The following is a 52,727-nucleotide window of genomic DNA, read 5'->3' as shown; positions in this document are numbered from 1 at the left end:
CATTGAGCGCGTACCGCAGGAGGCGGCGGGGAGGAGTTTCAGACCGCTCGTTGAACGGGCTTAGCGTGCACCATCAGGAGCCTTCAATGAACGACTTAGATTGGGATCACTTGCCGCAAACGACCATGCCTCCCAGCACAACGGTGCAGGTGGTAGGTTTCGACAACGAGGAAGGCGCCAATGCTCTCGGTGAGGCCGTTCTGGCGGTTGTGAGCCTTGCCGGATCATTCATTGATCTATCAAGCTTGGACGGCGTAACGGTGGCTATCGACTACGACGGCGCACTGGCCGAACTTGACCGCGGGCTGCCAGGTCTCCGGCCGCTCACCCGCTCAAATACGGAGGAAATGCAGGGCGTTGCTATGTCTCCGGCGGTCATGCGCGATGGCGAGGTGCGTACTCACATTGTCCTCAATGCGCAAATGGTCGCGCCGTCAGTTGCCGAGCAATATGGTTGCGATTCCACGGACAAACCGATGTCTGTGGGGATCATCGCGCACGAGTGCGCGCACGTGCAAATAACCGCCGAGAAGGAGCGCTTGGTCCCTGATGCGCGGTTCGGCAACGTTATCGAAGGCTATGAACACGCAGTAATGTTCCAAATCGCCGAAGTGCTCTGGGATGAGTATGCTGCTTGCCGCCTCTCTGGGATGTTCGCTCGTCAGCAGAATGAGGCTCACGCGAGCACTGTTATGGCTACCGTTGTCGTGGCTCGGGATCGTTCTGACGACGCAATCCGCAGGTATCGAACACACGGCAACGTTGACCTTCTGATTGTAGAGGCAGGCCCTCCACTGTGTGCACCGGTCAAAGCGGCGGCTTACCTTCTGGGGGGGATGGATGCCGATGGCTTGGACTGGAGCAACTTTAAAGCCGTCCGCAACGCTCTCGAACAAGCTGGGTATGCCGATTTGATCGATAATCTTTATGCTGAACTGCGCCGCCTCTGGCAAACACGCTCCGAATGGTCGCCGACGCTCGACGTGTTTTCGGGTTTGGAGGCGATAGCACATGAAGTCTTCGCCTCAGGCGGCCTCTTCTTCAGCACGAATGAAGCCGGCGGGTGCTGGGTCGACGTTCCCTAGCTAGGCAAACGGGCAGCTCGCCCGAGTCTCAAGCTCGACCAAGCGGGATGACTGCGTCTAGCAGTCCCCCGCAATCGTCGTCGAATAGCACCGCACCCGCGACTGACAGCACGCTCAGCATGTCGTTCACCTTTGCCGCCGGCATGACGCCGCGCAGGATCTCTTGACAGGCCATCGCTGCGGCAATGAGGGTCAATGCCGCCGACTTTATATCACCGGCCTGCTCGACCGCGGCGTGGAAGAGCTTGGCTGTGTGATCGGCGTTCGTTTGGTTCAACATTGCCTGTTCCTCGTAGTTTTGTGCGGCTCGGTTGCAGCTCGGTCGGCCGCTTCTTGATCCATGCGCTCGATCCGCTCGCGGCCGCGACGCAGCTGGGCCAGCCTGGCTTCGCCGGCGGCGTGCTCCTCGCGGATCGCTCCATCGAAATACCCGAGCTTGAACGGCGGCTTGCCTGTTCGCTCCATCACCTCGCGGCCTACGCGCTCCACGATCGGGAGCACGTCGCGTTCGAGCTTCATATTGGACAGCGCCAGCCACTCGCTAACGATGTGGTGATCTATCGGCTTCCTGGTCATGCCAGCCGCCCTCATCACTGCCGCTACGCCGCTATCGGCAGCTTTCGTAGGTGCGGGGCTATGTCCCTGTCCCTGTCCCTTTACTGTCCCTTGCGATCGGGTCGCGATGGCAGTGGGAGTCGGGTTGCGATCGGGTCGGGATCGGGTTGCGATCGGGTCGGGATCAGGTTGCGATGCGCCGCCGGAGTTGTGCCGCCACTGACGCCGCGCGAGCTTGACCAGACTGCGCGATTGCGGAGCAAGATGGAACAGCAGCGCCGCGGCATCATCAATCGCCGCGTTGGCGCTGGCGAGGTCGGTATCGACCCCCCAACGCTTCGCATTGCCGGCCGCGCCGGACGCACGCTGCACAAGCTTCTCCAGCCATGCCTCCAGCGCCTTCTCCGCAACGACGGGATGGTAGAGCCGCCCATCGGCGCACTCGATCCACCCACGAAGCGCCGCCGGCTTGAGCGCCAGCCACGCGGCTCGGTCGCGTCCAAGCTCCGCGAGGCGCGCGAGGGCAGTGTCGTCGTTCGGTAGGCTTCCCGCCGGCACTTGGTGCCATGCCTTTAGCCATAGCGTCACACCGGCTCGCCATGCCCCATCGTCGGCAAGCGCGTGGAACTCCGACCCGAATAGCCGCCCCGGCTCGATCGGCATGAAGCCGAAGTCGCGGAGGTCGCAGTCGGTCGGGGTAAGGGGAGCCGGTAGCTCGGTCATGTCCGGCCTCCTGCGAAGAAGTCAGAACCGCGTACAGCTTGGTGCGCGGCGATGAAGTGGCAGTTGCGGCGGCCGATACGTCCTTTACGGACCTTGGCGCTGATAAGCTCCACGCGGTCGCGCGCCGCCGCCAGGGCGGTTTCCCAATCGGCCCGGCCCTTGTCGCCAGGATCGGGCTCGCTGCGCTCCAGGTAGTATTGCTCGCGATAGACGAACAGGATGGTGTCGGCGTCCTGCTCGATCTCCCCGCTGTCCCGCAGGTCGTGAAGCTGGGGGCGCTTGTCCTCCCGGCGCTCCACCTCTCGGTTCAACTGAGCGAGCAGCACCACGGCCACGTTCAACTCGCGCGCCAGCGTCTTTATCGTTCGGCTGACCTCGCTAACCTCTTCGTAGCGCTTCTGCTTGTTGCCGTCCGCGCGGACCAGCCCGAGATAATCGATGAACACGACGTCGAGGGTCGAGCCCTTGGCGACCAGCTGGCGCCGGTAGCGGCGGATCATCATGGCGAGGCGACCCACGCGTAAACCGGCGTCCTCGTGGAGGATCAGCGGCCATGCGGCGATCTGCTCGCGTGCCGTGGCCAGCCGCCGCTGGTCTTCTTCCGTGAACCGCCCCCGCTGGACGCTCTCATAGGTGGCCGAGCGGCCGTGCTCATAAATCAGGTCGGCGATAGCTCGCTTGGTCAACTCGCCGACGCTCATCTCTAGACTGACGAACAGCGTTCCATGGCCGGCCCGAGCCGCCGCCAGCGCGACGGATAGCCCCACCGCCGTCTTGCCCATGCTTGGTCGGCCCGCGAGGATCACAACCTCTCCACGGCGCATGTTGCCCGTCAGGTGGTTCCAATCGTCCAGCCCGGCGACCTCTAAGCCGCTCGGCGCCTCGCCTCGCGCCTCGGCCTCGATGTCGGCGAGGGTGCTGTCGAACGCCTGCGCCATGCTCGCGCTCTTGGCCGTGTGGTCGCGTTGGAGGGCGGCGGTAAGCTTGGCGTCGATCGCATCGGCCAAGGCCTCTACCGGCGCGTCCAGGTCATCGCGGGCGCTGGTCATCAACTCGGCGAGCCCATCATAGAGGCGGCGGCGCTTGGCGAGGTCGGCAACCTGCCGTGCGAAGTCCACCGCGCCGATCAGGCCCGCGCCGCTCCCCGTAAGCCCGGCAAGGTAGCCGACGCCCCCCAGCTGCTTGATGGCCGGATCGTGCTCGAACATGGGCCGGAGCAGGATGGGGTCGGCCCTCCGCCCGCCGGCGACCTCGCTGACGATCGCGGCAAACAGGCGCTCGTGCAGCGGCTCGTAGAAGTCCGGCGCTGCCACCAGGTCCGCCACCCTATCGACTAGCCGGTTGTCGATCATCAGCGCGCCTAATAGGGCGGCTTCTGTCTCTACGTTGCGCAGCGGTGCTGGTGCCGCGGGGCTCGCTCCCGCGATCATGACGACGGCCGATCAGCTGCGAGGAAAGCATCTCGCCAGGTAGCCCAGGCGCGCACGATGGCGACGTTGTGGGCGAGGTTCGTCCGCAGTGCCGGATCCGCCTCGATCTGCCGAACCAGAGAGGCATAGCGCTCGAACGCCGCCGGGGCTGAAGGGCACCCGCCGTTTACCAGCCGTAGGGATGATCCGCGCTTCATGCGCGCACCGCCAGCATGTCGAGGGCGTCTGCCATGTCGATCGCCGCCCGCTCGGCCTCCATCTCCGTCCGGTGGGACTCGAGCCGGCGCGTGATGTAGCCGAGCGCGATTGGGCCGACGCCTACCCCCCAACCGCCGCCGCGCCGCTCCATCAGCACTACGTCGAGCTGGTGACGGTGGGGGATTTTAGGAAGCGCCTTCACTCCGCGCCGCCGCGCGCAGCGGCCTCTTGGGCGGCAAAGTGCTTGGCGAGGGTCGATCGGCGGGCGCACACGATGGCCCCTTGCTTGAAGGTAGGCCAATTGCTTCGCGCGATCTGCCATTTGACCTGTGGGACCGTCAGCCCGACGTGCACCGCAATGGCGTCGAGACCGTACAGAAGGTCGGGTTCGTTGGTGGTCTGTTGCGTCACTGTTGCGTCACTCCTTGCGTCACAGCGCGGCCGGACCCGCGCAAACATCGGCAGATTTCTGCGGTTTTGCTCATCCCCGCTCATCTATCCGGCAGGCGAGAAAAAGGGCGCCGGAGCGCCCAGTTTTTGGCTGTTTTCCGCGGGTTTGAGCCTGCTGTTTGTCGGTTCACCACAACTCGGAGCAGGTTGGGATCCTTGCGGACCTCCATGAACTCGCGCGCGATTTCCAGCCATGCGGCGCCGGGGTGCTGGCTGTAGGCCGCCCAAATGTGGAAGGATCGATGCCGCGGGAACTGAGCCGGATTAGCGGCTCGCCACTCCCCGTTTTCGTCCATCCAAGGCTTCTCGGCCTCGTCGATCTCGCAACCGTTCTCGCACTGATACCACGCGCGAGTGGGGATCTCCTTGGGTGCCCAGCGGATGCCGGCGCCGGTGCCGTCGCCGAACACCAGCGTCTGCATATGCCCGCACTTCGGGCACGGGACGAAGCGGAACTCCTGGCTGCCCTGTTCGAACAGCGTGTCGATCCGGCTGAAGCCTTTGACCTTAGGCGTGGAGCCGGCCGCGCTGAAGCGCCGCGGCGAGGTCAGGTTGCGCTTGAAGGCCAGGCGGGCGGGGTCGCCCTCTTCCTTCGACGCCCAGGGGTAGCCGTCGCACTCCTCGAGGAACACGTCATCCGCGGTGACGCGCCGGAATTCCTTGGGGCTGTTCGCGCCCTTGATCTGGATCCAGCCGCCCTTGTAGCGCTTTGCCCGGATCTGGTTGTCGGCATGCCGCGGCTTGAACGTGGCCACCTTCCGGACCACCGGCCATTGCAGCACCGGGTCGAGATCGTCGCGGCTGAACTTCTCCGCGTCGTCGATCGTCGGCTGGTAGATCAGCGTCCGCGCCGGATCGAAGGCGATGCGCCAGGCGACGAAGCATTGCAGGATGGTCGAGTAGCCGATGCGGCTGCTCTTCCTCACCGATAGCTGCGAGGTCTGCGGGTCGGTGAACGCGTCGGCGATGTCCGCCTGGAATGGAAACGGTCGGATGCGCGCGCCGTCGTCGGAGCGGGCATGTTCGACCATGAACTTCGAAAGAGGCGGGCGCTCGCGCGGCATGCAGGCGGCGAGCCACCCGGCAGCGAGTGCAACGCCGTGCGCGCCGGGTGCGCGGTAAGGCTCAGGCGCCCCCTTCTTCTTCGGGCTCGCCATCGTCAAAGCCCCCGCCGCGCGCCTCCTCGATCCGCGTCATGCTCAAGTCGGTGAGGACGTTGTTGATCTCGGCGTCGATCCGAGTGCGGAGCTTGGTGTCGCCCTTGGCAACGCGTGCGCCGACCTGCTGCAACTGAGCGACGATCATGACGATTACGCCGGCGCCGGCCGCGACCATGTCGGGCAAGGAGGCCAGCTCGCGGCGACGCTCGGCATTGTCCATGCCCTTGGCGTCGGCCTGTTCCTTGGCGAGCCGCGCCTGCTCCTGTTCCTTGTTGAGCGTGCCGTCGGCTTCGGCCGCCTCGAACTTGCGAACGCGGTAGGCGACGAACGCCTCAACGTATTCTTCAGCGGTTGAGCCGGGGCGCGGCAGGTCGCCGGCCTGCATGCGGTCGCGAACCCAGCTGTCCGACATGCCAACAAGCCACGCAACGTCGGCTCGGGTGAGGGTGACGGCATCAATCGACAAAGTGCCGCCTCCCAAGTGCTGAAAGCCGCAGAAAACCGTGAGAAACACTGTCAAGGCGGCGGCACCATAGGCCATCTCGTGCCTAGCGACGTTTCGCGCCTTTGCCCCCCGTATCGGTCAGGTGACCCGGAAGGACCCAACGGTATAGGTTCATAACGACACTTTGATCGCAGAGCGGCTATGGACACTCACGCTCATCGAGGATGAAACAGTAGCATGGATCGACTATGGCATCTTGCGGCGACAGTTGACTGGCCGGCTACTGCGCAGATGTTGACAGCGGTGGCGGCGATTGCCGCACTCTTCGTTGCACCTTTACTGACGGCTCGCGCCTCACGGCGAGAACGACTGGCAGCTTCGCGGCAGACGTGGCTTGATGCCCTCCGCACCGACGTGGCAGGCGTGCTGTCGATCTGGACCAACGTCTTGGCACTTCGCGAGCATGCTAGACTCCGAGGAGAGCAAGAACCACTGACAACAACAGAGATGACCATGCGCGTCGACCAGCTGGCCTGGCAGATCCGACTGCGCTTGAATGTCTCACGACCGGACCAAGCCAAGCTGCAGGACGCCATAACTGAATTCTGCTGCTGCAGCGAGTTAACTGCGACATCTATGCCTCGACGCAATGTGTCTGAGGCGATGGATGTAATCGTGCAAGCTGTGTGGCACCAGATCCAGTTCGATCGTTTACCTCGCGAGCAATCAACCACGCGCGAGCCAGCTTGACCGGAAACAGCAAGAGCCGCAACACCGTCGGGCGGGGCTCTACCAATTGCCATTCGTATGCCACTTAGGTGCGCACCGATCAAGCGCTAATTGGGGTTGCGAAATAGGTTCGCCGTGGTGGAGGATGGAGCAGCAGGAGAGGTCATGTCATACACGATTAGGCATCAAGTGTTTATCAGTTCCACCTTTAACGACCTAAAGGACGAGCGAGCCGAGGTAATCCAAGCCATATGGGAACTAGATGGCATTCCAACAGGCATGGAGGCGTTTCTCGCGTCCAATGATTCGCAGTGGGATATAATAACGCGGGTGATTGATCAGTGCGACTATTATGTTTTGATTATAGGCGGGCGATATGGGTCAACTACACTTGACGGACTAAGCTATACTGAAAAGGAATACAACTACGCTAAAAAGATTGGGCTTCCGGTTCTTGCCTTTGTTCATGGCGATCCGGAAAGAATCCCGGTTGGCAAAGTGGACAAGGATCCTGTCAAGTCGTCTGCCCTAGCCTCTTTCCGGGAGGCAGTTATGCGGGCTCATCCTGTGCGATCTTGGACAACTGGATCTGAACTCGGAGGCCTGGTTTCGCGATCCTTGATCAAGGAGACGCGCTTGAACCCGCGGCCAGGCTGGATCAGGAACGATGGATCTTCGCCTGTCGCGCTGTTGGAGCAAATCAGCAAGCTTACTGAAGAGAACCAACGGCTTCGAGTAAACCTTGAAGCGGTAACAACCTCAGTCGACGAAGTTGATGATACACTTGAAAGGGGCGGCGACCAAATAGTCTTGAGCGGCTTTAGAACCCTTACTGGCACAGGAATCGTTTATCGAGAAGAGTTTGCTTGGAAAGCCGCCGCAACGTGGGACGATCTATTCAGAGACATTGGTCCAGCGCTGATCAACGAGACCTCTGAAGATGAAATGAAGGGTATTATATCGCGGTTCTCTGGCTGGGCCGAGGATCCGCCGGAGGGGCAATACGAGGTAGGAACTGCATACATCACACGTGAATGCTGGAACGAAGTTATCGTTCAGCTTAGGGCTCTTGGGTACGTTTCGCCCGGAACGAAAAAACGTGGTGTTAACGACAAGGCTAGTTACTGGGTCATAACGCAAAGGGGTGACGCACATTTGCTAACTCTGCTTGCACGGCGCAAGGCGCCGCTAAAATCGACAGAGGCAAAGTTATAGCCTGCGCCACATAGCGATGAGGCTGGCGGTGAACGCCACTGTCGTCTTTGCAGCGTCGACGGCCGATCGGCTGTTGCTGGCCAGTCGCGAACCCGCCGTGCCTGCTTCCTCGTCAAACCGGCAGACGTTCTCATAGACGTCCCAGTAGGGGCGCGGCGTGCGATCCTTCAGCCGTTGCAACTCGTCCAGCGCCTCCTGCTGCGACATCCCCTCGACCTGCTCGTCGACGACATCGCGGGTATGATCCACCGCACGCAACTGGCTGGCTGCCCTGATCCACAGCGACTGGGTATATCGAATCGCTCGCTGCTGGGGCTCCTCGAAAAGGCCAGCCCTATCGTTCGCGAACCAGCGCTCAACGGCGGTGCCGCCTCGGTTGATCAGCACGTCATAGGTCTTCATCTTCTCGCCCAGCTCACCACTGAGGTCGACGACCTTGCCGATGCTCATGTTCGGGATCTGCGCTTCGGGAACACCGATCGCGCGAGCAAGCTCGGCGGCCTTCTGCGCATCCGTCTTCATCGGCCTGTTCCGCCTGATGCGGGTGCTCTGCTTTGCCGTTCCCCGACCCATCGTTCCGTACTCCATCCGCCTTGTAGATTTAGATCAGCCTGCCGATAGGCCCGGCTATGCTGTGTTCGGCCGCGCGCTCAGCGGCGACCGCCGGTGGCACCCACTGCGCCATGATGCCGCCCTTGCAGTTCCAGCAGGGCAGGGTTGCCGGCGGCTCAGGATCGCGGTGCTCGTCGCGGGCGCCGCAATCGCAGAAATAGAAGGTGCGGCCTTCATGCCAGGGCACCTCATGCTGCCTCGGCCTGGTCGACGTCAGGCAGAGCCGGGGCGGCTACGTGGATGTACGAGGTCACCTCGCGAACCGGCGCGACGTATGGCTTGACCGGGCCGTGATAGAGCGCCCTCGACACGAACGAGCCGTCTGCCAGCCGACGCATGTGGCCGCGCTCCTCGGCGATCCGCTTCCACTGGTCGGGCACGTCACCGACCGGCTGCCCCTGCTTGAGATTCTCCAGCCAAGTCGCGAACATTCGGTCGGCGAAGTTCTCGCACTCCAGCAGCGCCTGCGCCTGCTCGGAACGCGGGGGCCGATATTCCGCAAGGATGTCGAGCATCTGCTTGGCAGTCGGGAACCAGTTGAAGCGCTTGCACGCCTCCCGGACCATGAAACCGAGCGCCTCGTCAGTCTGGCCTGCTAGCAGCGTGACGTATGCCGTGACGCGCAGTTCGCCTGCCTGCTCATCCTGGTTCCGACGCGGCAGCATTGCGTCGAGGTATTCAAGCCGCTTGACGACGCGAGCCGGGGACGCCGGGACCGGAACAGGCATAGTCGCCTCAGCCCAAGCAGCGATTACGCGACAATCAGCCAACGTTGCGGGCTTCAAGGTTCGCGGACGCGCGACGGAGGCCGCTGGTGAAGCCGTCGACTTGGCGATTAGCTGGCCCGCGATCTGTCCGATGTTCTGCATTGCGGTGATCCTTGGGAGGGATCAGGCCCTGGTAGTTGTTGAGGGTGGAGTGGCTCAGCACGGTGCCAGGCGGGTGCCCGTCCTCAGCCAGCAGCCGGAGCCGAGCTATCGCCTTGTGTCTGGCTGCGTCGGTCATCGGCTTACGGATCGATCGCCGCATATTTTCGAAGTCGGCCCACTCGTCAGCGGGAATGTCGGCGGGCAGGGCGAAGGCGGCGGGCTTGCCCGCGCTCTTCGGAGAAGACGAAGTCTTCGAAGAAGTGGTGGTTCTTGGCTGTTTGGGTGCAGGAGGTGCGGGGGTCGGCGCATCTCCTGCGGGGCGCATCTCCTGCACCGGTGCATCATGTGCGGGGGCGCATGAGGTGCGGGGGTGAACGGTATAGAGCACGCCTTTGCCGGGGCGCTCATCGCGCGTCAGGTGCCCAGCAGATGTGAGTGCCTTGACGGCGTTCTGAACAGCTCGCTCCGACAACTTCGTCTTCGCGGTCAGCCCCATCGGGCCGTTGATCCCTGGCCAGCACTGGGCGCGCTTGTCAGCCATGATGGCGAGCACCATCAGCACGCTCTGCTCGGGCGCGCTTATATTGCTCACCGCCAAAGCGGCACGGCAAAGATCAAAGCCGGTGACCAGCTCCACGATGACCTAGAACTCCACCGGCGTTGTCGCGATCTCGCGCAGCAGCTGAACCACCTTGGGGCGGGCGTGCTGAAAGCGCTTGGTTTCGGGCGGGCGAGGCCGGCGCGCGCGGGCGCGCGCGGCCAGGCTCACCTCGATGTCAGTGGCCAGCCGCCGCCTGCACAGGGCGGCGTGCCAGTGTGCGGGCAGCGGCCAGCGCACCGTCAGGCCTCCGGCGAGCCGAAGAAGACGCTGGCAGGCGTCTCCGCGTCGACACGGGCCACCGCCTCGGCGAAGGCATGGTCGAACGACCGGTCGGCCCGGTACAGGTCGAACCAGAACTTCACGCCCTCGGCCGTCTTCCGGTACCGCAGTCTTGCGCCGATGCGGTAGAACGGGCCCTTGTTGAAGATCGGGATGGCGATGAAGAACATCGTCGGCACCTTGATCGTGCCGCCGGTGCGGTTGCGCGTCTCGTGCTCGAGCGAGAAGCGGATGTGGCCCTCGCCGGACGCCAGGTTGGTAGCCTCCTCGACGTTGGCTTGCTCGTAGACCTTCAGGCCGCGCGAGAGCTCCACAAGGGTGGCGAAGTCGGCGATGCTCTCGGTGCCGCCGTTGACGTTGACGAACCGGAGCACATCGTCGGGGAACTCGTCGCCCGCGATCGCGATGTCGCCGATCCGATCTTCAAGGAACAGCGCGAACTGCCCCATGGTCATCACGGCGCCGTTGGCCTTGGTCCAGGCCTTCCATTCGTCGGAGAGAGGGAAAGCGAACGTCGTGCGGTGCTTGCCATGCCGATACAGGCCATGCTCGCCATCGGCGTCGGCCTCATGATAATCGAGCACCGCCGTCAGCTTGGGTGCCTCGCGGCGATCGTCGGCGAACACCGCGCTGTCCTGATCGCCGAACCGGTTCACATGCGCGATGAAGCTGTCGAGCGAGGTCATGGCGGCGCTGCCGCGGCGAAAGCGCGGATGGTCGCGGGCGACATCGAAGAAGTCGGCGGCCACCGGCCGGATATCGCCGCCGGCGCCGACGATCGCGAGCACCGTGATCCTCGTATCGGGATCGGTGACCTCGATGACGTTCGATTTCACCGTGTCGGTGATGAAATCGCGGGTCGCCTTGAACATCTCGCCGACGCCGGCCGCAGGGGCCGAGGGGGGCGCGGTCGTCGCGCCCAACAGTGTGTCATCCATCTGTCGTTCCTTCCTGGGTTAGACCGACCGCACGTCGCGGCCGGTGTTGTCGGCGACCACGCGGGTGCCGAAGAACACGCCCTGGTCGGGGCGATTGCGGGAGAGGCGGCCGTCATCGTCCGAAAACAGCAGCGTGCCGGGCTGGTCGGGCGTCGGCGCGGTGACCTTCATCACCGGCGTGACGACGTGCGCGCCGTTCATCATCTTGATGTCGAGCTTGATCGTGATCGAGCCCTTGGCCACGCCCTTGGCGTTGTCGGCGTGATCCTGGATCTTCTGCACCAGCTCGCGAAGCTCGGCCGATGCGTCCAGATCGAACTGGCCGTCATTGAGCAGGCGGATGGTGTCGGCGAGGGTGGCCGACGGCGGCGGCAAGCGGCTGCCATCGGCCGCTCGCGTCGAGAGAACTTCGCCCGTCGCCGGGTCGTATGCTTCATCAGGCATGGTGACGTCCTTCCTTGGTGATGGTGGGATCGCCTGCCGCCGCGCGGACGCTGCCCGGGCGCATGCCCAGGGTGTCGCCGAGGGCATTGGCGAGGTTGATGGGCAGGAGGTGCTGGCCGGCGCGCAGTTGGGCAGCGAGCAGGGCGTCACAGCCGCGCTTTGCCGCCTTCTCAAGCAAAGCGTCGGCGTAACGGTTCTCGATGCCGGGGCCAGTGCGCGGGAGGCTGATCCGACCCATCACAGCATCCCCGAGGCGACGCCGCCCAGCGTGAAACTGTGGTCCGCCTTGCGCAGGTCGGGCTTCGCCACCAGGGCGCCGCCATTGCGCACCCACTCAAGCTGGCGCTCGAAGGGCGTCATCGCTGCCAGCCGCTGGCGCTCGTCGCGGGCGATCTCTTCCTCGATCATCCGACGCGCCTCGGGCGCCCGGATCAACTGGCTATCCTTCAGCGCGCGGTAGCGGGCTCGGTATTCTGGTGGGCACCAAGCGAGAACGGTGTTCGTCCGCGCGCGGCCGGCACGCGCCTTCGCCTCTGGTGAGTTCGACCTGGCCGCAACATCCGGCCGGTGCAGCACCGTGGCGGCGACATGCCGGCCGCGCGCGCGGCGAGCCTCTATCTGATCGGGTGTCAGCTTCGCCGCAGTCCGCTGGATCCGCTCGGCCAAATCCTTCTTCACCTCGGGCCGCCCGAAGAATTCCTCCTGCGCGACCTTGCGCTTGGCGCTGATGGCGGGATCGGCGTTCAGCCGCCGCGCAGAGCACGGCTTGCACCGACCCTTGGAAAAGCGGCTGATCGGTGAGGGGCAATCGGAGCAAGTGCGGGTCATCGGCGCTGCTCCCACCGAGACCGGCAAGGCGTGCAGCGCATGATGCCGCCACAACCGCGCACCATCACATGCTCGTCGAGACATGCCTCGCAGTCGCCGCGGACGGGATCAGGGATGCGGGCCGCCGCGCGCGCCGCCGCGATCGACCGGGCGTTGTGCGCCTCGGTGAACGCCTGGGCTTCGTCGATGTGGTCCATCACGCGGGGATCCGCGCTGGCAATGGAAAAATCCGGCCGCGCTCACGCGATCTCCCCAGATGCGGATCGCGGCCGGAAGTCTCAATTTCGCGTACCGCGAAAGAGAGGGAGCGCCCAATTGCTGACTCGGGCGGCGGCGTTGTTACAGAATGTAACCGGTAATGCGAGCCGCGATTAGCGCGCGCAAAACAGCCAGTCGCGGCCTGGGAGGGGAGGGGCGCGCGACCGGCAGTGTTGCACACACCAGGCTGAACGGGACCGGAGTAATCCTCAGCCAGTACGGTACCTCTACCGCGATATTCTTGATTATTGGTAAAGGCGACGGGCTTCGCAGGCGGCACCCGGATTTGGCGGCTGTGCTGCGCAAAAGAGCCGGCCGCGCCACAGTAGCTCCCCAAGAGCGGGGCGCGGCCGGAAGGTGCTCCCCTCATGCAAGCAGGGAGTTTGGGTGCCCCAAAAGGAATAAGGGGCGCCGCGCCATTGGCAGAACCTTCAGCGGCATGCGAGCCAATTGTTAGCGCGCACATTGGTCCTGTCGCAGAACCAGCTTGCGCCGGCCCCGCGGGGGTGTTGACGTCCATGATGCTTGCTCCTGGCGGGCCGCGCCCGCTGGTTATGTCCTCAAGATGCTCGGCCGGCGCGCGACAGCGGAAAGACCGTCTCGATGATCAGGTCGGCCGCGTCGGTGACGCCGGGAAGCTCGGTATGGTCGAAACGGTTGTCGCTGGCGGCTGCGGCGATCACCGCCAGACCGCGCGCCACGTCGCCGACGACGGCGCAGGGCTGCATGCCTTCCGCCTCGTCGAGCGGCGCGCCCTGGTAACCTGCCGCGGCAAGGTAAACGTTCATCGCCCACTTCCCGAGGGTCACGCAGATGCTCAGCGCAGCCGAGGCGCTCGGCTCGCGCCCGTCGATGCGGTAGCCCTTGATCGTGCGCGCGTTGACGCCCGAGAGGCTTTCCAGCTTCTCGTCGGTCCAGCCGCGGCGCTGGGCGGTGCGAAGAATGTCCTGAAAGTCGTTGCGGACCCGATCAGGTCCGACAATCGCGCCATCAGCCGACGACGAAGGGCCGTTCATGCTGCATCTCCATGGTCATGGACAGCAGCAGCCTCGCTACCGCCGATAAGGGCATCAGATTGGCCGTCGCTCGGGCGATCGTTGCAGAAGCGAGCCACAAGGGCAGGCACCATGGCGAGAACGCCGAGCACGAAGCCGACCAGCAAGCCGGGGATCTGGTGGGTCATGCCGCCGCACTCCGCGAGTTGATGATAAGGGCCGCGCCGACCATCCAAACGACGCCCATGCCGTACCCAGCCATGAAGCCGTCGCCGAAGCGGCGCACGATCAGCGAAGCCGCCGCACCGGCAGCAACAATCGCAACGAGGAGCAGGAGAGAGCGCATCTACGCAGCTACCTGCTCAGACGCGGGATCGACGGTGCGCCGGCGGGCCGGGAAATCGGAAGTGCCCAGCGCGACGGCCTTGCGGCCAGCAATGCCGAGCAGCTTCTCGCGCCTCCACTCAGGAATAAAATCCGCTTTCTTCCAGCTCTCGATGGTGGTCAGTGGGAAGCCGGTGTCTCGTGCAATTTCTGCCGAGCCACCAAGCGCTTCGATGATCTGAGCTGCCGTTCGCATGAGCACCTACTACGATAAACGTAGCATCCGCGCAAGTGCCTCTACGAAGTTCGTTGCGGACAGGCACCAACCCACGCGGCATGACTTCGTGGTGCTTAGCTCCGCCGATCTCCTCGCCGCTCTCAAGCGGCTGCGCGATGAAGGGCGCACCACGAACGCTGCCCTGGGCCGGCTACTCGACCTGCCATCGTCGCGGATCGCTGAGATTTACGACGGAAAGCGGAAGGTCAGCGTCGACGAGGCCAAGCTGATTGTCGAGGAGTTCGGGCTAAACGGATCTCCGCCGCCGCCGCGCCCGGTCGATGATGACGACACCGCCGAGATCATCGCGCTCGACCTGTCGCTATCGATGGGGCCCGGCACCTTCATAGAGGATTTCGTTGACGGTGAGCCGGTGCGGATCAGCCTTGGATTCATCCAGGCGATCACCCGCACCCCCACCGATCGACTGCGGCTGGTGAAGGGAATCGGCGACAGCATGGAGCCGACCCTTCGCACCGGTGATCAGGTGCTGGTTGACATCAACGAGCGCCAGCTCTCCCGGATCAACGGCATCTACTGGATCGATTATCTGGGAATGCATGGGATCAAGCGTCTGCGCGCAGCCGGGCAAGGCAGGCTGCACATTGGATCTGACAACCCGCTGGTGCCCGACTTCGAGGTCGACGCCGCGGACGTGCGGATCGAGGGCAGGGTGATCTGGTTTGCGAGGGAACTGTGATCGCCGCGGTGCTCGCTATGCTGCTTCAAGCCGGCGCCGCCGACAGCTACACGCCGGCTGATCGCACGGACATACCGGCCGCCTTCCGGGGCCACTGGGCTCTTGACGCAAAATACTGCTCGGAGCCTGGCCCAGCAAGCGTGCACATCGGCGCTCGGCAGATCAACTTCTATGAGCGGCACGGCTTTCTCGACCTTGCTCAGCTGAACTGGGCATCCGATCCGCCAGGATTTTACGGCACATTCCGTTGGACCGAGCTGCTGCATTTCTCGTCTGGAGTCGTTCGGCTCGAGATTGATGCGGGCAAGCTGTTCATAACAGAGGCGGCCGATCCGGACGCTCCGACCAATAAGGTTGGGTGGTTGAAATGCACGCAATGACGGGGGGCGGTGCTGCCGCGCACCTGTGAAGGCGTTGTCCCTTTCGATCGTCGGCACTCAATATCCTAACAAGAAGGGGCCGACGCGCCGCTTCGAGCTTGAGCTGCTGAAGCCGGGTGAGCTGATCGAGTTGCGCCCTGAGCCTAAGAACCCCGCCGACGAGAACGCGATCGCGGTCTATTCCTGCCGTGGCGTCCAACTTGGCTATGTTGCGTCTGTGCGTGCGGTGCTGCTGATCGGCCAGTTCAAGGCCGGCGCCACCGTGCGCGCCGTGTTCCAGGGGTTCTCCGCTGCCGGGCCGTGGATCCGCGTCACCTTCGATGGGAGCGAGCCTGTCGTCGACCTCACCAACACCTCCCGCTTCACCGCGCCGCGTCATCCTGTTGAGCAGGAGGCGCCGGACGGCGACGGGTTCTGGCCGGATCCGATCTACGACGACTGATGCTACGAATATCGTATTGACTGCCTGCTACGAATAACGTAGCCATCCCTCATCAGCCTGAGCGCCGTGCCGTGCGGCCGCAGACGGTGATGAGGAGCTACCTGCCGTGCAGCAGCAGTTTTCATCTGGTCGGATATCATCGTTTGACGGGATGCTCGCAGAGGGCGTCGATCCGTTTGAACGCGCGCAGCAGATCGTCCCTTGCCGCCTGGGCATCCGGCAGCAGCCGGTGCGGTCGTTCGGTCGCGCCGTGCGCCGCGAGGTCCGCGCGTGATCAGGATCGACACCCGGCCGCGTAAGCGGAACAGCCATCGTGCTGATGAGGAGCGCCGGTTTCCGCAGCACCTCCAATGGCTCCGTGGCCGGCCGTGCCTGATCGAGGGAAGGGCAGGGCACGTCTGCACCGGGCGCATGGAGGCATCGCACTCCGACGCCGACGGATCGAAAGGCGTGGGGCTCAAGAGCCACGATTTTACTGCGGTGCCGCTTTGCTCGGGCGCACACCAGGAGAAGGACCGCATCGGGCTCCGCACCTGGGAGGCGCGCTACAGCGTCAACCATGCCGAGGCTGGCCGCGAGTACGGTCGCCTGTCCCCGCACAAGGGCCGCTGGGCTGACATCGCGGGAGCGCCCCGCTGATGGCCAAGCGCACTTATCCCGGTGTCAACGGGCGCCCGCTCGCGATCGACCTGGACAAGGTCGAGGCCATCCTCGACGAAGGTGACGGCGAGACGCACCTGTTCACCTCGGCCGACTGGTACAAGGTCCGCTACCCCTTCGCCGACATCGTCACCGATTGGATGGCGCTGTGAGCGCGGGTTTGATCATCGACCCGGATCTGGTCCAGGCGATCGACGACCTCCGCTTCGTCGTGGGCCGCGTCGAGCTCCTGAACCAGCAGATCAACCAGCTCGACGAGGTAGAGGGCTACGGCCGCATCGTCGCCATGAAGACGGAACGGTCGGATCTGCTCGACCAAGTCCGCGCTCGAGCCGAGAAGATGGCGGTTCCTCCGCGCGCGCTGATGCTGCTGGTCGGCACAGCCAACCGGCTGCGGACGCCGCGCAAGAACCAGCTGCCATCCCTTGCGACGGTGCGCAGTCACGTCGAGATCGCCGCGGCCGCCTCGATGCGCGACCAGGAGGAGGCTGAGGCCGAGGCCAAGGTCGCCCGTGTCACAGCGCGCGGCGCTGCCATCCGCGCGAAGGCTGGCGCTGATGCGCTCGCCTATTTGGACGCGAGCCGGTCATGAACAACCAGGATCCCAACAAGGAACCGGTCGGCCGCCAGCCGCTGACGATGCTCTACTCGCCGTCGAAGGCGGGAAGCTACCACTGGTGGGGCAGCCTCATCGGCGCCGAGCAGGGGCCGCTGGGCTGGGTCGGAGGCGAGCGCTTCACCGACGAGCAGCAGCGCGAGCTGATCCGGCTCGGCCGCGACATCCCGACCGCGCCGTCAATGCTCGTCAAGCGCCAGGCGCTCAAGATCGAGATCTACCGCGGCGACATGGACATGCCGGAGGTGTTCGCCTTCGAGTGCCCGCTGCTCGGCATCACCCGCGCTGACGGCCGGGTGAAGGTCATCGCGCCCAACGGCGCTCACAAATACGTCCTGCCCGACGGTTGGGTTTCCTACCCATACCGCAAGCCGCAGGCGTTCTCTCTCAAGGAGCAACGATAATGGTGGCTCACCTCGAGTATGCCATCGGTGTGCTGTGTCTGGGCGGCGTAGCAGCCGTTGCAGTTCACACCATCCTCGAAACTGTCGGGCCCAATCGGCGCAAGATCTGGGCGGCGCTAGCAGGAGCTGGTCTACAGCGGTCGATCGCTACCGCCGAACAGGCGCAGAGCCGCATAGTAGGCAAGAGCGGCCAGCCCAGCAGCAACGAGCAGCAGCACGCCCTCGCCGATCATGAAATCGAAGTCCAAGGCCGCCCCTCCACGCCCGTCACCGCCCCCCGGTACGGCGTCGCGTTGAATGGCGTCGGTGCTGCCCCGGGATCAAGGTTAAAGCCGAGCCGTCCGCAGTTTACTGGTAGCTGTGTCGTTTCGGCATCGCAGGTGCAGCTGTGATTGGCCGCGTTCTCGCTTGGGTGTGCGGCGATCGCCACCAGCATCACGCCAGCGCGCTTGCGGGCCCCGGCCCCGGCGACCGCACCGGCCCCTGCGACACCTGCGGCAAGATGGTGCGCGAGTGACCGCCTGGCTGCCCGCCGCGTTGTTCGTGCTGGCCCTTGCCGGCTGCGTCTATGGAACGGTGATGATCCGCCGCGACCGGGCCCAGCGGGCCGCGGGCCGCTACTTCGAAGAGCCTATCGACCTCGCGGCGCTCGATGCGCGCTGGGACTGGCTCGTTTCCTTCTTCCGAGGTTCAAACTGATGCGCCCGATGATCGAAGGTCTCATCGTCGACAATTTCGCAGGTGGGGGCGGGGCCTCTTCAGGCATCGAGGAGGCGTTCGGCCGCCCGGTCGACATCGCGATCAACCACGACCCCGAGGCTGTGGCAATGCACAAGGCGAACCATCCCGACACGGTGCATATCTGCCAGTCGGTTTGGAAGGCGGACCCGCAAGAGGTCGCGGCCGGCCGCCATGTCGCGCTCGCGTGGTTCAGTCCCGACTGCAAGCATTTCAGCAAGGCCAAAGGCGGCAAGCCGGTTGAGAAGAACATCCGGGATCTCGCCTGGGTTGTCGTCCAGTGGGCCCGCCGCGTCGCGCCGCAGGTGATCATGCTGGAGAACGTCGAGGAGTTTCGCACCTGGTGCGAGGTCGACATCAACACCGGCATCCCAATCAAGCACCGCGCGTGCGACGGCCAGCTAACGATGCTCGCCGACCCGTCGATCGAGCGTAAGGGCAAACGCCGCGCTCTCAAGCCCAACGGCGAGACGTTCGAGCTATGGTCCGCCGCCCTCCGCAAGTGCGGCTACAAGCTGGAATGGCGCGAGCTGCGCGGCTGCGATTACGGCGAGCCAACCATCCGCAAGCGGCTCTTCATCATCGCCCGCCGCGACGGCGAGCCGATCGTCTGGCCGGCAAAAACGCACGGTCCGGGCCTTCGCGCCTATCGCACTGCCGCCAATGACGTGATCGACTGGTCGATCCCGTGCCCCTCGATCTTCGACCGCAAGAAGCCGCTGGCGGAGAACACGCTGCGCCGGATCGCGCACGGCATCATGAAGTTCGTGGTCACCGCCGCCGAGCCGTTCATCGTGCCGGTCTGCAACAGCACCTGGCATTCGACGACCACGCACTCCGTCCACCGCGGTCTGCCGACTGTCACCACCGCGAAGGGCGGCGAGTTCGCGCTCGTCACGCCGATGATGGTCGGCGCGGGCGGGGCGGAATATGCGGGTAAGCCCCGCTCGGCCGGCGAGCCGCTGGGCGCTGCCACGGTCCACGATCGCAAGGCGCTCGCCTGCGCGACGATGATCCAGACCGGCTATGGCGAGCGGCCCGGCCAGGCGCCGCGGACGCTCGACATCCACAAGCCCTATGGCACCTGTGTCGACGGTGCGAAGGCGGCTGTGGTGTCGGCCTTCATCGCCAAGCACACGACGGGCGGGATCGGCCGGGACGCGCGGGAGCCGATCAACGCGCCGACGGCGAACGGCGGGGTGAACAATCACCCGGGCGGCGCCACACCGCTTGGCATCGTCTGCGCCCATCTCGAGCAAGCGAACGGCGGGCCGAACAATGACAATCTGGCCGGCCGCGACGCCCGCAAGCCCATGTCCACCGCCACCGCGACCGGTTCACAGCAGCGCCTGATCGCCTCGCACCTCGTCAAGCTCCGCGGCACCTGCCAGCACGGCCAGCCGGTCGACCAGACGGCGCCGACGATCACCGCCAGCGGTACCCATGTCGGGCAGGTCTACGCCTTCCTTGCCAAGTATTTCGGCTCGGCCGTCGATGGGCAGCAGGTCGACGAGAGCCTGCACACCGTCACCGCCAAGCCGCGCTTCGGGCTGGTCACCGTAATGGTCGCCGGCGAGGAATATGTGATCGTCGACATTGGCATGCGGATGCTCACGCCGCGCGAGCTCGCCCGGGCGCAGGGCTTCCGCGACGATTACGAGCTGGCCGTGGTCTGCGATCGCGTGACGCCGTCGGGCAAGAAGGTCCACGGGCCACTGCCCGTCTCGTCGCAGATCCGGATGATTGGCAATAGCGTCAACCGACGTGTGGCGCGCGCCCTGGTCGCGGCGAACTGCAACGCGCCGGTGGCCGAAGAGCAGGGGCTAGCAGCATGAACCCCCAAGCGGCGCTAGAAGCGCGGGCCGACCATCTGTTGCTGCTGGCTGGCGGCCACCCAGTTGGCGAACTCGCTACAGCTTACAGGGCAGGCGTGTCTGATGTGCGCCGCGCCGCCCTCGCCGAAGCCACCCAGCGCACGGCAGCGGGGGAGGGCATGGCACGACATCTCCTCGACGCGCTGAACGACAGCGAAGAGTTGATGAGCGGGGCCGTCGTTTTGACTGCGGAACATGCCAAGCAGTTGAACGCGGATATCGATGCGTGGGAGGCATCTGAGCCGCTTTCGCCCGAAGACGCATGGGACGAGCTGGTCAACGTAGATGATCGCACGTCGCCGGAGGAATATCCGGATATGTGCCTGATCACGCGTGACGAGCTTTTCGACTTCATGCGCCGCGCCACCCCACCCGCGAGCGAGGCCACCCCGGCGAAAGCGGCTGATTACAACGGGCATATCCCGAATAAGTATCTTCCAGCGTTACCTGCGGGTGCATCGCTTTTTGCCGTAAATCCGAAAGCTGGCAACTGGTACTACGTCAACCATGCCGGAACATGGCAAGGGATGCCGTCACCGCTGCCCAAGCCCACCTCGCCGGAAGGCGGACTGCCCGTGGCGGGGGATGTGGTCGAGATGTTGCAGTCCGTGGAGATGCAGGAAGGGTGCGCCGTATTCGATCACAGCGCTGAGGAAATCGGCATTGCGGTGATGGAAAATCATGCAGCGGTGCTCGCAGCCCTCACCGCCAGCCCCTCCCCTAGCGAGAGGGTGGATGTCGCCACAAGCGCGGCATATCGCGCCATCTATGGGTCAGAGATGGACCCGTTCCAGCATCCCGAAAGCTGGGAGTATGCCGGCACCGTTGCAGATGCGGTGATCCGCGCCCTCAACCCCGCCGTCGAAGCCGCGCCGGGGGAGGAAGGCTGATGGCGTCGACAGATATCAACTTTGCCCAGGCAGAGCTTGTGTTCGAGCGTCTGGCACAGATCGTCGAGCCTCTGGCGACACATGCCGGTGTCGGTGAAATGGAAACGGTCGGACACCTCGTCTCTTACCTGCTCGACCATCCGCGCGACATTGAGCCGTGCCTGCGGTTCGGCATCGGCGAGTTGCCCGACGATTGGATCGAAAAGGGGCGGCTGTCCTACCAAGCTCGCGATGGCAGGATCTGGCGTCCCGTAAACGCTCGCCGCGCTCGCTTGGTTAAGAGCTTGGAGAAGCTGCCATGACGGGCCGCCCACCCCTCGCACCCCGAAAAGGATATAGCATGATGGAGAAGGAACAGGTGCGGGCGCTGGTTGAGGCGTTGGCCGGTGCGTTCCGGTTAGTCGATGGCATCGCGGGCGCCATGAACGGCGTTCCAAACGAACCGACCGATGACCAAGCCGATGTGATTGCCGGTGACCTAGCCGATTTGCTGGGCGTGCCGTTTGACGAGAACTGGCCGAACGCCGTTGCCACCACCCTCGCCGCCGATCGGGCCAGCGCTGGGGTGGTGGGGGAGGAGATTGAGGACGCACTCGCTCTGTACCGCGCTCTGTCGGATGTACCGATCGTCTATACCGTTCAAGGTTTGCGCCCGGCCACAGATGTGCCGTTCTCTTGGTATGTCGTCGGGCCTGATGGCGAGGTGGCCTATTGCCAGACTGAGGGCGGCGAGCAGCACGCCCGAATGATCGCCGCGGCCCTCAACGATCGCGTGGCTATGTGCGCCTTGCCGGCAAATGATGCCGGCACCCCGCAGGATGTTGGGGGTGAGGGGTGAGCAAGAACAAATATGAGGGCACGGTAGGTGCGAGAGCAACGATTACTCTGGAGCTGAGTGGTCTTGGCTCGTGGGGTACGCCTTACACCATGGAGCAGATTATCGATCAGGCAACGGAAGCTGCGGAGGGTACAATCCGACAAGCCTTTCGCGGTGAACAGGTCCGCATCACCAACATCGATGTGACCGCCGTTTACGCGCCAGCCAAAAAGGCTCGCCCATGACCTCCCCGGATAAGGCCACCGTGGCTGAGGTGGCGGGGAAAGTGTACGACAAGACGGGTCGCGAGATCATGATCGGCGACGTGCTCAAGGTCTACCACTTTACCGGTGCCCGATGGCGCAAGCGGTACTTCATGTACAAGCAGGCGATGCGCGAGGCTACCTTGGGCGAGGGTGAAGGGAAGGCAGACTACTTCTTCGTCTCTCACCTCAACATGGTTACAGAGGGCCAGCGAGATGACGGCTACTACCTATGCCGCGACGGCTCTGTGTTGGCCGATACCGAGATCGTGCAAGGCCTCGACTGGCATCATGACCGCCCCCGTGCCCGTGCCGCCCATCTCACCCAAGGAGACGAAGGTTGAGCGCGCTTGCGATCGAGCGACTGCCGGACTGGCCTGCGGGCATGAACCGGGACCTGGCGCTTGCCTATACCGGCGTGTCAGAGGGCCAGCTGCGCGAGTGGGAGAGGCGCGGGCTCGTGCGCTTCCGCCAGCGCGGCCCGCGTGGTGCGGCGATCGTCGCCCGCGCAGATCTGGATTCCGCGCTTGAGGCTTTGTTCGGCGCCGCCGCCGGCGCTGATGACGTGATCGAGTTCGACTGATGCCGAAGCCGCGGGGATGGGTGCGCCTGCCGGCCTACGTGCGCGCGACCAAGCGAGCATCGGGCGACACGGCGTATTATTGGGAGCTGCCGCCGTGGGCGCGGCCGACCAAGGGCGCCGACGGCACGGTGACGCCGGCCATCCGGGACGGCCGCCGGTGCGCTCTAACATCGACCGCGCTGGGCACCGAGCTTTCCGTCGCGATCGCCAAGGGTGACGCCCTGAACCAGGCGCTGACCGAGTGGCGCACCGGCGAGGGCGGCAGCGGCATGGTCAAGGGTACGGTCGAGTGGCTGTTCACCTGGTACCGGGAGCAGGACCGGTTCAAGAAGAACACCGGCAAGACGCGCCGTGACTATCGCAAGCTGATGGACATGCTCGCCGCCTTCGAACCGAAGGCCGGCGCCGCGCCGCTCGGCAAGCGCATGGCGAACAAGGTCGACGCCGGCGTGGCCGACAAGCTCTATCGCAAGCTGCGCGAGCGGGGCGAGAGGCAGGCGACCTATGCCATGCAGGTCTGCCGGCTGGTTTGGACCTGGGCGGCCCGCCACCACCGCGTCACAGGCGTCAAGGAGAACCCATTTGCGGGCATGGGGCTCAAGAGCACCGCCGCGAAGGGCAACCGTGCCACCACAAGGGCCGAATATGACCTCTACAGGGCCACAGCGCGCGAGATGGGCTATCAGTCCATGGCAACGGCCGCCGCGCTATCGTTTGAGTGCTGCCAGCGCGTTTGGGACGCCTTTGGGTTCGAGGATGCCGATGGGCAGGAGCACCGCGGCATCGAATGGGCAGGCTATGCGCCCGGCGAGCAGATCTCGCTGGTGCAGTCGAAGACGGGCAACCCCGTCGTGCTGCCGCTCACGATCAACGTCCGCGGAGAGGATGGCGTTGAGACCGTCCGCCTCTACCCCGACCTTGAGGACGAGCTCGCGCGCACCGATCGCACGGCCGACGTGATCGTCGTCGAGGAGCGCAGCGGCAAAAAGTACAAGGAGCGGCGCATGTCGTCGGTTCACCGAGCGATCTGCGAGCAGGCTGGGCTGCCAAAGGCGATGACCTTCACCGGCTTTCGACATGGCGGGATCACCGAGGTTGGCTCGGTCAGCGCCGACGTCCGGCCGATCTCCGGCCACGCGACGCTCGACGTTACCCGAATCTACAACAAGGCAACGGCCGAGAAAGCGCGTGAGATCGCCGCCGCCCGGCGCGCGCATATCACGGCACTAGGAGCGGATTTGTCGGAAAGCGTATCGGAACATGTCGGTTAGACACAGCTCCGCCGCAGTGGAAAACGGCTGTTTTCTGCGGTGGAGAGTGGTGGACGCACTTGGGCTCGAACCAAGGACCCGCTGATTAAGAGTCAGCTGCTCTACCAACTGAGCTATGCGTCCATCGCCGGGGCTGTCTGGCTGGCGGTTGGAAGCGCCGGCCCCGTCGGGAGGCGCGCCACTAGCATCGCTCGCCGATCGTGCAAACCCTTTTTCGCTACCAGCGCGCGATTTTCCGGTTCTGCCGGTCGATCGACATCAGGATACCGAGGCACAGCATCACCGTCAGCTGCGCCGAGCTGCCGAAGCTGACCAGCGGCAGGGGGATGCCGACCACCGGCGCCAAGCCCATCACCATCATCAGGTTGATCGCGACGTAGAAGAAGATCGTCGTCGAGAGCCCCGCGGCGGTCAGCCGAGCGAAGCGCGTGCTGGCTGCTTGCCCGACGTTGATGCCCCAGCGGATCACCAGCATGAAGGCGAGGATCAGCAGGCAGCCGCCGACCAGGCCCCATTCCTCGGCCATGGTCGCGAACACGAAGTCGGTGTGGCCCTCGGGCAGATAGTCGAGGTGGCTCTGCGTACCTTGAAGGAAGCCCTTGCCCCAAATTCCCCCTGAGCCGATCGCGATCTTCGACTGGCTGATGTGGTAGCCGGTGCCGAGCGGATCGCTCTCGGGATCGAGGAAGATCAGGATGCGGTTGCGTTGATAATCGTGGAGCACGTAGTTGATCGCGAGCGGGATCGCCACCGCCGCCGCCGCCGCGCCGCCGACGAACAGCCGCAGGGGGATGCCGGCGAGGAACATCACGGTCGCACCACCGACGCAGATCATCAGCGCGGTGCCGAGATCAGGCTGCTTCATGATCAGCGCCGCAGGGACGCCGATCATCGCTGCCGCCGGCCAAATCGCGCTGAACCGCCGGGTCTCGTTGGGGGGGAGGATGTCATAGAAGCGGGCGCAGGCGAGCACGATCACCGGCTTCATGAATTCGGATGGCTGCAGCTTGATGCCGACATCGAGCCACCGCTGGCTGCCGCCGCGCACTGCGCCGACCAGTTCGACCAGCACCAGCGCCACCACGATCACCGCATAGGTGGGCAGCGCCGCATTCTTCCAGATCCGCTCGGGCACGTAGGAGACGGCGATGGCGCCCCCGAGCAGCACAAAGAAGCGCAGCCCTTGGGACAGCGCCCAGGGGTGGAGGCTGCCCCCTGCCGCTGAATAGAGCACGACCTGGCCGAAAACGCCGATCGCGACGACGAGCAATAGCACCCGCCAGGGCAGCCGTGCCAGCGGCTCGGGAATGATGCGGCTGCTCATGCGGTCATGCTCATGGGTCGCGGTCCGTGGTGCCATCCTCGGCAACGGTGTTGCCGGGCGAGGAGAGGGCAGCCTGGCTGGCATTGGCGAGGTCCGTGGCGTTTTCCACCGCGGGCGCGTCGCTTGGCACCACCGCGTCGGTCTTGGTGGCGTTAGCAGCGGGCGGGGGTGCCTGCGCGGCGCGATACGCCGCCGCATCGGCGGCCATGCGCATCTGGATGTCGCCGCCCCAGGTCGGCTCCGCTTCGGCGAGGCTCTTCACCGCACGATCGCGGTCGAACAGATAGGTCATGATGTCTCGCGCGACCGCAGGCGCGTCGAGGTTGCGGACGGTGTGGCCGTTATGTTCGAGCACCATGCCGATTGCGTAGCGCGGGTTGTCCGCGGGCGCGAACCCCATGAAAGCGGCGTGGTCGCGTAGCTTGAAGGGCAGCTGGCCGTTCTTGAGAACGCCCGAGCGGCGTTCGGCCATGGTGATGCGGCGCACCTGCGCGGTACCGGTTTTGCCGGCGAGCGCGATCCCCGGTGTGAACATCCGCGCTGCACCGCCGGTACCGCCGCCATTAACCACGCCCCACATCGCCTCGTGGATCAGCGCGAGGTTTTCGGACGGAAATGGCAGGGCCGCGGCGTTGCGATCGATCCGGCTGGCGAGCAGGCTCGGCGTGAGGTGACGCCCGGAGGCGATCCGCGACGCCATCACCGCAAGCTGCATCGGATTAACGAGCACATAGCCCTGACCAATCGAGGCGTTGAGCGAATCGGCCACCGTCCAGTTCGCCTTATACTTTTTGAGCTTCCAGGCGCCGTCCGGCACCGTGCCGAACCGCTGGGTGGAGAAAGGCAGATCGAATTTTTGCCCCAGCCCCATCATCCGCGCGACCGGCGCGACATTGTCATAGCCCATCCGCCGGACCATTTCGTAGAAATAGATGTCACAGCTCTGCATGATCGCGTTCTTGAGATCGAGCGGGCCGTGACCGCTCTTTTTGTGGCAGTGGAACACGCCGGTGCCGACCCTGAGCGCGCCCGAGCAACTGATCCGCGCATGGGGATCCACGCCATGCGCCATCAGCGCCAACCCGTTCATCGGCTTCACGGTGGAGCCGGGCGGATACAGCCCCTGCGTCACCTTGTTCATCAGCGGCACATGATCATTGTCGCTGAGCATCTGCCATTCGAGGTGGCTGATCCCGTCCGAGAAGCTGTTGGGATCATAGGCGGGCATCGACACCATCGCGAGGATCTCGCCGGTGCGACAATCGATCACCACTGCGGAGCCCGAATTGGTGCCGAGCCGCCGCGCGGCATATTCCTGAAGGCCGATATCGATCGTCAGCCGCTCGGTCTTGCCCGGCACGTCCGGCTTGGTCGCAAGCTCCGCGACCAGCTTGCCGCGTGCGGTGACCTCCACCCGCTTGGCACCAGGCTGGCCGCGAAGCTCGGCGTCCAGCATCTTCTCGAGCCCGTCTTTGCCGAGCTTGAACCCCGGGGTGACGAGCAGTGAGTCGTGGGTTGCCCGATATTGTTCTGCGTTGGCCGTGCCGACGTAGCCGGTGAGATGCGCCACCGCCGCGCCGGCCGGATAGTTGCGGGCGAAGCCGCGGGTGGGCGCCACGCCGGGCAGCTCGGGCTGGCGCAGGCTGATCGCGGCGAACCGCTCCCAGTCTATGTTCTCGGCGACCTGCACAGGCTGGAACCCAGGCGCGTTCTTGAGATCGAGCTTGATCCGGTCGATCTCCTCGGGCGGCAGCGCGAGCAGTCGCGCGAGCAGCGCCAGCACGCGGTCGGCGTCTTCGAGTCGATCGGGGATGATGTCGACGCGAAAATCGGTGCGGTTGTTGGCGATCGGCAGGCCGTGGCGATCGATGATCCAGCCGCGCCGCGGCGGCACCTTGGTGACGTTGACGCGGTTGCTTTCGGCGAGAAGATTGTATTTCTCGTTCTGCGCGATCGCCAGCCAGCCCATGCGCACGGCGAGCAGCGCGCCGACACCGGCCTGCGCGGTGCCCAGCAGCCAGGCGCGCCGGGAGTAGCTATAGGCCTGCATCGCTTCGGTCACGATGCGTGGGGTTCGTCTCACGCGGGCGCGCCTCGCTTGCGATCGATCCAGGCGACCAGGCGGCAGGTGAGGGGGAAAAGCATCACCGTGATCATGATCTGTGCCACTAGCACAGGGTCCACCCGCGCGCCGAACGGAAGTGCGATCCAGCGACCGACCTCAAGGCACAAGGCAATGCAGCCGGCCGCAATCAGCCAGTCCTGCCAGAAATCGCGGAACACCAGCCGCTGCTCGATCAGTTCGATGATGATGAAGCAGAGCGACCAGAGCAGCATCGCGCTGCCGAGCGGCTGGCCGCTCACCAGATCGTCGAACAGCCCCAGCGGCGCCGCCGCCCATGGGCGCAACGCGAAGCGCGCGAGCAATCGCCAGGTAAGCAGCATCAGCAGGCCGACCGGCGGCAGTAGCGGCAGGCTGGCGACGATCGGCAGGCAGGTGACGAGCGAGCCGCCGAGCACCGTCGCCCAGGGCAGCGCGCGGGCGCGGCCCGGCGGCAGGGCCTGCTCGAACGGCCGGTAATCGATCGTATTAACCAGCGGCGGGCGGCTCATGGCGCAGGCGCCGGCACTGGCGGCGACGCAGTCGGGCGCGGCGCCGGTGCGGGCAGCGGCATGAACGGTCGCTCAACAATGGCGAAATCGAGCGAATCGGGTGAGGCGTAGGGGATGGCGACGGCGCTGTCCGAGCCCGCGGTGCCAACCTGCGCCACTGGCACGCCCGGCGGATAGAGTCCGCCGGTGCCCGAGGTGACGAACAGGTCGCCGGGCGCGAAACGGACATTGGTGGCATTAACCGAACGGATGTCCACCTGCCCATCGCCACGCCCGGCGGCGATCGCGGGAAGGCCGTCACGCGTGCGGCGCACCGGCACCAGGCTTTCGGGGTCGCTGATCAGCAGCACCCGCGCCGCCAGCGGCCCGGCTTCGAGGATCCGACCGACGAGGCCATCGGGTCCACGCACCGGCATACCGCTGGTCACCCCCTGCAGGCGGCCGGCGTTGAGGATCGCGAAGCGGCGGCCGCTCGACGCAGTGGAACTGACCAGCCGTGCGGTGACCAGGGCCTCGGGGGTACGATCGCGCACCCGCAGCAGCGCGCGCAGGCGGCGGTTGTCATAGGCGATGGTGCGGGCCTTGAGCAGCAGCGCGCGATGTCGGGCGACCTCGGCGCGCAGATCGGCATTCTCGCTATGGACACGGAAGTAGGTGCCGATCCCCTGCGGCACGCTCGCGGCCGCATCCACCACGCTGTCGAGCACGCTCGAGACCGGCGCAGTGATGCTCGCCACCATCATCCGCGCGCTGGCGAACAGCGGCGGGTTGATCGTGGAGGCTACGAGCAGCACCGCGCCCACCACCGCCCCCGCGACCGCGAGCACGTAGCCGAGAAACGCCGAATATTGCCGCCGCCGCGAAAAGCCGGTGCGACGATCGCGGGCAGGCGCCATCCGCCGCTCCTCCCCGTTCCGTTACCCGTTCTGCAGCACGCCCCGGAACATCGGATCCTCGAGCGCCCGCCCGGTGCCGAGCGCGACGCAGGTCAGCGGATCCTCCGCCACGGTGACCGGCAGTCCAGTTTCGTCGCGCAGCACCTCATCCAGCCCTTCGAGCAGTGCGCCGCCACCGGTTAGAACGATGCCCTGGTCCACGATATCGGCAGCGAGCTCGGGCGCGGTATTTTCCAGCGCGACGCGGACGCCCTCGACGATCGTCGCGACCGGCTCGGACAGGGCCTCGGCGATCTGGCCCTGGTTGATCTGGATTTCCTTGGGCACGCCGTTGACGAGGTCGCGTCCCTTGATGTGGATGGTCTTGCCGATGCCATCGGCGGGCGGGCGGGCGATGCCGACCTCCTTCTTGATCCGCTCGGCCGTCGCCTCGCCGATCAGCAGATTGTGGTTGCGGCGCACGTAGCTGACGATCGCCTCGTCCATCTTGTCGCCGCCGACGCGCACCGACGTGGTATAGGCGAGACCGCGCAGCGAGAGCACTGCGACCTCAGTGGTGCCGCCGCCGATATCGACCACCATCGAGCCGATCGGCTCGGTGACGGGCATGTCGGCGCCGATCGCGGCGGCCATCGGCTCCTCGATCAGGAACACCTGGCTGGCGCCCGCATTGGAGGCGGCATCGCGGATCGCGCGACGTTCGACCTTGGTGGAGCCCGACGGCACGCAGATCACGATCTCGGGCCAACGCGCGAAGCGGCGCGGGCCGTGGACCTTCTGGATGAAGTGCTTGATCATCTGCTCGGCGACATCGATGTCCGCGATCACGCCGTCGCGCAACGGCCGGATCGCCTCGATCGTGCCGGGGGTCTTGCCCATCATCAGCTTGGCGTCGTCGCCGACGGCCTTAACGCGCTTGACGCCGTTGATCGTTTCCACTGCGACCACCGACGGCTCGTTGAGGACGATTCCCCTGCCGCGGACGTAGACCACGGTGTTCGCCGTGCCGAGATCGATCGCCATGTCATGCGACATGAATTTGAAGAAGCGGGGGAAAGCCATCGGGCGCAGGGTTCCGTGTTGGGGCTCGGGTTCGTGCTCGGTCCCGGCAGCCGTCGCAAGCCGTGGCGGCTACGGTGTCCATCACGTATTTGCGGGGTCGCGGGAGGCCGTCGCTTGGGATAGAGCTTGCTCCGTGTCAATACGCCGCCTCCCCGAACATCTGGTCAACCGCATCGCTGCCGGTGAAGTGGTGGAAAGGCCCGCCAGCGCGTTGAAGGAACTTGTCGAGAACGCCATCGACGCCGGTGCCACGCGGATCGCGGTGGTGCTCGCCGAGGGCGGTCTCGCGCGGATCGAGGTCGCCGACGACGGCTGCGGGATGGCGCCCGACGAGATGGCGCTGGCGTTGGAACGCCATGCCACTTCCAAGCTTCCCGACGAGGCGATCGAGGCGGTGACGACGCTCGGCTTCCGCGGCGAGGCGCTGCCTTCGATCGCGAGCGTCGCACGGCTGACGATCGAGAGCCGGACCCGCGGCGCCGAGGGCTGGGCGCGGACGGTGGACAATGGCGAGCTGGTGCGCGAGGGCCCCGCGGCACTGCCGCCAGGCACGCGGCTGGTGGTCGAGCAATTGTTCGCCCGGGTGCCGGCGCGGCGCAAGTTCCTGCGCTCGGCGCGCGCCGAATATGCCGCTTGCCTCGACGTCGTCCGCCGGCTGGCGATGGCACGGCCCGACGTCGCCTTCACCGTGGAGCATGACGGCCGCCGCGCGCTCGCCGCGACCCAGGCCGAGGACCGGCCGGCGCGCGTCGCCGCGCTCACCGATCGCGCGCTCGCCGACAATGCGGTGACCATCGATTTCGAGCGGGAGGGGCTGGTGCTCGGCGGGGTGGCGAGCATCCCCACCTACAATCGTGGCGTGGCCGATCACCAATATCTGTTCGTCAACGGCCGCCCAGTGCGCGACCGGCTGCTGATGGGCGCGATCCGCGGCGCCTATGCCGAGATGCTGCCCCGCGACCGCCATGCGGTGGTGGCGCTGTTCCTCGACGTGCCGAGCGACCAGGTCGACGTCAACGTCCACCCGGCCAAGACCGAGGTGCGATTCCGCGATCCGACCATCGTCCGCGGCCTGATCGTCAGTGGGCTGCGCCGCGCGCTCGATGCGGCGGGCCATCGCAGCGTTCAGCGCGTCGGCGACGCGGCATTGGCGATGTGGCAGCCAGAGACCTTCGCCGCGCCTCCGGCGCCTGGGCCGGCACCGTTCGGTGGCTGGCCAGGCGAGGGCGGGGCGGAGCGGCTGGCGCTGGCCGACCGGCAGTATGGCGCGGTTGCCGATCACCGGCCGACGTTCTTCGCACCGCCGCCGCAGGCGCGCGCCGAACCGGCTTGGGCGTCGCCGCCTGAAACAGGCGCCCATCCGCTGGGTGTCGCCCGTGGCCAGGTCGCGAAGACCTATATCGTCGCCGAGGCGGAAGATGGCCTGGTGCTGGTCGACCAGCATGCCGCGCATGAGCGGCTGGTGCTGGAACGGATGCGCGCGAGCCTCGCCGGCGGCCGCGTCGCCGCGCAGGCGCTGCTGCTGCCCGAGGTGGTCGAACTCGACGAGCCTGCCTGCGACCGGCTCGAGACGCGGGCCGCGGAACTTGCCGAATTCGGGCTTGACCTAGAGCGGTTCGGGCCGCGCGCGATGCTGGTCCGTTCGACTCCGGCGCTACTCGGTCAGGCCGATCCGACCGGGCTGGTCACTGATCTGGCCGATGAACTCGCCGCCTTCGACGAGGCGCTGTCGTTGAAGGAGCGGCTCGACGCGGTGGCCGGAACGATGGCCTGCCATGGCTCGGTGCGTGCCGGGCGCATCTTGTCGGTCGCCGAGATGAACGCGCTGCTGCGCGAGATGGAAGTGACGCCTCATTCAGGGCAGTGCAACCATGGGCGGCCGACCTGGGTAAAACTCGCCCATGGCGACATCGAGAAACTGTTCGGGCGCAAGTGAGGGTTCAGCGGGCTGCATCGATCACCGGGGTGCGCGGTCCGCGCCTCTTCCGATCATCGTCCGGAAAACTATATCGCCGCGATGAATCTCGCGTTTCTCTTCATTGCTGAAGCTTACCAGGTGTATCATGGCGCCGCCATCGCGCTCGATCTGATGCGCCGCCCGGGCGTCACCGTCACCTTCTACTATAACGACGAGAACGTGCCGCATCATCTCGAGCGGATTCGCTGCGCTTATGGCGCGCCGCCCGTGACCTATGTGCGGCTGACGCGTACCCCGATCACGAAGGCCGTGCAGCGGCTGCGGGTGTTCGGCTTGGCGAAGGAGGCGGTGTTGCGGGCCAACGAGGCTGCGCTTGACCAGCACGACGCGGTGATCTCGCTCGAGGATACGGCGGAGATCCTGTTCGGCGATCGGCCGCGCTCGGCCCGTCCGGCGCGGGTGCTGATCGTCCATGGCGCGGGCGATCGTCACGTCCCGTCGATGCCGCGACGCGCCCGGTTCGACCTGATCATCGTCCAGGGCGAGAAGATGAAGCGGCGTTTCCTCGACATGGGTGTTGCCAGGCCTGGGCATATAACGGCGCCGGGCTATCCGAAGCTCGATACCAGCCGCCGCCTCGCCGCCGTCGGCACGCCGTTGTTTGCCAACGATCGGCCGATCGCGCTCTATAACCCGCACAAGGTGCGCGGGCTGCAGTCCTGGGACCGCTTCATCGAACCGATGCTGAGTGCCTTCGCGGCGCAGGACGATTTTAATCTGATCGTCGCGCCGCACGTGAAGATGTTCCGTCGGCGCTCCGAACGACGGCGGGATCAGTGGCGGGCGCGCAGCACGCCGACTATCCTGATCGATCCGGAGTCCGATCGATCGGTCGACAACACCTACACCACTGCCGCGGCGATCTATATCGGCGACGTCAGCAGCCAGGTGTATGAATTCCTCGCCACCCCGCGGCCTTGCGTGTTCCTCAACGCGCATCGGGTCGACTGGCGCCGCGATCCGCATTTCCGGTTCTGGGAACTGGGCGACGTGATCGAGGATCCCGACGAACTGATGCAGGCGGTGTGTGATGCGCCGGCGCGGCACCATCTGTACATCGAGCGGCAACGCGAGTTGACGGCGCGATCGCTCGGCGACACCTCGCCCGGTGCGGCGCATCGGGCGGCAACGGACATCCTGACATTCCTCGGCCACCCGTCGATCGAGCAGCCGGAGCACTCACCGCGTGAAACAGCCTGAGCGGAGCCGTTCATCTCCCCGCAACCTTTTGCGGCCTGGGGCATTTCAGCACCAAATCCTCTGAGGTATGGTCGCCATGAAGCAGCTCGTTCCGGTCATTCTCGCGCTCATCCCGCTTGCCGCGGTCGTCGGCGCCTGCGTGACCTGCCCGTGATCGGCTAGCCATCACAACCAACATAAGAAAAGGGCCGCCCAGATCAACTCCGGGCGGCCCTTTTCGTTGGCCGAAGCGGCGAGGGCGTCAGCCCTGCGCCGGCTCCTCATTGGCCTGGACCTCGGCGGTCGCACCGGGCTCGGCGTTGGGATCGTAATCCTCGACGAAACCGGCTTCGTCACGCTCGAACATCGAGGCCATGACATCGACGCCCGACGCCTGCATCTCGGCCTCTTCGGGCGAGCGCGCGACGTTGACCTTGACGGTCACCTGGACCTCCGGGTGCAGCGCCACACGGACTTCGTACAGGCCGATCGACTTGATCGGCTTGTCGAGGACCACCTGGCTCTTGGTCACCTTGTGGCCGTCGGCGACCAGCGCCTCGACCAGATCGCGCACCGCGACCGAGCCGTACAGCTGGCCGGTGTTCGATGCCTGGCGGATCAGGACGACGGTAGCGTCCTTGAAGCTGCCGGCATCCTTCTCGGCGTCGACGCGACGGGTCGCGTTGTCGGCCTCAATCCGCGCGCGGTTCGATTCGAACACCTTGCGGTTGGCGTCGTTGGAACGAAGCGCCTTCTTGTTCGGGAGCAGGAAGTTGCGGGCGTAGCCGTCCTTGACCTTCACCACGTCGCCGATGGCGCCGAGTTTCTCGACGCGCTCAAGCAGAATGACGTCCATGTATCGGACTCCTTACTTAACGACGTAGGGCAGCAGGCCCAGATGACGCGCACGCTTGATCGCTTGGGCGAGCTCGCGCTGCTTCTTGGCGCTCACCGAGGTGATGCGCGACGGGACGATCTTGCCACGCTCGGACACGAAGCCCTGGAGCAGCCGGACGTCCTTATAGTCGATCCGGGGCGCATCCTTGGCGCTGAACGGGCACGACTTGCGGCGGCGGAAAAACGGGCGAGCCATTATGCGGCCTCCTCTTCACGGTCACGACGGGGGCCACGATCGGGGCGGTCGCCACGAGGTGCGCCGTCACGGCCACCTTCACGGTCGCCACGACGCTCGCGATCACGCTCCTGCTTGCGCATCATCACCGTCGGGCCCTCTTCCAGCTCATCGACCTTGACGGTCATGTAGCGGATGATGTCCTCGTTGATCTGGGTCTGGCGCTCCAGCTCGGCGATAACGGCACCGGGTGCCTCGATCTCGAGCATGACGTAATGCGCCTTGCGGTTCTTGGCGATGCGATACGCCAGGCTGCGCAGGCCCCAGGTCTCGGTCTTAACGACGCGACCTTCATTGTCCTGCACGATCTTGGTGGCGGCTTCCGCCAGCGCGTCCACTTGCGCCTGTGCCAGATCCTGGCGCGCAAGGAACACGTGCTCGTAAAGAGCCATGCTGCTTCCTTTGTTGACCGATCGCTGACGGACGCCCCATGCGCCACGCCCCTCCGGCTGTCGTCTTCATCTGAATTGCGGCTTGAATGCAAAACAGCACAGGGGCGGAAAGCTGTCGCTTCCGCCCCGGCTGAGGGTCACATACCGATTTTGCCGGTAAACGCAAGGTGGTGTGGGGTCAGCGCAGCGCGCCGCTCAGCACCGCCCCGATCAGACCACTGGTTACCGCGATCAGCACCGCGTCGTTGCCCGACTGAACCCACTGATAGCCGCGCGGCGGGGCGTAGAGGTGGCGCCCGCGATACTGGCGGTAATCGATCTGGCGATAGTTGCTGGCATAGCGGCGGTCGAACCGTTCGCCCTTGCGCCAGTTGCCACGATGCTGGGCCTGGCTGACGGTGCGTTGGGTGACGACCGTATGGCCACGGCCGTCGTCACGCACCAGCGTCGTCTGGCGCTGCTGCAGCGGTGCGGCCTCCGCGGCAGAGACGGCGAGGGGGCTCGCCACCAGGGTCGCGGCAAGCGCGCTCAGGATCAGCTTTCTCATCGTGTCACTCCTTCAGGCTTCGACGCCATCATCGGCGTCGACACCTATCTAGGAGTCGATTGTCGCAGGCCCGTCCCAAGCGCGGTGACAAATGGTCACCAATTGTCGCATCGCCGACTGGTTCGTTCAGCTTTGCCGACCCGCCCGGTGCGCATCGATCAGGAGCGCAGGCCCAGCACCCGTGCCCGGTCGGAGTCCGGGATCATGCCCTCCAGCACCGCCCAATAGCCGGACACCGCCTCCTGGCCGGCGCTGGCATAAGCGGCGGACATCTTGACCCGTACCGCCTCGAATAGATCGGATTCCATCTGCGCACCCGCCGCGGTGAGCCGCAGCAAGCGCTGGCGGCGATCGCGCTCGCCGGGACGGGTTTCTACCAGATCGCGCTCGGTCAGCTCGTTGAGCACCCGGCCCAGCGATTGTTTGGTGATCGCGAGCAGCGACAGCAGTTCGCTCACCGTCAGGTCCGGCTTTCGCGCGATGAAATAGAGCGCGCGATGGTGGGCGCGGCCAAGTCCTTGCGCGGCAAGACCTTCGTCGACCGATCGGGTGAGATGGCTGTGGCCGAAATAAAGCAGCTCCATGCCGCGCCGAAGTTCGGGTTCGCGGAGAAACTGGGCGGAAGCGGAAGGTGCTGTGGCAGCCATGTTGACCGGTTTAGCCATCGGTCCTACGCGACGGCAAGCCCTGTTGCCGAGAGATACCAATGTCCACTGCCCCGATCGCCGCTGCCGATACGTCGCCGTTCCGCTTCGAGCCCTGCGCGACGCCGGTGGCCGCCAACGAGCGCAGCGCCCGGCTGGTGGACCCCGGCTTCGGTCGCGTGTTCACCGATCACATGGCGGTGATCCGCTACAGCGACGGCAGTGGCTGGCATGATGCCAAGGTCACCGCGCGCGCGCCGATCACGGTCGATCCCTCCACCGCGGTGCTTCATTACGCGCAGGAGATCTTCGAAGGGTTGAAAGCCTATCGCCTCGACGACGGCGGCACTGCCCTGTTCCGCGCCGATGCCAATGCCCGCCGCTTCCAGAGCTCGGCGCGCCGACTGGCGATGCCGGAACTTCCCGAGGAACTGTTCCTCGAATCCTGCCGCTTGCTGGTCGAGACCGAGCGGAACTGGATCCCCGAGATTGATGGCGGCGCGCTGTACCTGCGCCCGTTCATGTTCGCGAGCGAGGCGTTTCTCGGCGTGAAGCCGTCGTCCGACTATCTATACATGGTGATCGCCTCGTCGGTCGGCGCCTATTGGAAGGGTGGCGCACGCGCGGTGTCGATCTGGGTCAGCCAGGATTATACCCGTGCCGCCCCGGGGGGCACCGGCGCTGCGAAATGCGGCGGCAATTATGCCGCGAGCCTGCTCGCCCAGTCCGAGGCGATCCGCCAGGGCTGCGATCAGGTGGTGTTCCTTGACGCGGTCGAGCGCCGCTGGGTGGAGGAACTCGGCGGCATGAACGTGTTCTTCGTGTTTGACGACGGCTCACTGCTCACCCCGCCGCTGACCGGCACGATCCTGCCCGGCATCACCCGCGATTCGATCATCAGCATCGCCCGCGACCAGGGGATGACGGTGCGCGAGGAGCTGTATTCGATTGATCAATGGCGCACCGATGCGGCGAGCGGCCGGCTGATTGAGGCCTTCGCCTGCGGCACCGCCGCGGTGGTGACCCCGATCGGTGAGGTGGCGAGCCCCGAGGGCCGGTTCGCGATCGGCAGCGGCGGCACCGGGCAGATCACCCAGCGCATGCTCGACGCGCTCACCGCCATCCATCGCGGCCGTGCGCCGGACCCGCACGGCTGGCTGCAGCGGCTCGGCTGACGACCGCACGAGGGCAGCCGAAAAGCTTTATCGGCGGGGCTTTTCACGCCCGCAGACACGGCTATAAGGCCGCCTCCCTGGTGGGGCGTCGCCAAGTGGTAAGGCAGCGGCTTTTGGTGCCGCCATCCGCAGGTTCGAATCCTGCCGCCCCAGCCAAGCACATCATCATCGCGTAAATCACTCACTCGGCAGTCAAGCGGCTGCCGTTCGTGTTGCACATGCGGGCGTCCTGGGCTGGTCCCACCCCAAGACTTACGCTCTGGCGCTCTTCGCGAGCGATCTGATCCCTCCGCGAGTTGATCTTTAAAGCGCGGGATAAGAATGGGCCCAGTATTTACCATGGGGCTGGCAAGTACAGCCCCTTAAAACCACGAGAATAATAGCCGCTCCTAGTACATTACTTGTCGATCGCAAGACCGGACAGGTAAGCTGGGGGCACGGGGCGATGCGGCTGTCGGTGGTGATGAGTATCTACAATGATGCGCCGTTCGTCGACCGCGCCGTTACCAGCATTCTTAAGCAGACCTATCGCAACTTCGAGTTTATCATTATCAATGACGGCTCTACGGACGGCTCGACCGAGATATTGCGTCGTCTGGCAGCGACCGATCGCCGGATCAATTTGATTGAACAGGATAATCGCGGTCTCGTCGCCAGCCTCAACCGCGGCTTTGCGCTGGCGCGTGGCGATCTGGTCGCGCGGATGGATGGCGATGATGAATCCCTGCCGCAGCGCTTTGAGCGGCAGCTTGCCTTTTGGGATGCGCACCGCGACCATGGCGTGATCGGTGCCCAGACGGTCAATGTAGACGTGCACGGCAACATCATCCGTCTGACCAACCGCTATCCGCGCTCCTATGAGCAGTTCCTCGCCGCCATGGAGTCGCAACCGTTGATCAATCATCCGAGCGCGATGATCAGCAAGGTCGCGTTCGAGCGGGTCGGGGGTTATCGCGCGCTGTACCGGCATTGCGAGGATTACGATCTGTGGCTGCGCCTTTCCGAGGTCACCAAGCTGTGCAGCGTCGATGACATCCTCCATCGCTACCGGGTGAACCACGATCAGATCACGGTGCGCCACCTGCTCCAGGTCGCGATCGGCGCGGCGATCGCCTGGGAGGCCTATCTGGCGCGCCGGCAGGGCCGCCCGGATCCAACCGCGACCCTGCAGGCGCTCCCCGATGTCGATCAGCTCGACGAGCTCGACGCGCTCTTCGCGGCGCCCGATGTCGCGCGGCGGGTGCGCGCGCAGGTCGCGCCCAAGCTGCTCTATTCGCTGCCCGCGCTTGCCTCGGGCGGCGCCAAGCTGTTGACGCGTTACGTCGCCGACGGCGGCGATCGACAGCCCGTGCTGCGGACGATCGCGCGGCTGCTGCGCTACGGTCAGTTCCGGGGAGCGGGGCAACTCGCCGCCAGCTTGTCGCGCGCCTATCTGTCGTCGGCCGCGGGCTGATCGTGGGGGTACGGCAAGCCGCCTTATGGTCGGTGACCGGGCAGTGGCTCGTGTTCGCGGTGAATTTCGCAGTCAGCGTCGTGATCGCGCGCTATCTGCTGCCGCCCGCGGCGCTCGGCACCTTCTCGGTAGGCTTCGCCGCCGCGGCGATGGTCTCGACGCTGCAGGATTTCGGCCTCAGCCGCTATCTCGTGCGCTGCGACACGCTCACCGACCAGATGCTCAGCACCTGCACCACCATCACCCTGTGCGTCGGGGTGGCGATCTGCGCGGTCATTGCCGGTCTCAGCTGGCCGGTGGCCCGGTATTATGCCGATCCGGCGCTGATTCCGATCATGCTGCTGATCGCCGCCGCCTTCGTGCTGCTGCCGTTCAATACCGCGCCGATCGCGCTGCTCCAGCGCGCGGTCGACTATCGGACGCTGACGATCATCAACCTCGCCGCCGCTGGCGCCAATGGCGCGGTGTCGATACTCTTTGCTTGTTGGGGTTATGGCCCGGTCTCGCTGGCGCTGGGCTTCCTGGCGCAGCAGGGCGCCCGCGCGATCATCGCCGAACTGCTCGGGCCGCGCCGCATCCGCTTCGCGCTCTCGTTCAAGGGCGCGCGGCCGGTGGTCTCGTTCGGCTCGGGCACCACGGTGCTGGCGGTGAGCGGCGCGATCGGCACCCGCGCGCCGGACCTGATCATCGGCAGCGTGCTCGGCATGCATGCGGTGGGCTTGTTCGGCCGCGCGGCGGGGATGGTCGACGGGCTGCGCGTGCTGCTCGACGGCGGGATGTCATCCGTGTTCTTCAGCCATTTTGCGCAGATGATCCGCGAGAAGCGCGCATTGCGCGATGCGTATCTCGATCTGGTCGCCTGCTACGCCAGCGTCATGTGGCCGGCGATGCTGCTGCTATCACTGTTGGCGGAACCCCTGGTCACCTTGGTCTATGGGCCGGGCTGGGGAGCCGCCGCGCAGGCGCTGCGCTGGGTGGCGCTGAGCGAGATCCTGTTTTTCGCGCTGCCGCTGCACACCGAGGTGCCGCTGCTCGGCGGTCACCTCAAGGCATTGCTGGTGCGCAACCTGGTGGATACCGCGGTGGCGTTGCTGTGCCTCATCTGCCTGGTCCGTTTCGGGCTGGCGGCGGCCGCGGCCGCGCGGCTGGTCTATGCCGTCATCTGGTTCTTCATCTACCTCCGCCTGATCCAGCGGATCGTCGGGTTTTCGCTGCGGGCGCTGCTCGCCGTCCAGGCAAGGAGCGCGGCCTGCACGCTCGCGGCCTGTTTGCCGGTGGTAGCCCTGACCCGGGGCGGCGAGACGCTGACGGTGCCGACCGCCGCCGCGTCAGTCGTGACCGGCGGTAGCCTGTGGCTGGCGATGCTGGTCGTGCTGCGCCACCCGACATGGCGAGAACTGAAGCGGGTGGCCGACCATGCGTGGCGCCGCCGCCGCGGCGTTTCGCGACATGACCAACCAAGCTGTCCATGCTGAGGAGCGCCCGATGAAGATCGCCGCCCTGATCCGCGCCTATCATCGCCCCGAGCAACTGGCGCTGCTGCTCGACCGGCTCAGCGGTGAACTTTGGGCGCCATACGTCCATATCGATCGCAAGGCGGACATCCGGCCGTTCGACGCCTTGCGAGGCAAGGCGCTGTTCCTCGAGGACCGCGTACAGGTGAACTGGGGCGGAATGACCCAGGTTGAAGCTGCCATGCTGCTGCTGCGCTTCGCGCTGGGCAACCCGGCGACCACGCACTTCTACCTGATGAGCGGTCAATGCTATCCGGTGAAAACCGACGCTCAGATCCGTGCCCGGATCGCATCCTTGCCGGTCGGCACCGCCAATCTGATGGAGCGCATAGCCATGCCGGTGAGCCATAAGCCGCTGCAACGCTATACCAGGCGCTGGCTGCACGACGTGCAGAACCCGATCGCCTGGCGATTCCTGCGCCGGCTATTCCCGCTGCTGCCGGACCAGCCGCTGAACAAGCTGCGCGGGATCAAGCTATATGGCGGCAGCTGCTGGTGGCTGTTCGAGCGCGAGTCCGTGGAGAAGATGCTTGCCTTCCTCGAGCACAATCGATGGTTCTGGGGGCTCTTCCGCTACAGCGATTGCCCGGACGAGATGCTGCTCCATTCGCTGGTCGCGCCGCTCGGCATCCAGATCGGCGGTGACACGCCGACTGCCGACACCTGGATCCAGGGCAAGGCCCATCCGGAAACCGTGACCGAGGCGATGCATCTTGAGTTCGCGGCCGGTCCGGCGCTGTTCGGCCGCAAGTACGTGGACTACCATCCCGCGCTCAGCTGATCCCATCAGCAATCCACGGCGGAGGACCTCGGCTCTATGTCACCGCTACCGGTCGCCCGTGATCGCAAGGACTTGTGCGATCATGACAATGTTTTCATCATCCCGAGCTATCCGCGCCATAAGTGCAGAGGCAGGGCTGGGTGCCCGGGAGAGTTAATCGATGTCGCAGCGACCTATCTTCTACGATGCGAGTGGCCGGCGCAGGCGGCGATTCTCGGTGGGAGTTGGCGCGTTCGTGGCGTTGCTGGTGCTGTCGCTCGCAGTATTTGCCGTGTCGATCGGCGCGGTGCCGAGCGCGCCACTGCTGCCGGTCGAGCCTGAGCGCCCGGCGCTCCACAAGCTCCCGGCGCCGCATGGCATTCTCAGCCGCACCCGGCGTTCGCTCGATTATTACACCCGCCAGCTGTTCGGCGCCGGGGTCACCAAGACCAATGTCGCGGCCAACCCGCCGCTGGCGATCGCCTTCCACGCGCCATGGGATGATTCGAGCAACGCCAGCCTCGCCCGCCACATCAACCAGCTCGACTGGCTGATCCCCGGCTGGGTATCGGTGACGGGGCCGCAGCATCGGCTCACCGCCTTCCGTGACACCGCGGGCCGGGCAATCATCAATCGCGCGATCCACCGCCCCGTCGTCATCCCGATGATCCAAAATGCGATCAACGGCGGCTGGGACGGGGCCGGCACCGCTTCGCTGCTCGCCGATCCGCGGGCGCGCGGCGCGCTGCTCGACCGGCTGGTGTCGTGGCTCGCCGCCAATCACGCCGGCGGCGCCTTCTTTGACTTCGAGGATCTGCCCGCCAACGCTCAGGTCAATTACCGCACCTTCCTGGGCGAGGCACAGCGCCGCTTCGCGCCGCGTGGCTGGGTGGTGGCGATCGCGGCTCCCGTCGGCAACCCCGATTGGGATCTGCCGGCCTATGCGCGCGTGACCGACAAGATCTTCCTGATGGCGTATGATGAGCATGAGACGGGGGGGGAGGCGGGGCCGATCGCCTCGCAGCGTTGGTTCGAACGCACTGTTGCGAGCGCCGCGCGGGGCATTCCCGCGGCCAAATTGGTGGTCGCGGTGGGCTCCTATGCCTATGACTGGCATGGCGGCACCGGCGACCCGCTCGACGTCGAGGAAGCGTGGCAGGCGGCGCTGGATTCGGGCGCGATGCCGATGTTCGACCATGTCAGCGGCAACACCAGCTTCGCCTATCAGGAAGGCGCCACCCGCCACCAAGTGTGGCTGCTCGACGCCGCCAGTGCCTACAACCAGATCAACTTCCTCAAGCGCGCGGGCGTCGGCAGCGTCGCGCTGTGGCGGCTCGGCTCGGAGGATCCCGGCATTTGGGAGATCTTCGGCCGCGACCATCGCACCCTGCCGCCGCCATCGGCGATCAACGCCATTCCCGCCGGCACCAACGTCGACATCGAGGGCGCGGGCGAGATCCTCAAGATCGGCAGCGAGCCGGTCACCGGCGAGCGGCGCGCGATCGCCGGCCCGGGCGGGATGATCGGCGATGTCGCCTTCGATCGGCTCCCGTCATCCTATGTGGTCGAGCGCACCGGCTATCGGCCGCGGCAGATCGCGCTGACCTTCGACGACGGCCCCGACCCGCAGTGGACGCCGCAGATCCTCGACATCCTCAAGCGCGAGCATGTGCCCGCCACCTTCTTCATGATCGGCGAGAATGCGCTGACCCAGCGCCCGCTGTTGCAGCGGATGGTGATGGAAGGCCATGAGATCGGCAGCCACACCTATACCCATCCCAATCTCGCCAACGTCTCGCCGAGCCAGGTGCGGTTCGAGCTCAACGCCAACCAGCGCCTGTTCCAGGCGTTCACCGGCCGCTCGCTGCGCCTGTTCCGCGCGCCCTATTTCGGTGACGCCGAGCCGACCACCGCGGACGAAATCGTGCCCGCGCTCCAGGCGCAGCAGCGTGGTTACATCTCGGTCGGCCTTCACGTCGATCCGGGCGACTGGAAGCGGCCGGGCGTGCAGGCAATCATCGACGGGACGATCGCAGGCGTTGCCAGCGGCTCGCCCGAGCGCAGCGCCAACATCGTGCTGCTCCACGACGCGGGCGGCAATCGCGCGCAGACCGTCGCGGCGCTGCCGGTGATCATCGATCGCCTGCGGGCGATGGGCTATACGTTCGTGCCGGTGTCGACGCTCGCCGGCCTGTCGCGCGACGCCGCGATGCCGATGATCTCCGCCAGCGACCAGCTCGCCGCGCGTGCCGACCTTGCCCTGTTCACCACGCTCGGTGGGCTGGTGGTGGCGCTGCACTGGCTGTTCGGCATCGCGATCTCGATCGGCATCCTGCGCGCGCTGGCGCTATCGGCGCTGGCGCTGCTCCAGGCGCGGCGCGAGGGACGCACGGTGTTCCCAGCGATCGATCCCGAGCGGTTCGTGACGGTGATGATCCCCGCATTTAACGAGGAGCGCGTGATCGAACGCGCGGTGCGCGGCGTGCTCGCCTCCACCGAGGTGCAGATCGAGGTGATCGTGATCGACGACGGCTCCAAGGATGCGACCAGCAAGGTCGTGGCCGAGGCCTTCGCCGGCGACGACCGCGTCCGCCTGCTGACGCTGGAGAATGGCGGCAAGGCACGCGCCCTCAACCGCGGGCTCGAGCTCGCGCGTGGCGAGGTGGTGATCGCGCTCGACGCCGATACCCAGTTCGAGCCGACCACCATCGCCCGGCTGTCACGCTGGTTCAGCGATCCCGCGCTCGGCGCGATGGCGGGCAACGCCAAGGTCGGCAACCGCGTCAATCTGATCACCAAATGGCAAGCGCTGGAATATATCACCGCGCAGAATCTCGAGCGTCGCGCACTTGCCCGGCTCAACGCGATCACCGTGGTGCCTGGCGCGGTCGGCGCGTGGCGGCTGGCGGCGATCCGCTCGGTCGGCGGCTATCCCGACGACACGCTGGCCGAGGACCAGGATCTGACCATCGCGATCCAGCGCGCCGGCTGGAAGGTCAATTACGATCAATATGCGATCGCCTGGACCGAGGCGCCGGAGAGCTTCAAAAGCCTCGCCAAGCAGCGCTTCCGCTGGGCGTTCGGCACGCTGCAATGCCTGTGGAAGCATCGCAGCGCAATCGGCGGCAGCCACCCGCGCGGGCTCGGCTGGGTCGGCCTGCCGCAGGCGATCGTGTTCCAGATCGTGCTGGCGGCGATCTCGCCGATCATCGATCTCGCGCTGCTGGTCAGCTTCGCGCTGACCTGGCTGGCGGTGCAGGCGCATGGCTGGGCGCAGACCAGCCATGATGTCGAGACCATGTTGATCTACTGGCTGGTGTTCACCGCGATCGACCTGCTCGCCGCGACCATCGCCTTCGCGCTAGAGCGGCGCGAAAGGTGGCGGCTGCTGTGGCTGCTGATCCCGCAGCGGATCGGCTACCGGCAGGTGATGTATTATGTGGTTCTGAAGGCGATCGCCCAAGCGGTGCGCGGGCCGATGGTCGGCTGGGGCAAGCTGCAGCGGACGGGCAGGGTACAGGCGTCGCGCTAAGCCTGCCGCACGCACCCGGTAGCGTTTGTCGGCCGCCGCTCTATACCGCCGGATACAGCTAGACGGAGGCACAGGTGGTGAGACGGTTCGGCAGGGCATTCGGGATCTTGGCGATGCTGCTGCCGACGCTGGCTACGGCGCAGGCAGCGCGCCGCGCGCCGCTGGTGCTCGCCGCCGCCAGCCTCAAGGAATCGATGACCGCGGCGGCAGACGCCTGGGCGGCCAAGGGGCATGCCAAACCGGTGATCTCCTTTGCCGCCTCGTCGGCGCTGGCGCGCCAGGTGGAAGCGGGGGCATCAGCCGATCTGTTCGTCTCGGCCGACCAGGAATGGATGGAGGATCTCGCCGTCAAGCAGCTGATCGTCACCAGCACGCGGGTGACCTTCCTCGGCAACCAGCTGGTGGTGATCGCCGCCAAGAACAATGGGGTGCGTATCCCGCTGCGACCGCCGGCCGCGCTGGCGCGGGTGCTCGGCGCCGGGCCGCTGGCGATGGCGGACACGCCGGTGCCGGCGGGCAAATATGGCCAGGCGGCGCTCGAGAAGCTTGGCGTGTGGCCACAAGTGAGCCCCAAGGTGGTACGCGGCGACAGCGTCCGCGCCGCGCTCGCGCTGGTCGAGCGTGGCGCCGCGCCGCTCGGGATCGTCTATGCCACCGACGCCAAGGCGTCGCCCGCGGTGTGGATCGCCGGGGTGTTTCCCGAAAGCAGCCATCCGCCGATCACCTATCCGATCGCGCGGCTGAAGGCGTCGACCAACCCGGATGGCGAGGCGTTTCGCCGCTTCCTGCTGGGCGGCGAGGCCAAGGCGATCTTCCGCCGCTACGGCTTTACTGCGCGCTAGCGGCGAGCATGCTCTCGCCCGAGGAATGGGGCATCGTGCTGCTGTCGCTCAAGGTGGGCGGCGTGGCGATGCTGGTGACGCTGCCGATCGCCTTTGCGCTCGCCTGGTTGCTCGCCCGCGTCCGCTTTCCGGGCCGGTTGCTGGTCGATGCCGTGATCCACCTGCCGTTGGTGGTGCCCCCGGTGGTGACCGGCTGGGTGCTGCTGCTCGCCTTCGCGCCGTCGGGACCGCTCGGCGCGCCGCTCGAGCACTGGTTCGGCGTCTCGCTGCTGTTTCGCTGGACGGGCGCCGCGATTGCCGCCGGGGTGATGGCGCTGCCGTTAATGGTGCGGGCGATGCGGCTGTCGATTGAGGCGGTCGACCGGCGGCTGGAGAGCGCGGCGCGGACCTTGGGGGCGGGGCCGTGGCGGGTGTTCTGGACGATCACGCTGCCGCTCAGCGTGCCGGGGTTGCTCGCCGGCGTGGTGCTGGGCTTCGCGCGGTCGATCGGTGAATTCGGCGCGACGATCACCTTTGTCTCCAACGTACCGGGCGAAACCCAGACCTTGCCGCTCGCCATCTATTCGGCGCTCCAGCAGCCCGGCGGTGACGCCACGGTCTGGCGGCTGTCGGCGATCTCGGTGGTCCTCAGCCTGGTGGCGCTGGTCGCCTCCGAGTTACTGGCGCGGCGCAGCGCGCGGGGCTTTCATGTCCTTTGACGTCGTGGTCGGCAAACGGCTGGGCGATGCCGAGGTGGCGCTACGGCTGGATGCCGGCGCCGGGCTCACGGTGCTGTTCGGGCCATCGGGCGTCGGCAAGACCACCGTGCTCAACATGGTTGCCGGGCTGCTGCGGCCGGACCGCGGGCGGGTGGTGGTCGCGGGGCGGGTGCTGTTCGACAGCGAGGCCGGGATCGACGTGCCGGTGGAGCAGCGCCGCGTCGGCTATGTGTTTCAGGACCCACGGCTGTTCCCGCATCGCCGGGTGCGCGACAATCTCCGCTACGGTGCCGCCGGCCTCGCCCTGCCGAACGCGACCACGGCGATGCTGGGGATCGATCATCTGCTCGATCGTTGGCCGCGGACGCTGTCTGGCGGTGAGGCGCGGCGGGTGGCGATCGGGCGGGCGCTGCTGAGCGATCCCGCCTTCCTGCTGCTCGACGAGCCGCTGTCGTCGCTCGATCGGCCACGCCGCGAGGAGATCATGGCCGCGATCGAGCGGGTGCGCGACGAGATCGGCCTGCCGATCCTGATGGTGACCCACGACCCGGGCGAGGCGGAGCGGCTCGCCACCCGGATCGTCACGCTCTGATCACACCGCCTGTCAGTCAGCGCCGAGGCCGAGCTGCGCGCGCATCTTCTCCAGCGGCACGCCCTTGGTCTCGGGGAAATAGGCCCAGACCACGACGAACTGCAGCGCCATCATCACCGCGAAGAAGATGAAGGGCAGGCCCGCCGAAATCGCGGCGATCGGCGGGAAGGCCGCGGCGATGATCGCGTTGAGCCCCCAATGGGTGCTCGCGCCGATCGCGCTGCCGCGCGAGCGCACCTGGGTGGGGAACACTTCCGAGATGTAGACCCAGATCACTGCGCCGGTGCTCGGCGCGAAGAAGGCGATGAAGCCGATCAGCGCCGGCAGCAGCACCCAGGACGGCAGGGTGCCGAGCAGCGACAGCCCGCCGACGAACAGGCAGGCGGCCATGCCGATGCTGCCGATCATCAGCAATGTGCGCCGGCCGAGCCGATCGATCAGCAGCATGCCGACGAAGGTGAAGACGCCGTTGACGATGCCGATGATGATCGCCTGCACATCGGGCGACAGCGCGCTCGACGAGCGGCCGAAGATGTCGTTGAGATAATAGAGGAAGGCGTTGATCCCGGAGAGCTGGTTGAACCCGGCGACCAGCATCGCGAGCATGATCGGCTTGCGGTGGCGGCGCCATGACAGCCGCTCGCTGCCCGACGGCTGTTCGGCAAGACCGCTGTTGATGTCGGCGATCTCGGCGTCGACCGTCGCGCCGTCCATGCCGATCCGGCCGAGCGACTGGCGCGCCTCGGCCTCCTGGCCGCGCATGATCAACCAGCGCGGCGAATTGGGAATGCGGAACAACAGGCCGAGGAAAACCAGCGCCGGCACCGCGGCGATGCCGAGCTTCCAGCGCCAGGCGATCTCGCCAGGCTCGACCGCGGCGATGATCGCGTTGGAAACGTAGGCGAGTAAGATGCCGAAGATGACCATGAACTGGAAGGCGGCGACCAGCTGCCCGCGCCGCGCCGGCGGCGAGATCTCCGAGATATAGACCGGTGCCAGCACCGACGAGCCACCGACTGCGAGCCCGGCGATGACCCGGAAGAACACCAGCGAGCCCCAGTCCCACGCGAATGCGCAGCCGATCCCGCCGACGACGTAGAACAAAGCGAGGATGCGCAGGGTGTTGCGGCTGCCGTAGCGATCACCGGGAATGCCGGCGAACAGCGCGCCCGCGAGCGTGCCCCACAAGGCGGCCGAGACGGTGATCCCGAGCCATGCCGGCGTCAGCGCATATTCTCGGGTGAGCGCCTCGGTGACACCGGAGATCACCGCCGTGTCGAAGCCGAACAGCAGCCCGGCGAGCGCGGCGGTGGCAATGCAGGCGATCAGGCCGGCGTTGAGCAGGGTCGGCTCGCGGGTGGGGATCGTCGCCAAGGAACGCCTTTCAGTGATGTCGGCACCCTTACGCCCGATGGCGGGTTGTGGTTCAAGCCCCAAAACCACGCCTGCCTGCGAAGGAACCGCGCTCATGTATCTCGGCATCGATCTCGGCACGTCGGGGGTGAAGGTGGTGGTGACCGATAGCGTCGACGCGGTGATCGCCCAGGCGAGCGCCCCGCTCACGGTGTCGCGGCCGCAGCCGATGTGGTCGGAGCAGGACCCGGCCGATTGGTGGCGCGCGGTCGATGCGGCGGTGTTGCAGATCGATCCGGCGCTGCGCCGGCAGGTGCGCGGCATCGGCCTGTCCGGGCAGATGCACGGCGCGGTGCTGCTCGATACCGCCGACGCGGTGCTCCGCCCGGCGATCCTGTGGAACGACGGTCGCGCCCAGCCGCAATGCGCCGAGCTCGAGCGGATCGAGCCGCGGGTCGCTGCGATCACCGGCAATCCGGTATTGGCCGGGTTCACCGCGCCCAAATTATTGTGGGTTCGCGAGCAGGAGCCGGCGGTCTTCGCAGCGACTAGGCGCGTGCTGCTGCCCAAGGACTATCTGCGGCTGCTGATGACCGGCTCGTGCTGGTCCGACATGTCGGACGCCAGCGGCACCTTGTGGCTCGATGTCGGCGCGCGGCGCTGGTCGGGCGCGATGCTGGCGGCGTGCGGCCTCGACGAGGCGATGATGCCGGGGCTGGGTGAGGGCAGCGCCGCCTCCGCCGCGTTGCGCGCCGAGGTGGCGACCGCCTGGGGCATGGCACGGGTGCCGGTCGCCGGCGGTGGCGGCGACAATGCCGCCGGTGCAGTCGGCCTCGGCGTCACCGATCCAGGCGACGCGTTCCTGTCGCTCGGTACTTCGGGGGTGATCTTTGTGGTGACGGACGGCTTCCGGCCGGCGCCCGACCGCGCGGTGCACGCCTTTGCCCATGCCGTGCCGGAGCGCTGGCATCGCATGTCGGTGATGCTCAGCGCCGCCTCGGCGCTCGACTGGGCGACCCGGCTGCTCGGCCTCGCCGACGTCGGCAGCCTGCTCGATCTCGCCGCCACGGCGGACCGGCGCGGTGTGCCGGTGTTCCTGCCCTATCTGTCGGGCGAGCGGACGCCGCACGCGGATCCGGGCGCGACCGCGGCCTTGGCCGGCATGACCGGCGATACCGGGCCGGCCGAGATCGCCCAGGCGGCGATGGAAGGCGTCGCCATGGGGTTGCGCGACGGCCTGGATGCGCTGACCTCCGCCGGCGTCGAGATCGGCCCGCTGGCGATGGCGGGCGGCGGTGCGCGCTCGACCAGCTGGGGACGGATCATCGCCGCCGCGCTCGACCGGCCGCTGATCTGGCGCGCGGGCGGCACCGTCGGGCCAGCATTGGGTGCGGCGCGGCTGGGGCGGGTGGCGGCGGGCGATAGCGATGTCGCCGGCTTGTCGGTCGCCCCCGCCGTGACGGCATCGGTCGAGCCCGACGCGTCGCTTGCGGCGGCGATGGCGGAGCGGCAGCACCGCTTTCGCCGGCTTTACCCGCTGGCGCAGCGGGGCGGTTGAGCGCGGCGCATACGAAAGGGGCGGCCCGTTGCCGGACCGCCCCCTCGATACGCACAATTGACCGAAGAGCTTAGCGCTTCGAGAACTGGAAGCTGCGGCGTGCCTTGGCGCGGCCGTACTTCTTGCGCTCGACGGTGCGGCTGTCACGGGTGAGGAAGCCGGCGGCCTTGACGGGCGCGCGCAGGATCGGCTCGTACTTGGTCAGCGCCTGGCTGATGCCGTGCTTGACCGCGCCGGCCTGGCCCGAGAGCCCGCCGCCCTTGACGGTGCAGATCACGTCATACTGGCCGTCGCGCTCGGTGATGCCGAACACCTGGTTGATGACGAGACGCAGCGTCGGCCGCGCGAAATAGACCTCCTGGTCACGACCGTTGATCGTGATCTTGCCCGAGCCGGGCTTGAGCCAGACGCGGGCGACGGCATCCTTGCGGCGACCGGTCGCATAGGCGCGGCCCAGCTTGTCGAGCTCCTGCTCGCGCAGCGGCATCGTCGGCGCGGCGGGCTCCTCGATGCGGCCGGCCATGTAATCCTCGGCCTTGGCATCGGCGGTGTCGACATTGGCGGTCGGCGCAGCAGCCGGCGCCGGCTGGTTCGTCAGGTTCGCGAGATCGGCGAGGGACTGGCGGTTGTCGGTCATTATGCGCCCACCTTGTTCTTGCGGTTCATGCCCGCGATATCGAGGACCTCGGGGTTCTGGGCTTCGTGCGGATGCTCAGTGCCCTTGAAGATGCGCAGGTTGCGCATCTGCTCGCGACCCAGCGGCCCGCGCGGGATCATGCGCTCGACGGCCTTCTCGAGCACGCGCTCGGGGAAGCGGCCTTCCAGCACCTTGGCAGCGGTGATGCCCTTGATGCCGCCGGCATAGCCGGTGTGCTTGTAATAGATCTTCTTCTCAGCCTTGTTGCTGGTGAAGCGGATCTTGTCGGCATTGATGACGATGACATTGTCACCGCAATCGACGTGCGGGGTGAAGCTCGTCTTGTGCTTGCCGCGGAGCACGTTGGCGATGATCGACGCAGCGCGACCAACTACCAGATCCTCGGCATCGACAATATGCCACTTCTTCTCCACCTCAGCCGGCTTCACCGACTTGGTGGTCTTCATCAGCGCCTTCATGGCAGACCTTTCGCGTTCAAAATGCAGCGCGCCGCCCGATGACAGGCAGCGCGATTGAGGCGGCTAGTGATGGAAGGGCCCGGAAAAGTCAAGCAAAGCGCGGCTTTGCTGACGGGTAAAATGATACCTTAGCTATTCCGGGCGCGGCGACGCGGCGGTGCCGCGGCTCACCGCGTGAGCGGCGACCACCGTCGCGATCAGCAGCAATGCCGCATTGGCCTGGTGCGCCACCGCGACATGGATGTTCACCCCGGTCATCAGCGTCGCGATGCCGAGGATGATCTGCAGCGTCACCAGCGCGACAACGACGAAGCCGGCGCGCGACCGGCAGGCGGTGGCGCGCACCGCCAGCCAGGTGAGGCCGGCCGCGGTGACCATCGCCCACCAGCGGTGGATGAATTGCACCACCACCGGATTGTCGATGGCGTTGCGCCATGCCGGGTCGACCATCGGCGTGCCCGCCGGGAACAGCGTGTCGCCCATCAACGGCCAGCTTGCAAAGGCATAGCCGGCATCGAGCCCGGCGGTGAAGGCGCCATAGAGCAATTGCACCACCAGCAGCGCCAGCGCGATCACCGCGACCGGGGCAGGCCGGGCCGGGACAGCCAGCGGATCGCGCGCCAGCGCGAGCAGGTCGAGCGCGGTCCACACCATGCCGGCAAGGATGGTCAGCGCGGTGAGCAGGTGGACGGCGAGGCGGATGTGGCTGACGTCAGTGCGCACCGACAGGCCCGACGCGACCATCCACCAACCGATCGCGCCCTGCAGCCCGCCGAGCGCGAGCAGCGCACACAATCGCCAGCCATAGCCGGCGGGGATGCGCTTACGCACCGCGAACCAGATCAGCGGCAGCGCAAAGGCGAGCCCGATCGCGCGGCCGACGAGGCGATGGAGATATTCCCAGAAGAAGATCGCCTTGAACCCCGCCAGGGTCATGCCCTGGTTGAACGCGGCATATTCGGGGATGCGGCGGTAATTGGCGAACTCCGCCTGCCATTGCGCATCGTTGAGCGGCGGAATGATCCCGCTGATCGGCTTCCACTCGGTGATCGACAGGCCCGATTCGGTGAGGCGGGTAATCCCGCCGATCACCACCATCGCCACGATCAGCCCGGCCATCAGGAACAGCCAGGTGGCGATCGCACGCGGACGCGCGGGTGACAGGAAGGCGGCGCTGGGCTGGAGCATCCCGCGCAGGTACTCCAGCGCGTCGGGCGCGCCAAGCCGTAGATGGCCGTTCCGGACCGCTGCGCTCGCTTGGTTAACGGCGGCGAGAATGGTTTCAATCGCCGGCATGATCTAGATCAGCCCTTAACGGCATAGTCTCCGGAAGGTGAACGGACCACGTGGGCCATCGAATTCGGATCATGTCGACGGCGATGCGCCGGCGCTACGGTGCCGGTGATCTCGCGGCGATCACCGCGATGATCGACTACGCACGCGATCGCCAGCGCTGGGACAAGATGGTGTTCTGGAGCAAGGTGCTGTGCCGCAACCGGATGTACGCGGTCGGCCTCGCGGCGATCGAGGCCGCGCCACGCCAGGGGTGGGTGGAAACCACCTATGACGAGGCCAAGGCCTGGCGGGCACGACGCAGGGCCGGTGGCTGATCGGCTTGCCGCGACGGGTGCGACGCCCTAGATTTACGGCATGGCCGCGCATGCTCACCATCATCATTACGAGCCGCAAGGCGACGATCTCACCCGCGCGGCACAGGCGACGCTGGAGCGCGCCGGCGAGCAATGGACCCAGATGCGCGCTAGCGTATTCGGTGCGCTCGCGGCGTTCGAGAAGCCGGCGAGCGCCTATGACATCGCCGAGGCGGTGTCGCGCCACGAGGGGCGCCGAGTCGCCGCGAACAGCGTCTATCGCATCCTCGATGTGTTCGTCGCCGCGAACCTGGCGCGGCGGGTGGAAAGCGCCAATGCCTATATCGTCAACGCCCACCCCGATTGCCTCCACGATTGCATCTTCCTGGTCTGCGACAGCTGCGGGCAGACGGTGCATCTCGACAATGACATCATCACCAAGGGCGTGCGGAACGCCGCCCAGGCCGCGGGCTTCTCACCGGTGCGCCCGGTGATCGAAGTGCGTGGTATCTGTGCGAATTGCAGCTGAAGCGAATTCGTAACAATCGACACTAGCGCTGCGAAGGCGTAGGTTGGATCGATGGCCCATGTTCCCGACACGCCGTTGCTCGATACCATCGACACGCCCGCCGACCTCCGCCGCCTCGAGTCGCAGCAGCTCCGCCAATTAGCCGACGAGCTGCGTGCCGAGACGATCTCGGCGGTAGGCAGCACCGGCGGGCATT

The 52,727-nt window shown here is 66.1% G+C and carries 68 protein-coding genes and 2 tRNA genes; 34 read left to right on the top strand and 36 right to left on the bottom strand.

Annotated elements, in window-relative coordinates; translation table 11 throughout:
* The first annotated feature begins 86 nt into the window (after positions 1 to 86).
* On the top strand, positions 87 to 1,085 hold the full coding sequence (locus OXR60_RS09115; RefSeq protein WP_267395562.1) for a hypothetical protein: 999 nt from the start codon (positions 87 to 89) through the stop codon (positions 1,083 to 1,085).
* Between the two features lie 28 nt (positions 1,086 to 1,113).
* Here the strand turns inward: OXR60_RS09115 and OXR60_RS09110 are convergent, their stop codons facing one another.
* The 7 genes from OXR60_RS09110 to OXR60_RS09080 all read right to left on the bottom strand — a co-directional run bounded on the left by OXR60_RS09110 (position 1,114) and on the right by OXR60_RS09080 (position 6,142).
* Positions 1,114 to 1,365, bottom strand: a complete 252-nt coding sequence (locus OXR60_RS09110; protein ID WP_267395561.1) for a hypothetical protein — start codon at positions 1,363 to 1,365, stop codon at positions 1,114 to 1,116.
* Positions 1,359 to 2,363 carry a hypothetical protein gene (locus tag OXR60_RS09105; RefSeq protein ID WP_267395560.1) on the bottom strand — a complete coding sequence of 335 codons (1,005 nt, stop codon included), beginning with the start codon at positions 2,361 to 2,363 and terminating at the stop codon, positions 1,359 to 1,361. The genes OXR60_RS09110 and OXR60_RS09105 overlap by 7 nt, the downstream gene beginning before the upstream one ends.
* A complete protein-coding gene (locus OXR60_RS09100; RefSeq protein WP_267395559.1) occupies positions 2,360 to 3,793 on the bottom strand; it encodes a DnaB-like helicase C-terminal domain-containing protein in 1,434 nt (477 codons plus the stop codon). Before OXR60_RS09100 ends, OXR60_RS09105 begins: the two co-directional genes overlap by 4 nt.
* A 193-nt stretch (positions 3,794 to 3,986) precedes the next feature.
* Complete coding sequence (locus OXR60_RS09095; protein ID WP_267395558.1) at positions 3,987 to 4,193, bottom strand: hypothetical protein; 207 nt, start codon at positions 4,191 to 4,193, stop codon at positions 3,987 to 3,989.
* The gene (locus tag OXR60_RS09090; protein ID WP_267395557.1) at positions 4,190 to 4,402 is read right to left on the bottom strand and encodes a hypothetical protein; all 213 of its coding nucleotides are present in this window, start codon (positions 4,400 to 4,402) and stop codon (positions 4,190 to 4,192) included. The genes OXR60_RS09095 and OXR60_RS09090 overlap by 4 nt, the downstream gene beginning before the upstream one ends.
* 80 nt (positions 4,403 to 4,482) lie before the next feature.
* On the bottom strand, positions 4,483 to 5,598 hold the full coding sequence (locus OXR60_RS09085; RefSeq protein WP_267395556.1) for a terminase gpA endonuclease subunit: 1,116 nt from the start codon (positions 5,596 to 5,598) through the stop codon (positions 4,483 to 4,485).
* Positions 5,567 to 6,142, bottom strand: coding sequence for a terminase (locus tag OXR60_RS09080; RefSeq protein ID WP_267395555.1), 576 nt, complete (start codon positions 6,140 to 6,142; stop codon positions 5,567 to 5,569). Before OXR60_RS09080 ends, OXR60_RS09085 begins: the two co-directional genes overlap by 32 nt.
* A gap of 141 nt (positions 6,143 to 6,283) precedes the next feature.
* Here OXR60_RS09080 and OXR60_RS09075 point away from each other — a divergent pair, with 141 nt between their 5' ends.
* Together OXR60_RS09075 and OXR60_RS09070 are read left to right on the top strand one after the other, a co-directional pair.
* On the top strand, positions 6,284 to 6,796 hold the full coding sequence (locus OXR60_RS09075) for a hypothetical protein (RefSeq protein ID WP_267395554.1): 513 nt from the start codon (positions 6,284 to 6,286) through the stop codon (positions 6,794 to 6,796).
* Positions 6,797 to 6,940: 144 nt separating this feature from the next.
* Positions 6,941 to 7,990: a DUF4062 domain-containing protein gene (locus OXR60_RS09070; RefSeq protein ID WP_267395553.1), complete on the top strand. Its 1,050-nt coding sequence runs from the start codon at positions 6,941 to 6,943 to the stop codon at positions 7,988 to 7,990.
* Here the strand turns inward: OXR60_RS09070 and OXR60_RS09065 are convergent.
* The 14 genes from OXR60_RS09065 to OXR60_RS09000 form a co-directional block, all read right to left on the bottom strand.
* On the bottom strand, positions 7,985 to 8,512 hold the full coding sequence (locus OXR60_RS09065) for a hypothetical protein (RefSeq protein WP_267395552.1): 528 nt from the start codon (positions 8,510 to 8,512) through the stop codon (positions 7,985 to 7,987). The two genes, OXR60_RS09070 and OXR60_RS09065, sit on opposite strands and share 6 nt — an antisense overlap.
* Before the next feature lie 79 nt (positions 8,513 to 8,591).
* Positions 8,592 to 8,789 carry a hypothetical protein gene (locus OXR60_RS09060; RefSeq protein ID WP_267395551.1) on the bottom strand — a complete coding sequence of 66 codons (198 nt, stop codon included), beginning with the start codon at positions 8,787 to 8,789 and terminating at the stop codon, positions 8,592 to 8,594.
* A gap of 1 nt (position 8,790) precedes the next feature.
* Positions 8,791 to 9,267, bottom strand: coding sequence for a hypothetical protein (locus tag OXR60_RS09055; RefSeq protein WP_267395550.1), 477 nt, complete (start codon positions 9,265 to 9,267; stop codon positions 8,791 to 8,793).
* 97 nt (positions 9,268 to 9,364) lie between these two features.
* Entirely contained in the window at positions 9,365 to 10,108 is a 744-nt protein-coding gene (locus OXR60_RS09050) for a hypothetical protein (RefSeq protein ID WP_267395549.1), read from the bottom strand.
* Positions 10,109 to 10,114: 6 nt separating this feature from the next.
* Positions 10,115 to 10,309, bottom strand: coding sequence for a hypothetical protein (locus OXR60_RS09045; RefSeq protein ID WP_267395548.1), 195 nt, complete (start codon positions 10,307 to 10,309; stop codon positions 10,115 to 10,117).
* Between the two features lie 2 nt (positions 10,310 to 10,311).
* The gene (locus OXR60_RS09040) at positions 10,312 to 11,289 is read right to left on the bottom strand and encodes a DUF2303 family protein (RefSeq protein ID WP_267395547.1); all 978 of its coding nucleotides are present in this window, start codon (positions 11,287 to 11,289) and stop codon (positions 10,312 to 10,314) included.
* Positions 11,290 to 11,307: 18 nt separating this feature from the next.
* On the bottom strand, positions 11,308 to 11,733 hold the full coding sequence (locus OXR60_RS09035) for a hypothetical protein (RefSeq protein ID WP_267395546.1): 426 nt from the start codon (positions 11,731 to 11,733) through the stop codon (positions 11,308 to 11,310).
* Positions 11,726 to 11,971: a hypothetical protein gene (locus OXR60_RS09030; protein WP_267395545.1), complete on the bottom strand. Its 246-nt coding sequence runs from the start codon at positions 11,969 to 11,971 to the stop codon at positions 11,726 to 11,728. Before OXR60_RS09030 ends, OXR60_RS09035 begins: the two co-directional genes overlap by 8 nt.
* Positions 11,971 to 12,588: a hypothetical protein gene (locus OXR60_RS09025; RefSeq protein ID WP_267395544.1), complete on the bottom strand. Its 618-nt coding sequence runs from the start codon at positions 12,586 to 12,588 to the stop codon at positions 11,971 to 11,973. Before OXR60_RS09025 ends, OXR60_RS09030 begins: the two co-directional genes overlap by 1 nt.
* Entirely contained in the window at positions 12,558 to 12,758 is a 201-nt protein-coding gene (locus OXR60_RS09020) for a hypothetical protein (RefSeq protein WP_267395543.1), read from the bottom strand. The genes OXR60_RS09025 and OXR60_RS09020 overlap by 31 nt, the downstream gene beginning before the upstream one ends.
* Before the next feature lie 621 nt (positions 12,759 to 13,379).
* The gene (locus tag OXR60_RS09015) at positions 13,380 to 13,835 is read right to left on the bottom strand and encodes a hypothetical protein (protein ID WP_267395542.1); all 456 of its coding nucleotides are present in this window, start codon (positions 13,833 to 13,835) and stop codon (positions 13,380 to 13,382) included.
* Positions 13,832 to 14,002 carry a hypothetical protein gene (locus OXR60_RS09010; protein ID WP_267395541.1) on the bottom strand — a complete coding sequence of 57 codons (171 nt, stop codon included), beginning with the start codon at positions 14,000 to 14,002 and terminating at the stop codon, positions 13,832 to 13,834. The genes OXR60_RS09015 and OXR60_RS09010 overlap by 4 nt, the downstream gene beginning before the upstream one ends.
* On the bottom strand, positions 13,999 to 14,160 hold the full coding sequence (locus OXR60_RS09005) for a hypothetical protein (protein WP_267395540.1): 162 nt from the start codon (positions 14,158 to 14,160) through the stop codon (positions 13,999 to 14,001). Before OXR60_RS09005 ends, OXR60_RS09010 begins: the two co-directional genes overlap by 4 nt.
* Positions 14,161 to 14,394 carry a hypothetical protein gene (locus OXR60_RS09000; protein ID WP_267395539.1) on the bottom strand — a complete coding sequence of 78 codons (234 nt, stop codon included), beginning with the start codon at positions 14,392 to 14,394 and terminating at the stop codon, positions 14,161 to 14,163.
* On the opposite strand from OXR60_RS09000, the gene OXR60_RS08995 reads away from it, so the two are divergent.
* The 16 genes from OXR60_RS08995 to OXR60_RS08920 all read left to right on the top strand — a co-directional run bounded on the left by OXR60_RS08995 (position 14,393) and on the right by OXR60_RS08920 (position 24,053).
* Positions 14,393 to 15,115 carry a S24 family peptidase gene (locus OXR60_RS08995; protein WP_267395538.1) on the top strand — a complete coding sequence of 241 codons (723 nt, stop codon included), beginning with the start codon at positions 14,393 to 14,395 and terminating at the stop codon, positions 15,113 to 15,115. The two genes, OXR60_RS09000 and OXR60_RS08995, sit on opposite strands and share 2 nt — an antisense overlap.
* A gap of 17 nt (positions 15,116 to 15,132) precedes the next feature.
* Positions 15,133 to 15,495 (top strand): hypothetical protein, encoded by a 363-nt coding sequence (locus OXR60_RS08990; protein WP_267395537.1) that lies wholly within the window; start codon positions 15,133 to 15,135, stop codon positions 15,493 to 15,495.
* 25 nt (positions 15,496 to 15,520) lie between these two features.
* A complete protein-coding gene (locus tag OXR60_RS08985) occupies positions 15,521 to 15,937 on the top strand; it encodes an HIRAN domain-containing protein (RefSeq protein WP_267395536.1) in 417 nt (138 codons plus the stop codon).
* A 106-nt stretch (positions 15,938 to 16,043) separates the two neighbouring features.
* The gene (locus OXR60_RS08980; RefSeq protein WP_267395535.1) at positions 16,044 to 16,211 is read left to right on the top strand and encodes a hypothetical protein; all 168 of its coding nucleotides are present in this window, start codon (positions 16,044 to 16,046) and stop codon (positions 16,209 to 16,211) included.
* A gap of 137 nt (positions 16,212 to 16,348) precedes the next feature.
* Entirely contained in the window at positions 16,349 to 16,576 is a 228-nt protein-coding gene (locus OXR60_RS08975) for a hypothetical protein (RefSeq protein ID WP_267395534.1), read from the top strand.
* Positions 16,576 to 16,749, top strand: coding sequence for a hypothetical protein (locus OXR60_RS08970; protein ID WP_267395533.1), 174 nt, complete (start codon positions 16,576 to 16,578; stop codon positions 16,747 to 16,749). Before OXR60_RS08975 ends, OXR60_RS08970 begins: the two co-directional genes overlap by 1 nt.
* Positions 16,746 to 17,189 (top strand): hypothetical protein, encoded by a 444-nt coding sequence (locus OXR60_RS08965; protein WP_267395532.1) that lies wholly within the window; start codon positions 16,746 to 16,748, stop codon positions 17,187 to 17,189. Before OXR60_RS08970 ends, OXR60_RS08965 begins: the two co-directional genes overlap by 4 nt.
* Positions 17,186 to 17,617, top strand: a complete 432-nt coding sequence (locus OXR60_RS08960; protein ID WP_267395531.1) for a hypothetical protein — start codon at positions 17,186 to 17,188, stop codon at positions 17,615 to 17,617. Before OXR60_RS08965 ends, OXR60_RS08960 begins: the two co-directional genes overlap by 4 nt.
* A 392-nt stretch (positions 17,618 to 18,009) precedes the next feature.
* Entirely contained in the window at positions 18,010 to 20,190 is a 2,181-nt protein-coding gene (locus OXR60_RS08955; RefSeq protein ID WP_267395530.1) for a DNA cytosine methyltransferase, read from the top strand.
* A complete protein-coding gene (locus OXR60_RS08950) occupies positions 20,187 to 21,119 on the top strand; it encodes a hypothetical protein (RefSeq protein ID WP_267395529.1) in 933 nt (310 codons plus the stop codon). Before OXR60_RS08955 ends, OXR60_RS08950 begins: the two co-directional genes overlap by 4 nt.
* Positions 21,119 to 21,421, top strand: a complete 303-nt coding sequence (locus OXR60_RS08945; protein WP_267395528.1) for a hypothetical protein — start codon at positions 21,119 to 21,121, stop codon at positions 21,419 to 21,421. The genes OXR60_RS08950 and OXR60_RS08945 overlap by 1 nt, the downstream gene beginning before the upstream one ends.
* A 38-nt stretch (positions 21,422 to 21,459) precedes the next feature.
* Positions 21,460 to 21,957: a hypothetical protein gene (locus tag OXR60_RS08940; RefSeq protein WP_267395527.1), complete on the top strand. Its 498-nt coding sequence runs from the start codon at positions 21,460 to 21,462 to the stop codon at positions 21,955 to 21,957.
* Entirely contained in the window at positions 21,954 to 22,181 is a 228-nt protein-coding gene (locus OXR60_RS08935; protein WP_267395526.1) for a hypothetical protein, read from the top strand. Before OXR60_RS08940 ends, OXR60_RS08935 begins: the two co-directional genes overlap by 4 nt.
* The gene (locus tag OXR60_RS08930; RefSeq protein WP_267395525.1) at positions 22,178 to 22,543 is read left to right on the top strand and encodes a hypothetical protein; all 366 of its coding nucleotides are present in this window, start codon (positions 22,178 to 22,180) and stop codon (positions 22,541 to 22,543) included. Before OXR60_RS08935 ends, OXR60_RS08930 begins: the two co-directional genes overlap by 4 nt.
* Positions 22,540 to 22,782: a hypothetical protein gene (locus OXR60_RS08925; protein WP_267395524.1), complete on the top strand. Its 243-nt coding sequence runs from the start codon at positions 22,540 to 22,542 to the stop codon at positions 22,780 to 22,782. Before OXR60_RS08930 ends, OXR60_RS08925 begins: the two co-directional genes overlap by 4 nt.
* Positions 22,782 to 24,053, top strand: coding sequence for a hypothetical protein (locus OXR60_RS08920; RefSeq protein ID WP_267395523.1), 1,272 nt, complete (start codon positions 22,782 to 22,784; stop codon positions 24,051 to 24,053). Before OXR60_RS08925 ends, OXR60_RS08920 begins: the two co-directional genes overlap by 1 nt.
* A 47-nt stretch (positions 24,054 to 24,100) precedes the next feature.
* Here OXR60_RS08920 and OXR60_RS08915 read toward each other — a convergent pair.
* The 6 genes from OXR60_RS08915 to OXR60_RS08890 all read right to left on the bottom strand — a co-directional run bounded on the left by OXR60_RS08915 (position 24,101) and on the right by OXR60_RS08890 (position 29,948).
* Positions 24,101 to 24,176 (bottom strand) — tRNA-Lys (locus OXR60_RS08915).
* Positions 24,177 to 24,270: 94 nt separating this feature from the next.
* The gene (rodA, locus tag OXR60_RS08910; protein WP_267395522.1) at positions 24,271 to 25,377 is read right to left on the bottom strand and encodes a rod shape-determining protein RodA; all 1,107 of its coding nucleotides are present in this window, start codon (positions 25,375 to 25,377) and stop codon (positions 24,271 to 24,273) included.
* Between the two features lie 10 nt (positions 25,378 to 25,387).
* Positions 25,388 to 27,427 (bottom strand): penicillin-binding protein 2, encoded by a 2,040-nt coding sequence (gene mrdA / locus OXR60_RS08905; RefSeq protein ID WP_267395648.1) that lies wholly within the window; start codon positions 27,425 to 27,427, stop codon positions 25,388 to 25,390.
* 29 nt (positions 27,428 to 27,456) lie between these two features.
* Entirely contained in the window at positions 27,457 to 27,990 is a 534-nt protein-coding gene (gene mreD / locus OXR60_RS08900) for a rod shape-determining protein MreD (RefSeq protein ID WP_267395521.1), read from the bottom strand.
* Positions 27,987 to 28,886 carry a rod shape-determining protein MreC gene (gene mreC / locus OXR60_RS08895; protein ID WP_267395520.1) on the bottom strand — a complete coding sequence of 300 codons (900 nt, stop codon included), beginning with the start codon at positions 28,884 to 28,886 and terminating at the stop codon, positions 27,987 to 27,989. Before mreC ends, mreD begins: the two co-directional genes overlap by 4 nt.
* A 21-nt stretch (positions 28,887 to 28,907) precedes the next feature.
* On the bottom strand, positions 28,908 to 29,948 hold the full coding sequence (locus tag OXR60_RS08890) for a rod shape-determining protein (RefSeq protein WP_267395519.1): 1,041 nt from the start codon (positions 29,946 to 29,948) through the stop codon (positions 28,908 to 28,910).
* 133 nt (positions 29,949 to 30,081) lie between these two features.
* Between OXR60_RS08890 and mutL the strand changes: the two genes are divergently transcribed.
* Both mutL and OXR60_RS08880 read left to right on the top strand, forming a co-directional pair.
* Complete coding sequence (gene mutL, locus OXR60_RS08885; RefSeq protein ID WP_267395518.1) at positions 30,082 to 31,884, top strand: DNA mismatch repair endonuclease MutL; 1,803 nt, start codon at positions 30,082 to 30,084, stop codon at positions 31,882 to 31,884.
* Between the two features lie 81 nt (positions 31,885 to 31,965).
* Positions 31,966 to 33,126 carry a hypothetical protein gene (locus tag OXR60_RS08880; protein WP_267395517.1) on the top strand — a complete coding sequence of 387 codons (1,161 nt, stop codon included), beginning with the start codon at positions 31,966 to 31,968 and terminating at the stop codon, positions 33,124 to 33,126.
* Positions 33,127 to 33,367: 241 nt separating this feature from the next.
* On the opposite strand, the gene rplI is transcribed toward OXR60_RS08880, so the two are convergent.
* From rplI to OXR60_RS08855, 5 genes are all read right to left on the bottom strand, one after another.
* On the bottom strand, positions 33,368 to 33,961 hold the full coding sequence (rplI, locus tag OXR60_RS08875) for a 50S ribosomal protein L9 (RefSeq protein ID WP_267395516.1): 594 nt from the start codon (positions 33,959 to 33,961) through the stop codon (positions 33,368 to 33,370).
* A 12-nt stretch (positions 33,962 to 33,973) separates the two neighbouring features.
* Entirely contained in the window at positions 33,974 to 34,198 is a 225-nt protein-coding gene (rpsR, locus tag OXR60_RS08870; RefSeq protein WP_007403456.1) for a 30S ribosomal protein S18, read from the bottom strand.
* Complete coding sequence (rpsF, locus tag OXR60_RS08865; protein WP_267395515.1) at positions 34,198 to 34,629, bottom strand: 30S ribosomal protein S6; 432 nt, start codon at positions 34,627 to 34,629, stop codon at positions 34,198 to 34,200. The genes rpsR and rpsF overlap by 1 nt, the downstream gene beginning before the upstream one ends.
* Positions 34,630 to 34,807: 178 nt before the next feature.
* On the bottom strand, positions 34,808 to 35,176 hold the full coding sequence (locus tag OXR60_RS08860) for an RcnB family protein (protein WP_267395514.1): 369 nt from the start codon (positions 35,174 to 35,176) through the stop codon (positions 34,808 to 34,810).
* A 158-nt stretch (positions 35,177 to 35,334) separates the two neighbouring features.
* Complete coding sequence (locus OXR60_RS08855; protein ID WP_267395513.1) at positions 35,335 to 35,823, bottom strand: helix-turn-helix domain-containing protein; 489 nt, start codon at positions 35,821 to 35,823, stop codon at positions 35,335 to 35,337.
* A gap of 59 nt (positions 35,824 to 35,882) precedes the next feature.
* On the opposite strand from OXR60_RS08855, the gene OXR60_RS08850 reads away from it, so the two are divergent.
* From OXR60_RS08850 to OXR60_RS08810, 9 genes are all read left to right on the top strand, one after another.
* Positions 35,883 to 36,995: a branched-chain amino acid aminotransferase gene (locus OXR60_RS08850; RefSeq protein WP_267395512.1), complete on the top strand. Its 1,113-nt coding sequence runs from the start codon at positions 35,883 to 35,885 to the stop codon at positions 36,993 to 36,995.
* Positions 36,996 to 37,076: 81 nt separating this feature from the next.
* A tRNA-Gln gene (locus OXR60_RS08845) sits at positions 37,077 to 37,151 on the top strand.
* Between the two features lie 289 nt (positions 37,152 to 37,440).
* Positions 37,441 to 38,448, top strand: coding sequence for a glycosyltransferase (locus tag OXR60_RS08840; protein WP_346015415.1), 1,008 nt, complete (start codon positions 37,441 to 37,443; stop codon positions 38,446 to 38,448).
* A gap of 2 nt (positions 38,449 to 38,450) precedes the next feature.
* Positions 38,451 to 39,923: an oligosaccharide flippase family protein gene (locus OXR60_RS08835; protein ID WP_267395510.1), complete on the top strand. Its 1,473-nt coding sequence runs from the start codon at positions 38,451 to 38,453 to the stop codon at positions 39,921 to 39,923.
* Positions 39,924 to 39,933: 10 nt separating this feature from the next.
* Positions 39,934 to 40,743: a beta-1,6-N-acetylglucosaminyltransferase gene (locus OXR60_RS08830; protein WP_267395509.1), complete on the top strand. Its 810-nt coding sequence runs from the start codon at positions 39,934 to 39,936 to the stop codon at positions 40,741 to 40,743.
* A 160-nt stretch (positions 40,744 to 40,903) separates the two neighbouring features.
* Positions 40,904 to 44,254 carry a polysaccharide deacetylase family protein gene (locus tag OXR60_RS08825; protein ID WP_267395508.1) on the top strand — a complete coding sequence of 1,117 codons (3,351 nt, stop codon included), beginning with the start codon at positions 40,904 to 40,906 and terminating at the stop codon, positions 44,252 to 44,254.
* A 113-nt stretch (positions 44,255 to 44,367) separates the two neighbouring features.
* Positions 44,368 to 45,096 carry a molybdate ABC transporter substrate-binding protein gene (modA, locus tag OXR60_RS08820; protein ID WP_267395647.1) on the top strand — a complete coding sequence of 243 codons (729 nt, stop codon included), beginning with the start codon at positions 44,368 to 44,370 and terminating at the stop codon, positions 45,094 to 45,096.
* A gap of 8 nt (positions 45,097 to 45,104) precedes the next feature.
* Positions 45,105 to 45,794, top strand: coding sequence for a molybdate ABC transporter permease subunit (gene modB / locus OXR60_RS08815; RefSeq protein WP_267395507.1), 690 nt, complete (start codon positions 45,105 to 45,107; stop codon positions 45,792 to 45,794).
* Entirely contained in the window at positions 45,784 to 46,386 is a 603-nt protein-coding gene (locus OXR60_RS08810; protein WP_267395506.1) for an ATP-binding cassette domain-containing protein, read from the top strand. Before modB ends, OXR60_RS08810 begins: the two co-directional genes overlap by 11 nt.
* A 12-nt stretch (positions 46,387 to 46,398) precedes the next feature.
* On the opposite strand, the gene OXR60_RS08805 is transcribed toward OXR60_RS08810, so the two are convergent.
* Complete coding sequence (locus OXR60_RS08805) at positions 46,399 to 47,760, bottom strand: sugar porter family MFS transporter (RefSeq protein WP_267395505.1); 1,362 nt, start codon at positions 47,758 to 47,760, stop codon at positions 46,399 to 46,401.
* A gap of 94 nt (positions 47,761 to 47,854) precedes the next feature.
* Here OXR60_RS08805 and xylB point away from each other — a divergent pair, with 94 nt between their 5' ends.
* Entirely contained in the window at positions 47,855 to 49,297 is a 1,443-nt protein-coding gene (xylB, locus tag OXR60_RS08800) for a xylulokinase (RefSeq protein ID WP_267395504.1), read from the top strand.
* 70 nt (positions 49,298 to 49,367) lie between these two features.
* On the opposite strand, the gene rpsI is transcribed toward xylB, so the two are convergent.
* From rpsI to OXR60_RS08785, 3 genes are all read right to left on the bottom strand, one after another.
* Positions 49,368 to 49,934 carry a 30S ribosomal protein S9 gene (gene rpsI / locus OXR60_RS08795; protein ID WP_267395503.1) on the bottom strand — a complete coding sequence of 189 codons (567 nt, stop codon included), beginning with the start codon at positions 49,932 to 49,934 and terminating at the stop codon, positions 49,368 to 49,370.
* Positions 49,934 to 50,413 (bottom strand): 50S ribosomal protein L13, encoded by a 480-nt coding sequence (gene rplM, locus OXR60_RS08790; protein WP_267395502.1) that lies wholly within the window; start codon positions 50,411 to 50,413, stop codon positions 49,934 to 49,936. Before rplM ends, rpsI begins: the two co-directional genes overlap by 1 nt.
* Before the next feature lie 132 nt (positions 50,414 to 50,545).
* The gene (locus tag OXR60_RS08785; protein WP_267395501.1) at positions 50,546 to 51,601 is read right to left on the bottom strand and encodes a COX15/CtaA family protein; all 1,056 of its coding nucleotides are present in this window, start codon (positions 51,599 to 51,601) and stop codon (positions 50,546 to 50,548) included.
* Between the two features lie 179 nt (positions 51,602 to 51,780).
* Here OXR60_RS08785 and OXR60_RS08780 point away from each other — a divergent pair, with 179 nt between their 5' ends.
* The 3 genes from OXR60_RS08780 to OXR60_RS08770 all read left to right on the top strand — a co-directional run.
* Positions 51,781 to 52,023: a hypothetical protein gene (locus OXR60_RS08780; RefSeq protein WP_267395500.1), complete on the top strand. Its 243-nt coding sequence runs from the start codon at positions 51,781 to 51,783 to the stop codon at positions 52,021 to 52,023.
* A gap of 40 nt (positions 52,024 to 52,063) precedes the next feature.
* The gene (locus OXR60_RS08775; RefSeq protein ID WP_267395499.1) at positions 52,064 to 52,531 is read left to right on the top strand and encodes a transcriptional repressor; all 468 of its coding nucleotides are present in this window, start codon (positions 52,064 to 52,066) and stop codon (positions 52,529 to 52,531) included.
* A gap of 51 nt (positions 52,532 to 52,582) precedes the next feature.
* On the top strand, positions 52,583 to 52,727 hold a 145-nt coding region (locus OXR60_RS08770), incomplete at its 3' end, for a 1-deoxy-D-xylulose-5-phosphate synthase N-terminal domain-containing protein (protein ID WP_267395646.1).

It is taken from the genome of Sphingomonas sp. GC_Shp_5, from assembly GCF_026540855.1.
In the GTDB taxonomy this organism is placed as follows: Bacteria; Pseudomonadota; Alphaproteobacteria; order Sphingomonadales; family Sphingomonadaceae; genus Sphingomonas.
This window is presented reverse-complemented; position numbering and strand designations above follow the sequence as displayed.

What these genes read in the sequence shown, in the direction of transcription:
- OXR60_RS09115 (WP_267395562.1), top strand. Translation starts at nt 87, where the DNA reads ATGAACGACTTAGATTGGGATCACTTGCCGCAAACGACCATGCCTCCC.
- OXR60_RS09110 (WP_267395561.1), bottom strand. Translation starts at nt 1,365, where the DNA reads ATGTTGAACCAAACGAACGCCGATCACACAGCCAAGCTCTTCCACGCC.
- OXR60_RS09105 (WP_267395560.1), bottom strand. Translation starts at nt 2,363, where the DNA reads ATGACCGAGCTACCGGCTCCCCTTACCCCGACCGACTGCGACCTCCGC.
- OXR60_RS09100 (WP_267395559.1), bottom strand. Translation starts at nt 3,793, where the DNA reads ATGATCGCGGGAGCGAGCCCCGCGGCACCAGCACCGCTGCGCAACGTA.
- OXR60_RS09085 (WP_267395556.1), bottom strand. Translation starts at nt 5,598, where the DNA reads ATGGCGAGCCCGAAGAAGAAGGGGGCGCCTGAGCCTTACCGCGCACCC.
- OXR60_RS09080 (WP_267395555.1), bottom strand. Translation starts at nt 6,142, where the DNA reads ATGGCCTATGGTGCCGCCGCCTTGACAGTGTTTCTCACGGTTTTCTGC.
- OXR60_RS09075 (WP_267395554.1), top strand. Translation starts at nt 6,284, where the DNA reads ATGGATCGACTATGGCATCTTGCGGCGACAGTTGACTGGCCGGCTACT.
- OXR60_RS09070 (WP_267395553.1), top strand. Translation starts at nt 6,941, where the DNA reads ATGTCATACACGATTAGGCATCAAGTGTTTATCAGTTCCACCTTTAAC.
- OXR60_RS09065 (WP_267395552.1), bottom strand. Translation starts at nt 8,512, where the DNA reads ATGAAGACGGATGCGCAGAAGGCCGCCGAGCTTGCTCGCGCGATCGGT.
- OXR60_RS09055 (WP_267395550.1), bottom strand. Translation starts at nt 9,267, where the DNA reads ATGCTGCCGCGTCGGAACCAGGATGAGCAGGCAGGCGAACTGCGCGTC.
- OXR60_RS09040 (WP_267395547.1), bottom strand. Translation starts at nt 11,289, where the DNA reads ATGGATGACACACTGTTGGGCGCGACGACCGCGCCCCCCTCGGCCCCT.
- OXR60_RS09035 (WP_267395546.1), bottom strand. Translation starts at nt 11,733, where the DNA reads ATGCCTGATGAAGCATACGACCCGGCGACGGGCGAAGTTCTCTCGACG.
- OXR60_RS09030 (WP_267395545.1), bottom strand. Translation starts at nt 11,971, where the DNA reads ATGGGTCGGATCAGCCTCCCGCGCACTGGCCCCGGCATCGAGAACCGT.
- OXR60_RS09020 (WP_267395543.1), bottom strand. Translation starts at nt 12,758, where the DNA reads ATGGACCACATCGACGAAGCCCAGGCGTTCACCGAGGCGCACAACGCC.
- OXR60_RS09015 (WP_267395542.1), bottom strand. Translation starts at nt 13,835, where the DNA reads ATGAACGGCCCTTCGTCGTCGGCTGATGGCGCGATTGTCGGACCTGAT.
- OXR60_RS09010 (WP_267395541.1), bottom strand. Translation starts at nt 14,002, where the DNA reads ATGACCCACCAGATCCCCGGCTTGCTGGTCGGCTTCGTGCTCGGCGTT.
- OXR60_RS09005 (WP_267395540.1), bottom strand. Translation starts at nt 14,160, where the DNA reads ATGCGCTCTCTCCTGCTCCTCGTTGCGATTGTTGCTGCCGGTGCGGCG.
- OXR60_RS08995 (WP_267395538.1), top strand. Translation starts at nt 14,393, where the DNA reads ATGAGCACCTACTACGATAAACGTAGCATCCGCGCAAGTGCCTCTACG.
- OXR60_RS09000 (WP_267395539.1), bottom strand. Translation starts at nt 14,394, where the DNA reads ATGCGAACGGCAGCTCAGATCATCGAAGCGCTTGGTGGCTCGGCAGAA.
- OXR60_RS08990 (WP_267395537.1), top strand. Translation starts at nt 15,133, where the DNA reads ATGCTGCTTCAAGCCGGCGCCGCCGACAGCTACACGCCGGCTGATCGC.
- OXR60_RS08975 (WP_267395534.1), top strand. Translation starts at nt 16,349, where the DNA reads ATGGAGGCATCGCACTCCGACGCCGACGGATCGAAAGGCGTGGGGCTC.
- OXR60_RS08970 (WP_267395533.1), top strand. Translation starts at nt 16,576, where the DNA reads ATGGCCAAGCGCACTTATCCCGGTGTCAACGGGCGCCCGCTCGCGATC.
- OXR60_RS08960 (WP_267395531.1), top strand. Translation starts at nt 17,186, where the DNA reads ATGAACAACCAGGATCCCAACAAGGAACCGGTCGGCCGCCAGCCGCTG.
- OXR60_RS08950 (WP_267395529.1), top strand. Translation starts at nt 20,187, where the DNA reads ATGAACCCCCAAGCGGCGCTAGAAGCGCGGGCCGACCATCTGTTGCTG.
- OXR60_RS08945 (WP_267395528.1), top strand. Translation starts at nt 21,119, where the DNA reads ATGGCGTCGACAGATATCAACTTTGCCCAGGCAGAGCTTGTGTTCGAG.
- OXR60_RS08940 (WP_267395527.1), top strand. Translation starts at nt 21,460, where the DNA reads ATGATGGAGAAGGAACAGGTGCGGGCGCTGGTTGAGGCGTTGGCCGGT.
- OXR60_RS08930 (WP_267395525.1), top strand. Translation starts at nt 22,178, where the DNA reads ATGACCTCCCCGGATAAGGCCACCGTGGCTGAGGTGGCGGGGAAAGTG.
- OXR60_RS08920 (WP_267395523.1), top strand. Translation starts at nt 22,782, where the DNA reads ATGCCGAAGCCGCGGGGATGGGTGCGCCTGCCGGCCTACGTGCGCGCG.
- rodA (WP_267395522.1), bottom strand. Translation starts at nt 25,377, where the DNA reads ATGAGCAGCCGCATCATTCCCGAGCCGCTGGCACGGCTGCCCTGGCGG.
- mrdA (WP_267395648.1), bottom strand. Translation starts at nt 27,427, where the DNA reads ATGCAGGCCTATAGCTACTCCCGGCGCGCCTGGCTGCTGGGCACCGCG.
- mreD (WP_267395521.1), bottom strand. Translation starts at nt 27,990, where the DNA reads ATGAGCCGCCCGCCGCTGGTTAATACGATCGATTACCGGCCGTTCGAG.
- mreC (WP_267395520.1), bottom strand. Translation starts at nt 28,886, where the DNA reads ATGGCGCCTGCCCGCGATCGTCGCACCGGCTTTTCGCGGCGGCGGCAA.
- OXR60_RS08890 (WP_267395519.1), bottom strand. Translation starts at nt 29,948, where the DNA reads ATGGCTTTCCCCCGCTTCTTCAAATTCATGTCGCATGACATGGCGATC.
- OXR60_RS08880 (WP_267395517.1), top strand. Translation starts at nt 31,966, where the DNA reads ATGAATCTCGCGTTTCTCTTCATTGCTGAAGCTTACCAGGTGTATCAT.
- rplI (WP_267395516.1), bottom strand. Translation starts at nt 33,961, where the DNA reads ATGGACGTCATTCTGCTTGAGCGCGTCGAGAAACTCGGCGCCATCGGC.
- rpsR (WP_007403456.1), bottom strand. Translation starts at nt 34,198, where the DNA reads ATGGCTCGCCCGTTTTTCCGCCGCCGCAAGTCGTGCCCGTTCAGCGCC.
- rpsF (WP_267395515.1), bottom strand. Translation starts at nt 34,629, where the DNA reads ATGGCTCTTTACGAGCACGTGTTCCTTGCGCGCCAGGATCTGGCACAG.
- OXR60_RS08860 (WP_267395514.1), bottom strand. Translation starts at nt 35,176, where the DNA reads ATGAGAAAGCTGATCCTGAGCGCGCTTGCCGCGACCCTGGTGGCGAGC.
- OXR60_RS08855 (WP_267395513.1), bottom strand. Translation starts at nt 35,823, where the DNA reads ATGGCTGCCACAGCACCTTCCGCTTCCGCCCAGTTTCTCCGCGAACCC.
- OXR60_RS08850 (WP_267395512.1), top strand. Translation starts at nt 35,883, where the DNA reads ATGTCCACTGCCCCGATCGCCGCTGCCGATACGTCGCCGTTCCGCTTC.
- OXR60_RS08840 (WP_346015415.1), top strand. Translation starts at nt 37,441, where the DNA reads ATGCGGCTGTCGGTGGTGATGAGTATCTACAATGATGCGCCGTTCGTC.
- OXR60_RS08830 (WP_267395509.1), top strand. Translation starts at nt 39,934, where the DNA reads ATGAAGATCGCCGCCCTGATCCGCGCCTATCATCGCCCCGAGCAACTG.
- OXR60_RS08825 (WP_267395508.1), top strand. Translation starts at nt 40,904, where the DNA reads ATGTCGCAGCGACCTATCTTCTACGATGCGAGTGGCCGGCGCAGGCGG.
- modA (WP_267395647.1), top strand. Translation starts at nt 44,368, where the DNA reads ATGCTGCTGCCGACGCTGGCTACGGCGCAGGCAGCGCGCCGCGCGCCG.
- modB (WP_267395507.1), top strand. Translation starts at nt 45,105, where the DNA reads ATGCTCTCGCCCGAGGAATGGGGCATCGTGCTGCTGTCGCTCAAGGTG.
- OXR60_RS08810 (WP_267395506.1), top strand. Translation starts at nt 45,784, where the DNA reads ATGTCCTTTGACGTCGTGGTCGGCAAACGGCTGGGCGATGCCGAGGTG.
- xylB (WP_267395504.1), top strand. Translation starts at nt 47,855, where the DNA reads ATGTATCTCGGCATCGATCTCGGCACGTCGGGGGTGAAGGTGGTGGTG.
- rpsI (WP_267395503.1), bottom strand. Translation starts at nt 49,934, where the DNA reads ATGACCGACAACCGCCAGTCCCTCGCCGATCTCGCGAACCTGACGAAC.
- rplM (WP_267395502.1), bottom strand. Translation starts at nt 50,413, where the DNA reads ATGAAGGCGCTGATGAAGACCACCAAGTCGGTGAAGCCGGCTGAGGTG.
- OXR60_RS08785 (WP_267395501.1), bottom strand. Translation starts at nt 51,601, where the DNA reads ATGCTCCAGCCCAGCGCCGCCTTCCTGTCACCCGCGCGTCCGCGTGCG.
- OXR60_RS08780 (WP_267395500.1), top strand. Translation starts at nt 51,781, where the DNA reads ATGTCGACGGCGATGCGCCGGCGCTACGGTGCCGGTGATCTCGCGGCG.
- OXR60_RS08775 (WP_267395499.1), top strand. Translation starts at nt 52,064, where the DNA reads ATGGCCGCGCATGCTCACCATCATCATTACGAGCCGCAAGGCGACGAT.